Raw genomic sequence first — 57,129 nt, 5'->3', positions numbered from 1 at the left:
ACTGGCCGAGTTTCATCGCCGCGCCGCGCATACCCCCGAGCACCGTCACCAGATCATCGGCGAGGGCGAGCAGTGCGGCGTCCCGGGCGTCCCGGGCGGCCTGGTCGTCGCGGAACCGGGCCGCGGCGCGCGCTCCCGCGGTGCGGGCGACGTGCCGGACGGCCACGCCGCCGATCTGCGCACTGCGGCGGATCCGTCCCGACGGTGCCGCCGACTCCCGGCCGGACAACCGCTCGGCGTCAGGTCCGGTCACGGGATACCGCCGATCCGGCCATCCGCCCGTCCATCGGCGACGACGGAACGGCCCAGCGGCGCTGCGGGATCCGCCCCGCGCCGCGAGCCAGACGGCCCGCGTCCACCGCTAACCGCATGGCCGTGGCCATCGCCGCGGGATCCGCTGCGCGGGTGACCGCGGACGCGAGCAGTACCGCGTCGCAGCCCAGCTCCATCGCCAGCGCCGCATCGCTCGCCGTCCCGATCCCCGCGTCGAGAATCACCGGCACCTCGCTCCCGGCCACGATCATCTCGATGTTGTGCGGGTTGAGGATTCCCAGTCCGGTGCCGATGGGCGAGCCGGCGGGCATGACGGCCGCACAGCCCACATCGGCGAGACGCCGCGCCAGGATCGGATCGTCGTTGGTGTAAGGCAGCACGGTGAATCCGTCGGCCACCAGCTCCTCGGCGGCCTCCACCAGCGCGACCGCGTCGGGCAGCAGGGTCTTCTCGTCGCCGATCACCTCGAGCTTGATCCAGTCGGTGTGCAGGGCCTCGCGTGCGAGCCGCGCGGTGAGCACCGCCTCCGCGGCGCCGAGGCAGCCGGCGGTGTTCGGCAGCGGCATGATGCCCAGTTCGCGGATCGTCTCGAGCACGCCGCCACCTTCGGCGAGGCTGGTGCGCCGCAGTGAGACGGTGGTCAGTTCGGTGCCCGAGGCGACCAGCGCGGCCCGCAGATGCTCGAGGTTCGTGCTGCCGCCGGTTCCCGTGATGAGGCGCGAGCCGAACGTGCGGCCCGCGATGACCAGGGGGTCCGCGGGCCGGTCAGCCACCCTGGACCGCCGTCAGCACCTCGACGTCCGCGTAGGCCGGGAGCGCCTCGTCCCATCGCGACCGCGGATGCACCGCGCCGTTCACCGCGATCGCGACGCCCTTGTCGGGCAGCCCGAGCTGCTCGAGCAGCGACTGCGCGGACGTCCCGTCGAGCACCTGCCGGTCGTCACCGTTCACCGTCAGTTCCATGCCTGCACCTCCTGCCGAAGAACCATATCCGCCGCCCTGCGGCCAGTCACCGGAGCGAGCAGCAGCCCGTTGCGCCCGTGCCCCGTCGCCCCGAAGAGGCGGCCACCGAGGTGCGCGATCACCGGGGCGTTGCCCGTCGTCGTGGGCCGTAGCCCCGCGTTCACCTCGATCAACTCGTATTCGCGGAGGAAGGGCAACACGGTGAATGCGTCGTCGAGCAGCTCCACCACGGGGCCGATCCGCACCGCGACGTCACGGTCGTTCTCGTACTGTGTCGCGCCCACCACGACGCCGTCGGCGCGGGGCACCACGTAGACCTGCCGGCCGCGGACCCGCGCCCGCACGGTCACCGTCGGCGGGGGCAGGCAGGTGGGGCCGCGCCGCAGCCGCACCACCTCCCCCTTCACCGGACGGATTCCCAGTTCCGGCGCCAGCGTTGCGGAATCGGCTCCGGCGCAAAGGATCACCGCGTCACCGGTCAGATCATCCAGGTCGGTGGCGTGCACCGTCTCCTCGCGGAAGCTCACGCCCGCGGCCCGGCACGCGGCGAGGAGCGCGCCGTGCACGAGCCGGTTGTCCACCGCGATCTCCTGCGGCGCGTGCGCCGCCGCCCGGATCCGCGGCGCGGCACCGGGAACGGAGCGCAGCGCGGCGGACGGGCGGAGCGGGCCGAACAGGGCCGGATCGGCGACGGCCGCGGCGACGGTCTCCAGCTCGGCCGCATCGCCGTCGTCCACGGCGAGGTGGACGGCCCCCCGGGCGGTGATCAGCGGACCGTCGGCGAAGGCCTGCAACTCGCGCGCGAATCCCTCCCACAGGCCCAGGGATTCGACGCCGAGCCGATACAGCTCGTCCTCCCCCGGCCAGGCCTCGGAGTACGGCGCGATCATGCCGCCGGCCACCCAGGAGGCGCCCGACCCGGGCCGCGGGTCGACGACGGTGACGGTGCTTCCGCGCCGCGCCACCGTCCACGCCACGGCGAGGCCGACGGTGCCTCCGCCCACGACGGTCACACTCTTCACGCTCGAGAAATCCTTCCTTCGCCGGCATTACCCGGATCAGGTCTGACGGTCAGGGGCGCGACGTGCCCCACTCTCAGCCCCGCGGCGGGAGCTCCCGTGTGTACGTGACCCAGCCTACTCCGCCGGGCCTACGCTGGGGCCATGATCTCCCCGCGCGAACGGCTCACCTCCGCCTCCCTGTACCTGTGCACCGACGCCCGCCGCGAGCGCGGCGACCTCGCCGAGTTCGTCGCGGCGGCGCTGCGCGGCGGCGTCGACATCGTGCAGTTGCGTGACAAGGGCTCAGCGGGTGAGCGGGAGCTCGGGGCGCTCGAGGCCGCGCAGGAGATCGAGATCGTCGCGCAGCTGCGGGAGATCGCGCACGAGCACGGCGCGCTCGTCGCCGTGAACGACCGTGCCGACATCGCGTACGCCGCGCGCGCCGACGTGCTGCACCTCGGGCAGGACGACCTGCCGGTGACCGTGGCCAGGGAGATCGTCGGGCCGGACGTGGTGATCGGCCGGTCCACGCACGACGGTGCTCAAGCCCGCACCGCCGCCGCGGAACAGGGCGTCGACTACTTCTGCACCGGCCCGTGCTGGCCCACTCCCACGAAGCCCGGCCGCACCGCTCCGGGCCTTCCGCTGGTCCGGGAGACCGCCGCGGCTGCACCGGAGCGGAAGTGGTTCGCGATCGGCGGCATCGACCTGGACCGCGTGCCCGATGTGACCGCCGCCGGCGCGGACGCGATCGTCGTGGTCCGCGCGATCACCGCCGCCGACGATCCCGAAGCCGCCGCCCGCGCCCTCAAGGCCGCCCTCGGCTAGTCCGAGGCGAGGGCGCGGACCTGGACCTGCAGCTCCGGCCAGGCGCTCGCGAAGGCGGGGTGCAGCTTGCGATCGGCGACCGATCCCAACGCGACCCATTCCAGCGCGGTGGACTCCTCGTTGGGCACCAGCTCGCGCGGCTCGACGAGACGGGCGAGCACCGTCGTATAGGTCCAGCCGACCTGCGAGCGGGCGGTGACCACCTCCGACAGGACCTCGAGCGAGGTGGGCGGCAGGCCGGTCTCCTCGAAGGCCTCGCGGAGCGCGGCGTCGGCCGCGGACTCGTGCGAATCCCGCGCCCCGCCGGGCAGCGCCCACGTCCCGCCCTGGTGGCTCCACCACGCCCGGTGCTGCAGTAACACCCGGCTCTCGTCCTGCGACAGAGCCAACAGGCCCGCCGCACCGAATCGGCCCCAGAACCGGGACCCGTCCGGGTCGCGGACCCAGCCGTTCCCGTCACCCAACATGGCACCCACCGTAGCCGACGAAAGTCCATTCGGGGCGGGCACAATGCGCGTCACCGCGTCGATCGGCGGGGGTCGCGCGATAGGGTCGACGGAGCATGTCCGTAGTGGCCCGACCCCGGCCGAAGGGTGCGACACAGGGAAGGAGCAGACGGTGACAGCCCAGGCGTCGAAGAATCGACAGCTGTCGTCACTGCGCCTGAGATCCTTCCCCGAGTCCTCGGTCTTCGCGGAGCTACGGGAGTTCTTCACCTCCAGTCCCGGCAAGCTCGTCTCGATGGCGCTCGTGCTCATCACGATGTGCCTCTTCGCCGGGTGGTTCACCTCGGCGACGCAGCTCTCCCGGACCGAAGTGCTGCAGCAGAACCTCGCCGACTACGAGCCGCGCGCGCACGCCGCGCAGGTGCTCTACAGCTCCCTCTCCGCTGCCAACGAGTCCGCCAACGCCGTCTTTGTCGCGGGTGGCCTCCCCTCGGACGAGATCCAGAACAGCTACAGCATGGCCCTCGCGACCGCCGGCAAGGCGCTGATCACCTCCGCCACGAGCCTCCCGTCCGACGACGGGCGGGCCCACGACAATCTCGACACGATCGCGATGAACCTGCCCGTGTACACCGGGCTGGTGGAGACCGCGCGCACGAACAACCGGCTCGACAACTCCGTGGCCGCCGCCTATCTCGCCACCGCGTCCACCCTGATGCAGGACACCCTGCTTCCGGCCGCGGAAAGCTTCTACCGCGAGGAGACGGAGAACCTGCGGCGCACGCACGATCAGTTCGCCGCGCCCCCGTGGGCGATCTACGGCGTCGTCGGGATCGCACTGGTCTCGCTCCTGCTCACCCATCAGTACCTCGCGCGGCGCACGCAACGACGGGTGAACCGCGGGCTGGTGGTCGCGGCGGCGGCATTGACCATCGCGCTGAGCTGGGTGGTCGTCGCCGGCCTCGCCTCGTCGACGTACTCGCTGCGCGCCGAGCAGCGCGGCACCGCCGCCGTCGACACCCTCTCCCAGGCCCGCACGCTGACGCAGAAGGCCCGCTCGATGGAGACGATGGGACTGGTGCAGCGCGGCGCCGGTCGCGGCGTCCCCGCATCGGCCTTCGCCGAGACCCTGCAGCGCGCGGAGAACGATCTGAAGTCCGTGGGCGACTCCGATCCTCAGATCGCGGCCGCGGTCGAGGCGGCGCGGGCCGACGCTCAGCGCTGGGTCACCGCGCACCAGCAGATCGCCGCGCGCGAGGCGACGGGCGACTACCTGGGCGCGACCCGCCTCGCGATCGGCGCGGATCCGGGCTCGGCGGCCGTCGCCTACCGCTCCCTCGACGGCCACCTCACCGCGGCGATCGACCGCGCCCGCACCAACTACCGGGACAACGTGAACACGGCCCGTTTCGCGATCGCCTACTCCGGCCCCGGCGCGTTCATCCTCTGCGTGCTCGCGGCGGTCGGCGTCGCCGCGGGCTTCTACCCCCGGGTCAGGGAGTACCGATGATGCGCCGCACCCTCAGTGGAATCGCCCTCGCACTGACCGTCGCGCTGACGACGACCGGCTGCGTCGTGTCGGCGCCGGAGGCCCCCGGCGACGCGGTCACCTCCGTCGCGCAGCCGATCCCGGGGGCCGGTGCCGTCGTGCCCACGGATGCGCCGATCCCGCCCGAGGTGTCGATGTGCACGGCGACGCCCTCCCCGTCGGGACTCCCCGCACCGGGCCAGATGGTTCCCGGTACGACGATGGCCGACATCCAGGACCGCGGCCGGCTCGTGGTGGGCATCGACATCGGCTCCAACCTGCTCTCCTTCCGCGATCCGATCACGGGCGAGATCAAGGGCTTCGACGCGGACATCGCGCATCAGATCGCCGCCGCGATCTTCGGCGATCCGAACCGCATCCACTTCCGGATCCTGTCGACCGCCGAGCGGCAGAAGGCCCTCGAAGACGGCACGGTGGACGTGGTGGTCAAGACCATGTCGGCCACGTGCGACCGGGCGAAGTCCGTCGCCTTCTCCGCCACCTACTTCATCGCGCAGCAGCGCATCCTCGCGCCGCGCGGCGCACCGATCAACACCGTCGGAGACCTCTCCAGCCGCCGGGTGTGCGAGGTGCGCGGCACGACGTCGCTCGACCGGGTGCGCCGACTGGTTCCCAGCGCCACGGTCATGGCGGTGGACTCCTGGTCGGACTGCCTGGTGATGCTGCAGCAGTCGCAGGTCGACGCGGTCTCCACCGACGACGCGATCCTCGCCGGGCTCGAGGAACAGGATCCCAACCTCACCATCACCGGGCCCTCGATGGGGCTCGAGTACTACGCCGTCGGCGTCGGGAAGAACCGGACCGATCTGGTGCGTTTCATCAATGGAGTGCTTCTCCGGATGGCCTTCGACGGGACCTGGATGCGCCTGTACAACCAGTGGTTCGCCCCGTCGCTCGGCCAGGTCTGGTCGGCGCCCGCGGCGAGGTACGAGGGGTGATGCACGATGACTGACGAGGTCGAAGAGCAAGAGCACACGCAGGCACAGGTCGTCTCGTTCGACGATGACGACGAGGAGCAGGGCACCGTCGGCGCGCCGATGACGGACCTGTTCGACGACAGCGAGCCCCCGCCCGTGGGTACCCAGGTCACGACGGTGCCGCCGCCCGCCCCGGCGGTGGCCACGGAGGCCACGCCGCGGTTCGGGAACGGGCCCGTGCGCGCCGCGAGCACCACCCGGGTGGCGGCGCGGAGGCGGGTCGGCGGCGGCCTCGTCGAGATCCCCCGGATCACCGAGGTCGACCCGTCGGAGGCGATCCGCACCAATCCGATCATCGCGGAGGGCAAGCGCTACTGCTGGAACTGCCGCAAGCCCGTCGGACGCGCGCACGACGGACATCCCGGCCAGCTGATCGGTACCTGCCCGCACTGCGGCGCCCGGTTCTCCTTCGAGCCGGCGCTCGAGCCGGGTGACATCGTGGCCGACCAGTACGAGATCAAGGGCGCCATCGCGCACGGCGGCATGGGCTGGATCTACCTGGCCACCGACCTCAACGTCGTGGACCGCCCCGTCGTCCTCAAGGGCCTGCTGAACTCCGGTGACGCCCAGGCACAGGCCGTCGCGGTCTCGGAGCGACGGTTCCTGGCGGAGATGACGCATCCGTCGATCGTCAAGATCTACAACTTCGTCGAGCACCCCGATCCGGACGACACCCAGATCGGCTACATCGTGATGGAGTACGTGCCCGGCAAGACGGTCAAGGAGATCCTCGCCGAGGCCGCCGACGGCGCCGACGCCAAGGTCGAGGTCGAACAGGCGATCGCCTACATCCTCGAGGTGCTGCCGGCCCTCGGCTACCTGCACAGCCTGGGCCTGGCCTACAACGACCTCAAGCCCGACAACATCATGATCAGCGAGGAGGACGTCAAGCTCATCGACCTGGGCGCCGTCGCCCCGCTGGGCGGCTACGGATACATCTACGGCACGCCGGGATTCCAGGCGCCGGAGATCGCACGCACCGGCCCCTCGGTGGCCTCGGACATCTACACGGTGGGCCGGACGCTCGCAGTCCTGGTGGCCGACCTGCCGATGGAGAAGGGCAGGTACGTCGACGGGCTGCCCTCCCCCACCGAGGACGAGACGCTGGCGACGTACAACTCGTTGTACCGGCTGCTGGTGAAGGCCACCGCGGAGGATCCCGACGAGCGCTTCTCGTCGGCCGCGGAGCTGACCGACCAGCTGCTCGGCGTGCTCCGGGAGTGCCTGTCCACCAAGTCGGGCGAACCGCGTCCCGGCCTGTCGGTGGTCTTCACTCCGCAGCGGTCGACCTTCGGCGTGGAGCTGATGCTGCGCGCCGTCGACCCCGATCCCGAGGTACACGACGACCGGCTGCGAGCGCCCGAGGTCCTTGCGGCGCTGCCGATCCCGATCGCCAATCCGTCCGATCCCGCGGCGGGTGTCCTGGCGCTGACGATGCGCAGCGATCCCACCCAGGTGCTCGATTCGCTCGCCGAGCTGCGCGAGGCGATGGCCGGCACCGTCGAGATCGACCTCGCCGAGGCCCGCGCGCACCTGGAGTTGGGCGAGGTGGACGCGGCCACGACGCTGCTCGACTCACTCGCCTCGCGGGAGCCGCACCGCTGGCAGGTGACCTGGTACCGCGCGGAGACGGCCCTCATGCAGGGCGACTACGCAGCCGCCTACGACTACTTCGAGACGGTGACGGACCAGGCGCCCGGCGAGGCGGCCCCGAAGCTGGCCGCCGCCGTCGCCGCCGAGTTCTGCTACGTCTCGGGCGAATCCGACCCCGAGGGCTGGCTGGAGCGGGCGCGCTGCCGCTACGAGAACGTCTGGCGCACCGACCGCGGCATCATCTCCGCCGCCTTCGGTGCGGCCCGGATGCGGCGCGCGGCGGGCGACATCGTGGGCACCGTCGAGATCCTCGACCAGGTGCCGTCGACCAGCCGCCACTACCACAATGCACTGTGTTCATCGGTGGTTGCGCTGGTGCACGGCCGCGACCTCGCGGACGTCACCGAGGCGCAGCTGCACGAGGCCGCGCGGCGCGTGCGCACCCTGCCGAAGTCCGAGTTCCGCCGGCTGCAGCTGCGCGCCCTGGTGCTCGGCGTCGCGCTGGGCTGGGTGCAGCACCGCAACCAGCACGGCCGCCTCGACGGCACCCGCACGCTGCTCGATCACGCCCTCACCGAGCGCGGCCTGCGCAAGGCGACGGAGAAGGCGTTGCGCGACATCGCGGCCCTCGCCGAGCGCAAGCGGCAGCGGCACGCCCTCGTCGACCTCGCGAACGCCATCCGGCCGCGCACGTTGTTCTAGCGCGGAAGCACGGAAGCCCTAGACGTCGCCGGTGCGGCGGGTGCCGATCGGGATGATGCAGGGTCGGCCGGGGGCGACGGGATCGTCGATCACCCTGGAGTGCAGCCCGAAGGTCTCGCGGAGCATCTCCTCGCTGATCACCTCGGACGGCGCACCCTGAGCGACCACGGCACCGTCGCGCATGGCGATGAGGTGGTCGCTGTACCGGATGGCGAGGTTCAGGTCGTGCAGCACCATCACCACGGTGCGCCCCTGACTGCTGAGCTCGTCGACCAGGTCCAGCACGTCGAGCGCGTGCGAGAGGTCGAGGTAGGTGGTGGGCTCGTCGAGCAGCAGCAGGTCGGTGCCCTGGGCGAGGGTCATCGAGATCCACACGCGCTGGCGCTGACCGCCGGACAGCGAGTCGACGGCCCGGTCCGCCAGGTCGCGGACGCCGGTCTGCTCCAGTGCGGCGTCAACGACCTCGGCGTCGTCGGAGCTCCACTGCCGCAGCCACGACTGGTGCGGGTGGCGGCCGCGGGCCACGAGATCGCCCACCGTGAGCCCCTCGGGCGCCAGAGGGCTCTGCGGGAGCAGGCCCATCGTGGTGGCGATCTGCTTCGACTTGAGCTTGGCGATGTCCGCCCCGTCGAGCACCACGTGCCCGGACGAGGGCTTGATCAACCGGGCCAGCGTGCGCAGCAGCGTCGACTTGCCGCAGCCGTTGGGGCCGATGATCGTCGTGACGACTCCGGTCGGGATGTCCAGGTCCAGGCCGTCGAGGACCGCCACCTGCCCGTATCCGGAGGTGACCTTGCGGGCGCCCAGCCGCGACGGTGCCACCGTCGGGACTTCTGTCGTGGTCACGGCCTGATTCACTTGGCCCCCTTGAGGTTCTGCCGGACGAGGAGATAGACGAGGAACGGTCCGCCCACGGCGGCGGTGACGATGCCCACCGGCAGCGCGACGGAGAACACCGTGCGCGCCACGAGATCGGCGCAGGACAGGAGCGCCGCGCCCATGAGCGCCGCCGGGATCAACGGCGGCGTGGGGAGCCTGGTCAGGCGCATCGCCAGCTGCGGCGCGACGAAGGCGATGAAGCTGATGGGCCCGGCGGCGGCGACGCCCGCGGACGCGAGCAGCACCGAGGCGATCAGCAGGACCGCACGGTTGAGTCCGAGGCGCACACCGAGCCCCAGGGCCACGTCGTCGCCCAGTTGGACGGCGCGGAGTGGGAAGGCCGCGGCGAGCGCGAGCAGCGCCGCGGGCACGCCGAGGAAGAGTGCCGTCCGCACGTCCGACCAGTCGCGGCTCTCGAGCGAGCCCACGAGCCAGGTCTGCGCGCGCGCCACGTCGCGGATGTCGGCGCGCACCAGCATCCAGTCCACGAGGGCGCGCATGAGGAAGGTGATGGCGATGCCGACCAGGATCAGCCGCATGCCGTCGACCCCGCCGCGGACGGCCAGCAGGTAGACCAGACCACCGGTGAGGAGGCCGCCGGCGACCGCGACGACGGGGAGCCCGAAGTCGGTGTTGAGAGTGGTGGCCAACGTGCCGGTCGAGGTGACCAGGAAGACCGCGGCGACGCCCGCGCCGGCGGTCACGCCCAGGATGTCGGGGCTGGCCAGAGGATTGCGGGCGATCGACTGGACGATCGCGCCGGACATGCCGAGCGCCGCGCCGACGAGGAGCCCGACGAGGGCGCGGGGCATGCGCAGTTCCATGACGATGAAGTGCGTCGTCGAATCGCCGGTGCCGGCGAGCGCCTGCAGCACTTCGCCGAAGGTCATGGGAAAGGCGCCGAGACGGATGCTCGCACAGAAGGCGACGAAGCCCACCACCGCGAGCGCCACCGTGACCGCCACCGGCCAGGGGCGCCAGACGAAGGAGACGACGCTCCCGAATCGCAAGCCGGGGCGGATCGGCGGCTTCTTCCGGTCGTCGACCGGATCGAGGGTGGTACTCATACCTTGACCGCCTTCCGCCACCAGACGAGAGCCACGAAGAAGGGCGCACCGAACAGCGCGACGACGATGCCGACCTCGAGCTCGCCGGGCCGCGCGACGACGCGGCCCACGATGTCGGCGGCCAGCAACAGCCAGGCGCCCATGAGCGCCGAGTAGGGCAGCAGCCAGCGGTAGTCGGGACCGGTGAAGTAGCGCACGATGTGCGGCACCATCAGGCCGAGGAAGGAGATGCTGCCGCAGGCCGCGGTGGCGGCGCCGACGAGCAGGGTGACCGCCGTGATGCCGACGGTGCGCGCCAGGTTGATGTTCAGGCCCAGGCCCTTGGCGACGTCATCGCCCATGTTGAGCAGGTTCACCGCCGGGCCGTTGGCGAGAGCGAGGACCGCGCCGATCAGGATCGGGATCACCACCGTGCCCCATCCCCAGGCGTCGAAGTTGCGGCCGACCACCGCGCCGGCGTTCCAGAACCGCAGGGTGTCGAGCGAGGCGTTGTCGCTCAGCGCGATGGCCGAGGTCATCGAGCTCAGGAACATCGCGACGCCCATGCCCGCGAGCACCAGGGTCAGCGGCGAGCCCGCGCCCCGGCCGATGCTGGAGAGCCCGAAGACGAGGATCGCGGTGAGCGCGGTACCGAGGAAGGCGAACCAGACGTACTGGATCGGCGCGGTGAGGCCGCCGAGGTAGGTCGCGCAGACCACGGCGAACGCGGCCCCCTGGGTGAGGCCGAGGAAACCCGGGTCGGCGACGGGGTTGCGCGTGTGCCCCTGGATCAACGCGCCGGCCAGTGCCAGCGCCGCGCCGGCGATGAGCGCCAGCAGGGTGCGCGGCACGCGCAGCGTCTGGATGATGATCGCGGCCTGGTTCAGCTCGGGATCCGCCGGGTTCGGGCCGGTGGTGTACTCGTGCCACAGACCGTCCCACACCAGCGACGGCGCGAGGCTGCGGGAGCCGATCGCCAGCGAGGCGATCACCGTCACGACCAGCAGCACGATCAACAGCGCCAGTCCCACGAGGCGCCGCCGGCGCCGGGCGGCACCGGACGTCTCCGTCGATCGCGCGGGCGGGGTGCCCCCGGAGGGGGCCTCCTCAGTCGCAGTAAGGGTCACATCCGTAATGATAGGCTGCCCTTCATCCTATGGAAGGGGCGGTATGCGTCTGGTCTCGACGGTGCTCGCGATCCTGCTCACGCTCTCCCTCGCGGCGTGCGGGTCGGGATCGGACCGGAGTTCGACGAGCGAGGCGCCGCACGCGCCCCAGCGGGTCGCCTCGTTGGGCCTCGGCGATGTGGACACCCTCCTGGCCCTCGGTGTGGTCCCCGTGCTGGTGGCGCCCTGGGCGCAGGATGCGAAGGAGCCCGTCGGCGAGTGGGCCAAGCCGCTCCTGCAGGGCAAGAACCCGCAGACGCTGCTCGGTACCGGCACCAACCTGGACACCAAGGCCATCGAGACCCTGGCGGCAGCGAAGCCCGACGTGATCGTCGCGGTCAACTCCGGCTTCGACGACGCCACCTTCGCGCGACTCGAGGCCGTCGCACCGGTGATCCGGCGCCCCGCTCAGTACGCGGCATGGGGCGTGCCCTGGGAGGAGCAGGTCCGCGCCATCTCCTCCGGAGTCGGCCGCGCCGCGCAGGGCGACGCACTGATCACCAAGACGCAGAACACGATCCGACGCGCGCAGGATCAGCACCCGCAGTACCGGGGCAGGACCGCCGCCACCGTCCTCCCGAAGTCCGACGGCGGCTTCTACGCGTACGCCACCAGCGACGGCCGCGGCCAGGTGCTCACGATGCTCGGCTTCGCGCTCCCCGAGAAGGTCTCCTCGCTGATCCCGGCCGGGAAGTTCTTCGCCGAGATCCCCGCCGAGCGCGTGGACGTCCTGGACCTCGACGCCCTCGTCTACCTCGACTACGGCACCAAGGTCTCCGCGGACACGGCCTTCCGTTCGCTCGCCGTGAGTCGCGAGCACCGCGTGGCCACCATCGGCCGGTCCATCGGCAACGCGATGTCGATGCCGAACCCGGTGACCATCGAGTGGGTGCTCCAGCAACTGCCGCCGCGGCTCCCCACCTTCGCCTGACGCTCCGCCGGCGGCCCCGGCCGTCCGTTCGGCCGATCGTGCAGCCGGATCAGCTCTTGGCCAGGAACATCCAGGTGGGATGGTTCCGGCCCCGGAGCACCTCCGTCGGCCCCTCCCGCCACCAACGCCGCTCGGCGGGTTCCGCCGCGTCGAAGGCCGAGCCGGAGGCCCAGGGCACCGTCGGGTCCGCCTTGGCGTAGGTCGACAGTCGTGCCGCCTCGTTGACGGGATCGCCGATCACGGTGTACTCGAAGCGGTCGGCGGCGCCCACGTAACCGGCGACGACGGTGCCGTACGTGACGCCGCATCCGGCCCGCACCTCGGGCACCTCGCGGGAGAGGCGCCGCATCATCGCCCGGGACGCCGAGAGCGCGGCACCGGCGGGATCGGTGAGCGGGGCGGGCGCCCCGAAGATCGCGAGCACCGCGTCGCCCTCGAACTTGTTGACCAGGCCACCGCGGCTGTTCACCTCGGCCACGACGACACCGCAGAACCGGTTGAGGATCTGCACCACCTCGGCCGCGGGACGCTCGGCGGCCAGCGCGGTGGAGCCGACGAGGTCGATGAAGATCACCGCGACGGTCTGCTCGACCCCGCCCAGCTCGGGTTCGCGCTCGATGGTGGCACGGGCCACCTGCTCGCCCACCTGCCGGGCGTACAGGTCCCGTACCCGCTCGCGTTCGCGCAACCCCGCGGCCATCGCGTTGAACCCGGACTGCAGGTCGCCGAGCGACGTCCCGTCGTAGACCACGATCTCCGTGTCGTACCGGCCCTCCGAGACCCGGCGCATGCCGGTGGTCACGCTCTTCACCGGCGCGGAGACGCGCGACGACGAGAGCAGGTTGAAGGTCATCCCCGAGAAGAAGCCGCCCGCCGCGAGCACGCACATGCTCACCGCGATGCCACGGACGGTGGCGGCCGGCTCGAACAGCGCGAACAGCGCCACCGTGATCACGCCGAGGAAGGGCAGCCCGGAACCCAGCAACCACAGTCGCAGCGAGCGCCCCTGCAGGCTCTGGTGCCGCGGCTCGGGCCGGGTCACCTGCAATGCGATCGCGGTGACCGGGCGGAGGCTGAACTCCGTCAGCACCCGGACCACTCCCGAGGTCATCAGGCCCGCACCGAGCACCACCAGCGAGACCTTCGGCACCAGATTCGCGTCGACCCGGCCGTACAGGGTGCCGAACAGGATCGCGGCGCACAGCCACGCGACCATCTCGAACCAGTAGAGGCGGCGCGGCAGGGCGAGCGCATCGGAGGCCTCCTGCCGCGTCGGCGGATCCTCACCGCCCGTCCACCGCAGCGACCGGTACACCAGCCAGAAGGTGTAGAGGTGGCCCAGGACCAGGCCGGCCGCGATGTAGAGCGGCACGGCGACGGTGTTGACCGTGTGCAGTTCGGGCCGCTGCACGGAGGGCTCGGGGATGCCGACGACGATGAGCATCGCGGCGAAACCGCCGCCGAGGAGCGTCGCGACAGACGAGCTCACGGCGATCAGGGCGACGGTGCGGGTCCTGCGTTGCCGGGCGCCCTCCGTGCGGGTACCGAGGAGCGGCGAGCCGTAATCGGCCCCGTCGTCCTCGATCCCCGCCAGACGCCCGAGGGGCATCAGAGTGCCGCCGCTTCGCGGGCGATCGCGAGCTCCTCGTTCGTCGGGATCACGAGCACGACGACGGTCGCGGACGGGTCGCCCTCGGGCGAGATCCGGGTGGGCTCGGTGACGCGGCCGGCGTTGCGTTCCGGATCGACGACGATGCCGAAGCCCTCCAGCCCGGCCAGCGCATCGGCGCGGACCTGCGCGGCGTTCTCGCCGACACCCGCGGTGAAGGTGATGGCGTCGGCGCCGCCGAGGTCGACGAGGTAGGCGCCGATGTAGCGGCGGAGGCGGTGGATGTACACGTCGTAGGCGAGCGTCGCGTGCTCATCGCCCTCGTCGATCAGGGTGCGCAGCGCACGGAAGTCGTTCTCGCCCGCCAGCCCCTTGAGACCCGAACGGCGATTGAGCAGATCGTCGATCTGGTCGATGCTCATCCCGAGGGAGCGGCCCAGGTGCAGCACCAGCCCGGGGTCGACGTCGCCGCTGCGGGTGCCCATCACGAGGCCCTCGAGCGGCGTCAGCCCCATCGATGTGTCGACCGCACGGCCTCCGCGGACCGCCGAGGCGGAGGCCCCGTTGCCCAGGTGCAACACGATCTGGTTCACCTCGGCCGTCGGACGCCCGAGGAACTCCGCTGCCTGCTTCGAGACGTACTCGTGCGAGGTGCCGTGGAAGCCGTAGCGCCGCAGGGCGTGCTCCTGCGCGAGCTCCCAGTCGATCGCGTAGGTCGCGGCGGCCGGCGGCAGGTCGAAGAAGAAGGCCGTGTCGAAGACGGCCACCTGCTTCACCCCGGGGAGCAGTTCCCGCGCCACCTCGATGCCCTGCGCGTTCGCCGGGTTGTGCAGCGGCGCCAGCGAGCTCAGGCGACGGATCTCGGCGAGCACGTGATCGTCGATGAGCGTGGGCGAATGGAAGGAGCGGCCGCCGTGCACCACCCGGTGACCGACGGCGGCGATGCCCGACGGTGTGCCGGCACCGTCGGTCAGGTCGAGGCCGCGCCCGGCGAACTCGTCGAAGACCTGTCGCAGGGCCGCCTTGTGGTCGGGCACGTCGCCCTCGCCGATCCGCTCGACGATGCCGCCGTGCACCACCTCGCCCGTATCGGGGTGCAGCAGTTGATACTTCAGCGACGACGATCCCGAGTTGAGGACCAGGACGGTTCCCGCGACGGCACTCATCGAGGGCTCCTCTCGGCGGCGAAGGCCTGGGCCTGGATCGCCGTGATCGCGACGGTGTTGACGATGTCCTCGACCAGCGCGCCGCGCGAGAGGTCGTTGATCGGGGCGTTGAGTCCCTGCAGCACAGGGCCGATCGCGACGGCGCCCGCCGAGCGCTGCACCGCCTTGTAGGTGTTGTTGCCGGTGTTGAGGTCGGGGAAGACGAGCACCGTCGCCCTCCCCGCGACTGCGGAGTCGGGCATCTTCGACGCGGCGACCCCGGGGTCGACGGCGGCGTCGTACTGGATCGGCCCCTCCACCAACAGTTCCGGCGATCGCTCGCGGACGAGCGCGGTGGCGGCGCGCACCTTGTCGACGTCGGCCCCGGAGCCGGACTCCCCCGTCGAGTAGGAGAGCATCGCGACCCGCGGAACGATGCCGAACTGGGACGCGGTCTGCGCGGACGAGATGGCGATGTCGGCCAGCTGCGTCTCCGAGGGGTCGGGCACCACGGCGCAGTCGCCGTAGGCGAGCACCTCGTCCGCCAGGCACATCAGGAAGATCGACGAGACCGTCGAGACGCCCGGCTTGGTCTTGATGATCTCGAAGGACGGCCGGATGGTGTGCGCGGTCGTGTGCGCGGCGCCGGAGACCATGCCGTCGGCCATGCCGAGGTGCACCATCATCGTGCCGAAGTAGCTGACGTCCACCACCGCCTCAGCGGCGCGCTCGAGCGTCATCCCCTTGTGCTTGCGCAGCTCGAAGTAGGTCTGCGCGAACCGGTCCACGAGATCCGGAGAGCGCTTCGGGTCGATCACGTCGGTATCGCCGAGGTCGACGCCGAGCTCCGCCGCCCGGGCCCGCACACGCGACTCCTGGCCGAGGATCGTCAGGTGCGCGACCTCGCGCTGCACGAGCCGCCCTGCGGCACGCAGGATCCGGTCGTCGTCCCCCTCGGGGAGCACGATGCGCTTGCGGTCCGCGCGGGCCCGGGCGATGAGGTTGTACTCGAACATCTGCGGCGTCACGACGCCCGGGTTCGACACCTGCAGCGCCTCCAGCAGCGCTTCCGAGACCACGTGCTTCTCCGTGAGCGCGATCGCCAGATCCACCTTGCGCTCGGAGCCCGGTCCGACGCGGCCCCGGGTCTTCGCCGCGAGCCGCGCGGTCTCGTACGTGCCGTGTTCGACGGAGATGATGGGCAGGTTCGGCTTGAGACCGTCGACCAGCGCTGCGGTCATCGGGTGCGGCGCGTATCCGCCGTTGAGGATGATCCCGGCGAGCGACGGGAAGCCGTTGGCGCGGTGCGCCGTGACCATCGCGAGCAGCACCTCGGAGCGATCGCCGGGAGCGACGACGGCGACGCCCTCGGTGAGCCGCTCCAGGCTGTGTTCGGCCGTCATGCCCGCGACGAGGACGTCCATCGCCTCGCGGGAGAGCAACTCCGGATCACCCCAGAGCAGCTTGCCGCCCATGGCGTCCATCAACTCGCCCATCGTGGGCGCGGTGAGCACCGGCTCCTCGGGGAGCACCCAGACGGGCAGCCCGGTCGCGGTCTTGAGCGCCTCGCACACCGCGTCGAGCTGCCGCGGCTCGCACCGGTTGGCGATGATCGACGCGGTGTGGGCGTGGTTGGCCCGGATCTCCGCCATCGACTGCTCGGCCACTGCCACGACCTGCTCGGGCGTCCGGTCGAGCGCCTTGACCGCGAGCAGGATCGATGAGCCGAGGTTCGCCGCGATCCGCGCGTTGAAGGAGAGTTCCGTCGGCGTGCTCACGTCGGTGTAGTCGGAGCCCAGCACCAGGACGAAGTCGCACTTGTCGGCCACGGCGTGGAACCGATCGACGATCTGCGCGATCGCGGCATCCGGGTCCTCGTGCACCTGTTCGTAGCTCACGCCGACGCACTCGTCGTAGTCGAGCTCCGCTGTCGCCTGCTCGATGAGCAGTTCCAGGATGTAGTCGCGCTGCTCGCCCGTGGACCGTGGGATCGGCCGGAACACGCCGATCGTCCAGCCGGTGGAGGTCAGCAGGTTCATCGCGCCGAGCGCAATGGTGGACTTGCCGGTGTCCCCCTCCGGGGACGCGATGTAGATGCTGCTCGTCTTGGGGCTCGCGACCATGGGTTCACTATTCCATTCCGGCGCGGCATCGGCATCACCGCCGCTCACCACGCCCGACGGTGCCGCGCGCCGGGACGACCGGCGGCCCCGGCCGCGGGAGCGATCCGGGGCCGGGGCCGGGGGTCGGGCACCATCAGGCGGCGGCGCCCTGCGCGTCGTTCGATGCGGCCCCGTGGGCGCCCTTCGGCGCTTCCTTCGACTCTTTCTGCGGCGCGGGCCGGGCCTGTGCGGGGAACTCCCCCGACGACGCGGCGTCCAGCGAGCGCCCCTTCGTCTCGGGAGCGAGGGCCAGGCACACCACGAAGGCCACACCGGTGAGGACGGCGCCGAACATCATGGTGGTCGGGGTGCCGAGTCCCGCGATGGACATCGGGAGCAGGTACGTCCCCGTCGCGGCCCCGAACCGGCTGATCGCGGTGACCAGGCCCGAGGCCGACGCCCGGATCTCCGTCGGGAAGAGCTCGCTGGGGTAGATCCACACCAGGATCGACGGTCCGCCGGAGATGAACGCGTACACGCAGAACGCCACCACCACGAACCACAGCGGCGCGTCGGCCCACAGCCACAGGCCCAGCAGCGGGAAGACCATGATCGCGAGCGGTACCACGGTGAGCGGGCGGCGCCCCCACCGCTCCACCAGGAACATCGCGGGCACCGAACCGGCGGCGATCAGGCCGATGATCACGGTCTCGACGATCAGGCCCGAGGCACCGTCGCCCGAGATGCCGAAGCCGTCCAGGATCCGCGGCAGGAACATCAGCAGCGCGTACAGCGGCGTCACCACGGCGAGGTACAGCGCGCTGCACATGAGCAGCCGGCGCCCGTAGAGGCCGCGCAGCAGCGACCGCAGGTTCGCCTTCCCCTCCGCCGATACCGGCACGGGGGCGTGCACGTCCAGGTCCACGTCGTAGATCTCCCGGGCCACGGCCCGGGCCTCCTCGGCGCGGCCGTTCTGCAGCAGCCAGCGGGGCGATTCGGGGATGCCGCGGCGCAGCAGCACCACGATCACGCCGAGGATCGCCGCGGAGGCCAGCAGCCAGCGCCAGTGCGACGTGCTGCCCGTCGCAGCGATCACGATCGCACCGACCACGTAGGCCGCCACCGCGCCGAGCGACCACGCGAGAGCGGACGCGCCGACCATCATGCCGCGCCGCTTGCTCGGCGTGAACTCGGTGAGCAGTGAGGTCGCGATGGGATAGTCGGCACCGATGGCCGCGCCGATCACGAAGCGCAGCACGATCAGTTGCCACGGCGCCGTCACGAAGACCGACAGCGCGCACGCGCCCACCAGCACGGTGAGGTCGATGGCGTACATCTTCTCGCGGCCCAGCCTGTCGGTGAGGCAGCCGAACACGGCCGAGCCGAAGAAGATACCGATGAGGGCGGCGGCCCCGATCAGCCCGATCTCGACGTTGCTCGGGTGCATCTCGGCGTTCACGCCGATCAGGGCGACGCCGATGATGCTCATGACGTAGCCGTCGAGGAAGGGCCCGCCGCAACACGCGACGAGGAGCCTGGTGAGGAAGCCCTTGCGGGCGGGCATGTCGGTCAGACCGACCAATCCTGTGGACTTCATCGCCCACCTACCTTTCGTGCGGCCGCAGCCGTTGGTCCGCCCGGTCACCGGGCTGGTCGTCGGCGACGCTGAGCGCCGCGTACGCGAGTCGTTCCACCACGAGCGCGGCGTGCTGCGGAGCATCCGCGGCCACGTCCAGCGCCTGCTTGGTGTACTGCAGTGCGAGAGAGGAGAATCCGGACAGTTCGCGCGCAACTCGCAGCGCGCCGTCCACGGCCTCGCCGGGGGCGGTCACCTCGGTCACTAGCCCCATCCGCTCGGCCTCGACGGTGCCGAACCTGCGGCCGCGCAGGATGAGATCCCGTGCCCGGCCGGCGCCGACCACCCGGCCGAACCGGGTGACGCCGCCCGACGAGGGCAGGATCCCGATCGAGGTCTCGGGGAAGCCGAACACGGCGTCCTCCGAGGCGACCCGGATGTCCGCCGCCAGTGACAGCTCGAGGCCCCCGCCCAGGCAGTAGCCCGCGATCGCGGCGACGGTCGGCTGCCGCAGGTTCGCGAACACCTCGTACACCGCACCCGAGGCGCGGTAGTAATCGGCGATGGCCCGCGGGTTCATCTCCCGCAGCTCCGTCACGTCGGCGCCGGCGGAGAACACCGCCGGGCCGCCGGTCACCACGATCACGTCCGCCTTCTCGACCTCGGGCGAGTGCAGGGCGGCGAGGAGCTCGGACTCCATGTGCAGCGAGAGCGCGTTGCGCTTGCGCTCGCGCCGCAGGATCACGGTCGCCACCCCCTCCACGGAGGTCACCTCGACGGTGCCGGCAGTGTCCGTCACGACGCGCCCTACAGCGCCGCGACGGCGGCGGCGAGCTCGGCCCCGTCGGTCCCGAAATCCGACGATGCGTCGGCGAACGCGAGCAGCTTGTCCAGGCCGCGCTTGCGCACCTCGTTGGCGATCACCAGCCGCTGGATCTCGGAGGTGCCCTCCCAGATCCGGTCCACACGCAGCTCGCGCCACAGGCGCTCGACCGGGTACTCGCGGATGTAACCGCGCCCGCCGAAGATCTGCACGCACCGATCCACCACGCGGTTCGAGGCCTCGGACGAGGCGAGCTTGACCGTGGCGGCCTTGGCGTGCAGCGTCTTCCGCTGTACGGGATCGTTCGGATCGGCCTGGTCGAACTCCCAGGCCACCTGGTGGGTCAGGGCCCGGTTGGTCATGATGTCGGCCACCGAGTCGGCGATCATGCCCTGGATGAGCTGCTGCTCGATCAGGGGCTGCCCGCCGGCCACCCGGCGCTCCGACGCCCACTCGGCGGCCAGCTTGAGTGCGCGCTCGGCCGCGCCGATGGTGCGCGCGCCGATCATCAGGCGCTCCTCGGTGAACCAGTCGCGGGTCAGGTCGAGGCCGCCGCCCACCGGGCCGAGCACCGCATCGGCGCCCACGTGCACGTCCTCGAAGGTGAACTCAGGGTGCTCGTACACGAAGGTGTGGGTGAAGCGGGGCACCTTGACGCAGGTGATCCCGGGGGTGTCCTTGTCGACGAGGAACATCGTGGGAGCGTGGTCGGGCTCGACGTTGGCGAGCACGATGAAGTAGTCCGCGACGTCGCCGACGGTGACGAACCACTTGGTGCCGTTGAGGAAGTAGCCGCCGCGGCCGTCGGGGGTGGCGGTCGTCGACGCGGCCGAGAAGTCCGATCCCGCATCGGGTTCGGTGATCGCGACGGCATCGCGGCGGTCGCCGCGCGCGCCGGGCACCAGGTAGCGCTCGCGCTGCTCGGGAGTGGCGTGGGTCAGGGGGTTGGCGGGCCGCCACACGGCGTCCCACAGGGCGTTGGTGAGCTTGCCGAGCTCCTCCTGCACCACCACCTGCTCCAGCACCGTCAGGCCGGCGCCACCGAACTCGACGGGGGTGTTGATCGCCTGCAGTCCGGCGTCGAGCACGGCCTGCTTGATCACGGCGTGCGACTCGGCGGAGAGTCCGTTGTTCTGCTCGCACTCGAGCTCGAACGGGTAGATCTGCTCGGTGAGGACGCGGGCGCGGTCCTTGAGCTCGCGGAGGCGGGGGCTGTACGAGAAGTCCATGAGGAGTCCCTTCGATTCTGGTGTGTTGACGGAGTGGTTCGGATCGGTCGATCCGGTCAGAGCACCACGCGCACGTCGAGCGCGAGAGCGCCGTCGGCGGTGGCGAGAACGGGGTTGACCTCCAGTTCGGAGATCTCGGGGTGCGCGACCGCCACCTCGGAGACGGTCGCGATGAGGCGGGCCGCGGCGGCGACGTCCACGGCGGGCCGGCCGCGCACGCCGCGCAGCAGCGCCGCGCAGCGCAGGCTCTCGAGCAGTCCACGCGCGGTGTCGGCGTCCACAGGCGCGAGGGCGAACGCGGTGTCCCCGAGCACCTCGGTGAACACGCCGCCCAGGCCGACCATGAGGACGGGCCCGAAGCGCGGGTCGCGCTGGACCCCGACGATGAGCTCGACGCCGGCCTTCAGGTCGGCCATCGCCTCCACCACGTACGCGGGCGGCTGCAGGTCGCGATCCATCCGGTCGACGGCCGCGCGCACCGCCGCCGCGTCGGCGAGGCCCAGGGCGACGCCCCCGGAATCCGACTTGTGCAGCAGGCCCATGGCCTTCACCACCACCGGGTAGCCGATCTCGTCGGCGTTCGCGACGGCATCGTCGGCCCCGGTCACGAGCGCTGCGGCGGGGAAGCGCACCCCGGCCGCCGCGAGCAGTCGCCGGTCGTTCCAGTAGTCGGCGGTGGTGACCGGGGCCGCCGACTCGCTCGGCAGCCGCGGAACGTCCCGGCCCGCCGCAGCGGAGCCGACGACGGCGAGGGCGTCGGCACCGTCGTCGACGGCGCCGACGACGAGGATCCCGCTGGACCGCAGGACCTCCGCCGCGGGGCTGTCCGGGTGCATCGTGTGCACCACGACCGGCTTGCCCCGCTCCCGGATGATCCGGACCATCTCGTGCGCGGTGGCGACCTCCGCGGCGGCGAGCGCGCCGCCGTACATCCCGTACCCGCCGAAATAGCCGGTGGCCAGGACTGCGTCCACCGCGTCGTCACCGAGCATGGCGTCGAGGACGACCGCGAACGAGGTGATGTCCTGTTCCCCCGCGCCGGCCAGGTCGACCGGGTTGCTCACCGCCGCCGAGGGCGGCAGCACGGCTCGCAGCGAATCAGCGGTGGCGGAACCGAACTCGGGCACCTCGAGCCCCGCACGGGTGGCGACGTCGGAGCCGACGCCGGCGTGCCCGCCACCGTCGGCGAGGATGCCGACGGTCCGCACCGGGGTCCGCGAGCAGCTCATCAGCAGCGCGGCCGCGTCGGCGAGGGCGCGCGGGCTTCCCACCCGGACCACGCCGGCCGCGTCGCAGGCGGCCTGGACCACGGCGGCGGAGGACGTCATCGCCCCGGTGTGCGACCGGGCACCGCGGACCGATGCCTCACTGCCGCCGACGGTGAGCACGACCACGGGCTTGCCCGCCTCCGCGGCGGCTCGCGACGCCTCGACGAAGGCGCGTCCGTCGCCGAAGTCCTCGCAGTAGACGGCGATCAGATCCGTGCCGTCATGGTCGGCGCAGGCGCGGATCAGGTCGGCGAGCTCGATGTCGGCCTGGTTGCCCAGGGAGACGAACCGGGAGAAGCCGTGGCCGCGCGCGCTGAGCAGCTGCGCCGTCTCGAGGGCCATGTTGCCGCTCTGCGACAGCAGGGCGACCCGACCCGCGGGCAGCGCGTTGGACGCGAGGGTGAGCCCGGCCGTCGAGTCCGACACGCCCAGACAGTTGGGCCCGACGAGCACCGCACCGGCCTCGCGCACCCGCGCCACCACCCGCTCCTGCATCGCGCGTCCCTCGTCGCCGATCTCCGCGAATCCCGCGGTGACGCCGACGATCGCGCGCGCACCGGCGGCCAGCGCGTCCTCGACGGCGTCCTCGAAACCGGAGACCGGCACCGCGATCACCACGAGGTCGACCGGCTCGCCGGCGTCGCGGACGCTGCGCAGCGTCGCGCACCCGAGGACCTCCTCGCCACGACGGTTCACCAGGTGCACCGTGCGCCGACCGGCCATCTTGATCGCCTCGACGCCGATCCAGTTGCCGTACTTCGTCTCGTCGTTGCTCGCGCCCACGATCGCCACGGAGGCGGGGTCGAACAGCACACCCAGATCGCGGGCCACGATCGTGCTCATCGGATCTCCCCCGCCGTCGCGACGCCGGAGTCCTGGACGGCGGCCTCCACCGGAGGCGCCGGCGTACCCGCACCCCAGGCGTCCACGCCGCCGTCGACCGTGATCGTGGCACCGGTGATGTAGGAGGCGGCCGCGGTGGACAGGAACGAGACCACCTGCGAGACGTCCTCGGCGACGCCGAGCCGGCCCATCGGCACGGCGGCGGCCCAGCCGGCGCGGGCCTCTTCGGTGTAGTTCTCGACCATGCCGGGCGTCTCGATGGTGCCGGGCGCGATGCACAGCGTGCGGATGCCGTACCGGCTCCACTCCATCGACAGGCCCGACGCGAGGTTCTCGAGCGCGGCGCGGGCGCTGGCCGCGTGGACCACCGACGCGATGCCGCGACGAGGCGAGAAGCCCATGAAGAACACGACGCCCGACCGCTGCGGAATCATGGCGCGGTTCGCGACCGCGGACGTCACGGACCACGAGCCCTCGACCGCGAGGCGGTGCACCGCGCGCCAGCCCTTGACGCTGATGTCCTCGGCGGGAGCCGCGAACTGCCCGCCCGCGTTGTTGACCAGGATGTCGATCCGGCCGAAGACGGCGAGCGCGCGGGTCACCATATCGGCGACCTGCTCCTCCTCACGGATGTCCACCTCGACGGCGACCGCTCGGGCGCCGAGCGCCTCGATGTCGCGCACCGTCTGCGCAAGAGGCTCCGGCCGGCGCCCGGCGACGACCACGTCGGCGCCGCCGCGGGCGAGATCGAGCGCGATGGCCCGCCCGAGGCCCGTGCCGCCGCCCGTCACCAGGGCGACCTTCCCCCGGTGCACGTCGTCGCGCAGCACCCGGGCGCCGGGGCGCCCGAGCGGAGCGCGGTCCGCCTGATCCATATCGTCTCCCATCGGTCGGACTCGGCTGACTGCCGCGTCAGTTCGTATTGACTGCTGCATCAGTTATCCGTGATGGGGATCACGTTGTCAATCATCAAACGACTGGATCACTTCGAAAACCGCAGACGGTACTGCAAATTTCCCACTTCAATCCCGGTTACCGGCGGGTACGAGAATCTCCTGGAGCGGCTGTCCGCATCGCCCGTTTCAGCGGCAAATCTGACGCATGCGTCAGTCTGCTGGGTTGTCGACTGACGCGGCGGTATGCTCGGACACTATGACCGTCGAGACCACCATGGACGTGCGCCGCCGAGAGATCCTCGAGGCCGCGGCCACCCTCATCGCCGAACGCGGATTCCACTCCGTGCGGATCGCCGACATCGCGGAGATGGTGGGCAGCAGTACCGGGGCCGTCCACTACCACTTCCCCAGCAAGTCCGACGTGCTCGAGGCAGCACTGACGTACGCCGTCGACCGCGCCTTCGACCGGCAGAACGAGGCGGTGCGCCAGATCGACAGCGCGCACGAGCGGCTGCTCAAGCTCATCGACATGCAGCTGCCGCGCCTGGGCGCGCCGCGCCAGGAGTGGGCCATCTGGCTCCAGGTGTGGGCCGAATGCACCGTGCGCCCCGAGCTGCGGCCCGTGCACAACGTCTATTACCAGCGATGGCACGACGCGATCGCCAAGACCGTGGCGCGCGGCGTGCGGCAGGGGATCTACCGGGCGGATGTGGACCCGGAGCGCTTCGCGTACGAGCTGACGTCGATGACCGACGGCATGGCGATCCAGGTGATGGTGAACGTTCCGGGACTGTCGGTGTTGGCGATGCGCGAGGTGCTGGTCGAGTTCATCTCGCACAGCCTGCTGGTCCAGCGATGACGCCGCGGACGACCGTCACCGTCGAGCGGGCGAGGGCCCGGGTGGCTTCGTTCGACCGCGTCACGGCGGCGTCGGACACGGGCGCGCAGGGGCTGCGCCGGGCGGCGGTGTGCCTCGCGATCGTGGGCGACGGCGAGACGGGCACCGGCGTCCTGCTGACGATGCGCAGCGCCACGCTGCGCGGCAACCCGGCCCAGTACGCGCTCCCCGGCGGCAAGCTGGACCCCGGCGAGACGGTGGAGCAGGCGGCGCTGCGCGAACTCCACGAGGAACTCGGCCTGCGCCTGCCACCCGGAGCGGTACTAGGACTCCTGGACGACTTCGTCACCGTCTCCGGTTTCGTGATCACGCCGGTCGTCATGTGGGCCGGCGCGCCGGACCCCTTGGCCCCCAACCCGGACGAGGTCGACGAGGCCTACGTCGTAGGGCTCGACGAGGTGGACGCCGAGTGCCGGATCATCGACAGCGACGTCGGCCCCGTCTTCCAGTGGCCCTTCCGCGGCGACCACGTGCACGCGCCGACGGCGGCCATCCTGCATCAGTTCCGCGAGGTGGTTCTCCACGGGCGCACGACGCGGGTCGGCCACCTGGGGCAGCCGCGGTTCACCTGGACCTGACGGGCCGTCCACGCGGGCCCCGTCCCGGTTGCGGGCGACAGCTACCCGAGCGCGCGCAGGCGGGGCTCGAGATCGCGCTGGAAGTTGTCCAGGAACCGCCGCTGATCGTGGCCGGGGGCGTGGAAGACGAGGTGGTTGAGCCCCGCGTCCACGTACTGCTTGACCGCGGCGACCGCCTCGTCGGGATCCGACGAGACGATCCAGCGCTTGGCGACCTGCTCGATGGGCAGCTCGTCGGCGAGGCGCTCCATCTCCGCCGAGCTGTTCACCGAGTGCTTCTGCTCGGCGGTGAGCGAGAGCGGCGCCCAGAACCGGGTGTTCTCCAGCGCGAGCGCGGGGTCCGGGTCGTAGCTGATCTTGATCTCGATCATCTTGTCCAGCGCGCCGAAGTCGCGGCCGGCGATCTCCGAGCCCTCCTTCGCGGCGGGGATGAGCTTGTCGGTGTAGAGCTCCATGCCCTTGCCGGAGGTGCAGATCATGCCGTCGCCGGCGCGGCCCGCGTACTTGGCCACCACGGGGCCACCCGCCGCGATGTAGACCGGCACCGGCTTCTCCGGAATGTCGAACAGGACGGCGTCCTTGGTGTGGTAGTAGTCGCCCTCGAAGTTCGTGATCTCGCCGGACCACAGCTCGCGCATGAGCCGCACGGACTCGCGCAGCCGCGCGAACCGCTCCTTGAACTCGGGCCACTCGCCCTGGAATCCGGTGGCGTACTCGTTGAGCGCCTCACCGGTGCCGGCACCGAGGAAGATTCGGTCGGGGTACATGCAGGCCATGGTCGCGAAGGCCTGCGCGATCACCGCCGGGTTGTAGCGGAAGGTGGGCGTCATGACCGACGTGCCGATCTTCACCCGCTCGGTGCGCTCACCGACCGCCGCCATCCACGCCAGGGAGAACGGGGCGTGGCCACCGTTGACCCGCCACGGCTGGAAGTGGTCGCTCACCGCGACCGAATCCATCCCGGCGGCCTCCGCCGCCACCGCGATCTCGACCAACTCGCGCGGACCGAACTGCTCCGCCGATGCCTTGTACCCCAGCTGCAACTTCGCCATGTGACTCACACTACTGGGAGTCCGGCCGCGCAGCCTACGACGCCGGTGTCACCGCGGGATCGTCGGCACGTGAGGCCCCGTACTCGGTCTCGTAGACGCGGCCGTTCTGCGCCATCACGAGTCCGTAGGTGCTGACCACGACGGCGTCGGTCCGCGGGTCCTCCTTGTCGACGCCTCCGTAGACCTGCGAGGCCTGGGTGTCGTCGAAGGTCTCCCCGCGCTGGGCGCCGCGCACCAGCGCGTATGACCGGGCCGCGATCGCCTGTGCCTGCAGCGCGGCCACGCCGCCCTGATCGGCCCACCCCGGCGAATTCTCGACGGGGACCACGCTGCGCACGTAGTCCTCGATGCCCACGACGTTGAGCACGCCGCCGTCACGGGCGACGAGCTTCCCGCGGTACCTGGCGTTGTCGCTGCAGAAGCGCAGCACCTGATCGGCGGCGATACCCTGGTCGGCCGTGAGCGGGCTGATGGTGCGGTCGGGGACCTCGACGGTGCCGAGCACCTGTCCGCCGCAGCCCTGCCGGACGGTGGCGGTGGTCCCGTCGAAGCTGACGGCCTGCCCGGGCATGACCTGCTTGCCCGCGATGAGCGCACCCGCGGGTGCCAGGACGTCGACGCGGTTCCGCTCGCTGAGGCGGACGGTGACGGGCAGACCGGTGTGCACCGTGCCGAGCGTCGTGCCCGGGTAGTAGAACGCGAGGATCCGCTGCGCGTCCCACCCCTGCTTGGCGTAGCTGAGGGCGCCGAGCTGGCTCATACCGCGGCCGTGCCCGCCCGATGCACCCGGCGCGACGTCGCCCGGAGCGTCAACGAGGGAGGTCTCGGGAAGGGCTCCGGTCCCTGCGAGCACCCCGCTGATGGCCAGTACGGGCACCGCAGCGACGAGCGCGGCGCGCGTGACGCGACTGCGCCGCGACCGGCGGGGGCCGCCGTCGATCCACACGGGCATCCTCGGGTCTCCTTCAGTCGTCGGCCACGAGCCCGTGGGGCTGACGTGACTATTGTTACTATTGAGACTCAAGTAAAGATCGAGGGTTGTCAAGGGACCACGCTCGAAGACCCGCTTCGTCCGCTCCCGCGGTCGCTCCGCGCAGGCCGGTCAGCCGCGGTTTCGCGGCGAGCGAAAAGGGGTGGACATGAAGGTAACTTGAGGTCATAGCCTTGCATGCATGAGCATGGAATCGGTGGCGTGGAGCACGCTGTATCAGGGCAGTCGGTCGCTGGACGCACCGTCGAGAAGCCCGCGCGAGACGCTGCGCCGGATGGGCCCGTTCGCCCGTCCGCACCGGTGGCGCCTCACGGCCTTCCTCCTCCTGTCGGTGGTGTCCGCGCTCCTCGCCGTCGCGACGCCCCTGCTCGCGGGCAAGGTCGTCGACCGGATCGTGGGCGGAGGCCCGACGAGCACCGTCGTCGAGATCGCGATCCTCATCGCCGTCATCGCGATCGTCGGCGCGGGCGTGGACCTGCTCTCGCGCTGGTTCTCCTCGCGGATCGGCGAAGGGCTGATCTACCAGTTGCGCACCGCGGTCTTCGACCACGTGCAGACCATGCCGGTGGCCTTCTTCACCCGCACCCGCACGGGCGCGCTGGTGAGCCGCCTCAACAACGACGTGCTCGGCGCGCAGCGCGCCTTCTCCGACACCCTGGCCGGCGTCGTCACCAACGTCGTCACGCTGGCGCTCACGCTGGGCGTCATGCTCAGCATCTCGTGGCAGATCACGCTGCTCGCACTGGTGCTCCTGCCGGTCTTCATCATCCCGTCGCGCAGCATGGGCAGGAAAATCGCCGCGATGTCGCGGCGCGCGGCCCGGCACAACGCGTCGATGAGCGATCAGATGACCGAGCGCTTCTCCGCGCCCGGCGCCACCCTCGTCAAGCTCTACGGCCGTCCGGAGATCGAATCGCACGAGTTCGCCTGGCGCGCCGGAGCCGTCCGCGACATCGGCGTGCGCACCGCGATGGCGCGGATGACCTTCGTGACAATCCTGACTCTGGTCAGCTCGCTCGCACTGGCACTGGTGTACGGCCTCGGCGGCTTCTACGCGATCCGTGGCGACCTGCAGGCCGGCGCCGTCGTCGCGCTCGCCCTGCTGCTCACCCGGCTCTACGTACCTCTGACCGCGCTCGCCAACGCGCGCGTCGAGGTGATGACGGCACTGGTCTCGTTCGAGCGGGTCTTCGAGGTGCTGGACCTCGAACCGATGGTGCGCGACGCCCCCGATGCGATCGACGTCCCCAAGGGCCCGACGGAGCTGCGGTTCGACGGTGTCGACTTCGCGTACCCGTCGGCGGAGAAGGTCTCCCTGGCCTCACTCGAGGAGGTCGCGCAGCTCGACACCCGCGGCGGTGAGACGGTGCTGCACGACATCGGCTTCACCGCGGCGCCCGGTTCCATGGTCGCGCTCGTGGGCAGCTCCGGCGCCGGCAAGTCGACGATCGCGCAGCTCGCGACCCGCCTCTACGATCCCGACGCGGGCGCGATCACGCTGAACGGCGTCGACCTGCGCGACATCACGGCGCGGAGCCTGCACAGCACCGTCGGCCTCGTGACGCAGGACGGGCACCTCTTCCACGACAGCATCCGCGCGAACCTGTTGCTCGCGAACCCGGACGCGACCGAGGACGAGGTGCAGGACGCGCTGCGCCGCGCCCGCCTCGAGGACCTGGTCGCGCACCTGCCGGACGGCCTGGACACCGTCGTGGGCGAGCGCGGCTACCGCCTCTCGGGCGGCGAGCGCCAGCGCCTGACCATCGCGCGGCTGCTCCTCGCGCAACCCTCGGTAGTCATCCTCGACGAGGCCACGGCCCACTTGGATTCGACGTCCGAGGCGGCCGTACAGGCCGCACTCGGCGAGGCGCTCGCGGACCGCACGTCACTGGTGATCGCGCACCGGCTCTCCACGATCCGCGCGGCGGATCAGATCCTCGTCCTGGAGGCGGGGCGCATCGTCGAACGGGGCACGCACGAGGCCCTGCTCGCGCAGGGCGGGCGGTACGCCGAGCTGTACCGCACGCAGTTCGCCGATCAGGCGGCATAGGCGTCAGCCCTGGGCGACGCAGAACTCGTTGCCCTCGGGGTCCTGCAGCACCGTCCACTGGACGCCCCACTCGTCGTGCTCGCGCACCGTCGTGGCACCGAGCCCGACGAGGCGGGCGACCTCCGCCGCGCGGTCGTCGGCGTGCAGGTCCAGGTGCATCCGGTTCTTCACCGTCTTGCCCTCGGGCACGGCGAGGAACATCATTCGAGGCAGCGCGGGGTTCTGATACCCGACGGTGCGCATGAAGGCGTTGCCGTCGTTCTCGTCGACGGGCACGCCGAGCGCTCGCGACCAGAACTCGGCCTGGCCGGCGACATCGGCGCAGTCCAGGTTGATCATCTGCAGCGTGAGGGTCATGTCAGTTCTCCTTCGTCGGGGCGGCCTCGACGGGCCACCAGATCTCGGTGCGCAGGTCCGCGGGGGTCGCGGCCGCGCAGGGGTCCACGAGATAGCGCTCGATGATCGACCCGCGCGCATCGGTGGCGTTCCGCGCGACCCACGCGCCGAGCTGCCCGTAGGTCTCGTCGAACCGCTCGTACGAGCCGTGGTGCACGGCGACGGCGCACCGAGCACGGCCCAGCCGCCTGTTGCGCACGCGCCCCGTCATCGCGCCGGGGCCGGAGACGGGGATCAGTGCGGCGACCCGCTCGACCTCGGCGACCTGTGACGGGTATTCGGCGAGCGAGGGGCCCGTCACCGTCAGGCCCGCGGCCGCGGCGCACCCCTCGAGCTCGGTGTACGCGGCATTGAGGAATTCGGGGAGGCGGACGTGCTCGACGTCCGACGCGATCTCGAGCACGTCGATCGCATCGAACTCGCGCAGATGGATCGGGGTGTTCGCGACGGGAGCCGTCGCGTCCTGCAGCGCGACGATGGCGCGCTCCAGCCCGGCCCGTCGCTCGCGCAGCACGGCCTCGTGCTCCGCGAGGATCCTCTGGGTCACGTCGGGGTCGCGCGCCTCGAGCACCCGCGCCACGGCGGCCAGCGGCAGGTCCAGGTCGCGCAGCCGGGTCAGCACCGCGGCGTCGTGCACCTGGGCCGGATCGTAGTGCCGGTAGCCCGTCGCGGGGTCGATCGCGGCGGGCACGAGGACGCCCTGCTCGTGGTAGCGGCGCAGCTGTTTGACGGAGAGCAGCGTTGCGCGGGAGAACATCCCGATCGACATGAGGCTCGGTGCGGTCACGGATCGAGTATGGGGTCTCCCCCCGAGGGGAGGGTCAAGTCGGGCCGGGCGGGCTACCGTCGGTCCATGACCGTCTCCGCGCCCACCGCCACCGATCTCCCCCACCTGCGCCGCTGCGTCGAGCTGGCCCGCACCGCCCTCGACGACGGCGACGAGCCCTTCGGCTCCCTGCTCGTCCACGAAGGGAAGGTCGTCTTCGAGGACCGCAACCGAGTGTCCGGCGGCGACGCGACGCGACACCCCGAGTTCGAGATCGCCCGCTGGGCAGCGGAACACCTGACGCCCGCGGAGCGTGCTGCGGCGGTGACCTACACGTCGGGCGAGCACTGCGCGATGTGCAGCGCGGCGCACGCCTGGGTCGGGCTGGGCCGCATCGTCTACGCGGGCAGCACCGAGCAGCTGGTCGCCTGGCACCGGGAGTGGGGCGTCGCGCCGGCACCGGTGGCGCCGCTGCCGATCCACGCCGTCGCGCCGACGGTGCCCGTCTCCGGCCCGGAGCCGTCGCTCGCCGACGAGATCCGTGTCCTACACGCACGGGCGGCCGGGATAGCCCCGTGAGGCGAGCCGCCCTCGTCGGCATGGCGCTGCTCCTCGCGGGTTGCTCGGTCGAGCAACTGCCATCCACCCCGGCCGCCGGCGGGGCACCGTCGAGTTCGGCGGTCCCGGCATCGTCGTCGACGGTGCGCCCAGTCCCGACCCCGGAGGCCACCCGTGCGCTGGTGCGCGCCGTGACCGCGGGCGATCTCGCCGCGGCCGCGAGGGCCATCGCCGACGGTGCCGACCTCGAGGTCCGCGTCACGCGGGGCCGCACGGCGGTCGTGGCGGCGACGAAGGCGGGGCACACGCAGATCGCACTCGCCCTGCTCGACGCCGGCGCGGACCCGAATACGAAGGACGACATCCAGGACTCGACGTACCTCTACGCGGGCGCCGAGGGGATGACCGAGATCCTCGCCTCGACGCTGCGGCACGGCGCCGACGTACGCAGCCTCAACCGCTACCGCGGGACGGCGCTGATCCCCGCGTGCGAACACGGGCACGTGGAGAACGTGAAGCTACTGATCGCGGCCGGTGTCGACGTCGACCACGTGAACAATTCGGGGTGGACCTGCCTGCTGGAGGCCGTGATCCTCGGCAACGGCGATGCGAACCACGTCGAGACGGTCCGCCTCGTCCTCGACGCCGGCGCACGCCCCGGTCTCGCGGACCGCGACGGCGTCACCGCGCGACAGCACGCCGTCGCCCGCGGGCAGGACGCCGTAGTCGCGGAGATCGACAGAGCGAGGTAGTCCGCGCGGAAACGCCACGGCGTCCCGACTGCGAGCACGCGCGTCAGCCGCGCGGCCTCCTTACCAGCACCACCGCGAGGCCGAGCCCGAGCACCAGCCCGAGCGCGACGACCGTCGGCATCGCCCAATACGACTGCCGCGCGACCCGAAGCCAGGAGTGGGGCGGTCCGGGAAGGAAGTGCTCCTCCGCGCCCGGGCCCGGCGGGGTGCCGGTGACGTCGGGCGCGTCGGCGCGGCTGAACACCGCGTTCGCGCAGATCGGGTGCACCCACCGCGGGCCGCCGGGCCTCACCACCACGCGGACCTCCTGGCCGTCCGCGTAGTCGTCACCGCACGACGAATAGCGACCGGATTCGGCCCGAATCACGGTCACCCGCTCGGGTGTCGCACCGAACATCGAGGTCACGCGAACCTGAAGATCGACCTCGCGATCACCGACGAGTTGCTTTTCGACCACGCCGTGGATGACGACGAGGTCCTTCGGGACCGCCAGCGATGCACAGGAGCACGCCGACGCGACACCGTTCGAGCCCGGTGCCACGACACCGATCCCGAGAACAACGGACAGCGCGGTGAGGATCGCAGCGAGCCCTCGGACCGTCCATCGCCCAACCATGCGTTGACTTTACGATACGCAATAGCCGGTGTGTGATGTTTCGAGACGTCAGGCCGCTTCGCTGCGCGGCGCCTCCGCCTCGGTGAGGTGCTCGGAGAGGAAGGCGACGGCCGTCTTGTACGCGGCCCACGACTCGGGGGTCAGCCCGGCGCTGACGACGAAGGCGTGTACCTGACCGTCGTAGATGTGCACCTCGTTCTCGATCCCGGCCCGGTCGAGCGACGCGTGCAGCTCCATCGAGTCCAGTTCGAGAGCCTCGCGGCTGGCCGCGAACAGAATGCTCGGCGGGAAGTAGCGCGCCGTCTCGTCGGTGGTCATGTCCTCCGGACCGCGCAGCGCCTCGGGACCGCGCCCCAGCACGGTGCGGAGACGGCGGATCTTGCCGAGCGGCAGCATCGCGTCGTGCCGCGACGAACGGGGCAGCTCCGCGCTGATGTCGAGGAACGGTGAGAATCCGGCGAACGCGGCGGGCCCCTGGATACCGGCCTCGGCCGCGTACTCGATCACCTTGGCGCACACGAAACCGCCCGCGGAGTCACCGGCCACGAGGATCCGGTCGAAGTCACCCGAGTCGAGCAGTTCGCGGTACGCCGCGAATCCGTCGGCGACGGACGTGCCGACGCCACCGTCCGGATACTGGCGGTACTCCACGTTGTAGACCGGCACGCGCAGCCCCCGGGCCAGCAGCACCGCGATCCGGCGATGCGTGTCCAGGTTGCAGCCGATGAAGGCGCCTCCGTGGTAGTAGACGAGGGCCGCGCGAGGATGCGGATCCGCGTCACCGTCGGGCACGATGCGCTCCGTGGGCACGCCGCCCAGGGTGATCTTCTCGATCCGCACGCCGCGCACGGACTGCGGCACCCGGCTCAGGTAGGGCTCCGCGGCACGCAGCAGGGGCAGGGTGCGATCACTCATGGGGAAGACGCGGAACAGCGTCTTCATGACGATGCGAACGAACCACAGCACGATCAGGGCACGCACACTGCGGCCACGATGGGCGATGACGGCCATGTCGAGCACTCCTTGTTACTGGCCAGTAATCTATGCTTCCAGCTTAGCTCCGCCGGTCGGTTCGGCGGCATTCCTGTGACCTGACACAATCAACGCGAAGTTCTGTGTTCTCTGTCGTGCCCGTCTGCATAACCGGAGGAAGTCGGCCACCGTGGTCCCGAACGCGATCCCCCCGCAGTACCTGTTGTCCGGCTCGGCCCCCGAGCCGCGGACCCTGATCGACATCCTCCGGGCGAGCGTCGACGCCTACCCCGAGGTGCCCGCCATCGACGACGGCGACGTCGTCCTCACCTACTCCGAGCTGTGGGAGGAAGTGCTCGAGGGCGCCGACTTCCTCGGCCGCAGCGGTGTGCAGGCCGGTGATCGCGTCGGCATCCGCATGCCGTCCGGCCACCGCTCGCTGTACGTCGCGATCCTCTCGACGCTCGCGGCGGGCGCCGCGTACGTCCCCGTCGACGCCGACGATCCGCAGGAACGCGCCGATCTGGTGTTCGGCGAGGCGCACGCCGCCGCGATCTTCACGGGTGACGGACTGTGGCGCGCACCGTCGACCAAGGAGCGGGCGGCCGCCATCGAGGCGGGCACCGTCGAGCCCGGGAACCGCCTGCCCGTGCCCTACGACGACTCCTGGATCATCTTCACCTCGGGCTCGACCGGCACGCCCAAGGGCGTCGCCGTCACCCACCGCAACTCCGCGGCCTTCGTCGACGCCGAGGCGCGCCTGTTCCTGCAGGCCGAGCCACTGCGCCCCGGCGACCGCGTGCTCGCCGGACTGTCCGTCGCCTTCGACGCCTCGTGCGAGGAGATGTGGCTGGCCTGGCGCCACGGCGCCTGCCTCGTGCCCGCCCCGCGCTCACTCGTCCGGTCCGGCATGGACCTCGGTCCCTGGCTGGTGTCCCGCGATATCTCCGTGGTGTCGACGGTGCCGACCCTGGCCGCCATGTGGCCCGCCGAGGCCCTGGAGGCCGTCCGCCTGCTCATCTTCGGCGGCGAGGCCTGCCCGCCCGAGCTGGCGCAGCGGCTCGCCGTCGACGGCCGCGAGGTGTGGAACACCTACGGCCCGACCGAGGCCACCGTCGTGGCCTGCGCGGCGCCCCTCGACGGCAAGGGACCCGTCCGGATCGGCCTGCCGCTGGAGGGCTGGGACCTCGCGGTCGTGGACCCCACGACGTCACTGCCCGTGGCGGAGGGACAGTCCGGCGAGCTGGTGATCGGCGGCGTGGGCCTGGCCCGCTATCTCGATCCGGCCAAGGACGCCGAGAAGTACGCGCCGATGGAGACCCTCGGCTGGGAGCGCGCGTACCGCTCGGGCGACCTGGTGCGTCTCGAGCCCGAGGGCCTGCTCTTCGAGGGCCGCGCCGACGACCAGGTGAAGGTCGGCGGCCGGCGGATCGAGCTCGGCGAGGTCGACAACGCGCTGCAGAACCTGCCGGGCGTCTCCGGCGCCGCGGCCGCCGTGCGGAAGAACTCCGCGGGCACGTCGATGCTGGTCGGGTACCTCGCCTCGACGGACCCCGATTTCGACCTGAAGGCAGCCCGCGAGCTGCTCGCCAAGGAGCTCCCGGCCGCGCTGGTCCCCCGGCTCGCGCTGATGGACGAGCTGCCCACCCGCACCTCGGGCAAGGTCGACCGCAACGCTCTCCCGTGGCCGCTGCCCGGCTCCGAGGACACGGACACCGGCGACCTCGACGGCACCGCCGCGTGGGTCGCGGAGCGCTGGTCCGGCATCCTCGGGGCGTCGATCACCAGTGAGGACGCGGACTTCTTCGCCGAGGGCGGCGGCTCGCTCAGCGCGGCGCAGCTGGTCACGGCGCTGCGCGAGCAGTACCCGTCGGTCACCGTCGCGGATCTCTACGACCACCCCCGCCTGGGGTCGCTCGCCGCGTACCTGGACTCGCTGCGGCCGGCGGAGGTCGCCGAACCGCGCGAGGTGCGGCCCACCCCGCGGTCGACGGGCGTCGCCCAGATCCTGCTGTCGGTCCCGCTCACCACGCTGACGGGCCTGCAGTGGCTCACGTGGATGGCGATCGCCAACAACGTCTTCGCCTGGGCCACCGGCTCCGACCTGCTGCCCACGCTCGACTGGTGGGTCGTGCTCGCGCTGTTCCTCGTCTTCATCACCCCGATCGGCCGGATGGCGCTGTCGGTGATCGCCTGCCGCCTGTTGCTCGGCGGGCTGAAGCCCGGCGTCTACCGCCGCGGCGGCCCCGAACACCTGCGGCTGTGGATCGCCGAGCGGTTCACCGCGGCGTCCGGCGCCGAGAACCTCTCCGGCGCACCGTGGATGATCTACTACGCCCGCGCACTCGGTGCGACGATCGGCAAGGGCGTCGACCTGCACGCCCTCCCGCCGGTCACGGGCATGCTCGAGCTGGGCGATCACGCCTCCGTCGAGCCCGAGGTCGACCTGGCCGGCCACTACCTCGACGGCGACGAACTGCACATCGGCGAGATCAGCATCGGCGAGGAGGCGTCCGTCGGCGCCCGCTCGACGCTGCTCCCGGGCGCGAAGATCGGTAAGCGCGCCGAGATCGGACCGGGTTCCGCCGTCTTCGGCAAGGTCAAGGCCAAGCAGCACTGGGCGGGCTCGCCCGCGGAGAAGATCGGCAAGGCCGAGCACCCGTGGCCGGCCGAGCACCCGCCGCGCAAGCCCTTCTGGGTGTGGGTCTACGGCCTGAGCTCGGTGCTCCTCGCGGGCCTGCCGATGGTCGCGATCGGTGCGGGCCTCGCACTGATCGGCTGGTTCGTGCGCGACGACGCGTACCTCAAGGAGGCCGCGCTGCACGCGCTGGCGATCCTGCCGATCGCCGTCATCGTCTCGCTGGCGGTCTACGCCCTCCTGACGCTGCTCGCGGTGCGGCTGCTCTCGGTCGGGCTGAAGCCGGGGTACCACGCGGTGCGCAGCCGCGTCGGCTGGCAGGTGTGGGCCACCGAGCGCCTCATGGACGCCGCCCGCACCTTCCTGTTCCCGCTGTACGCCTCGCTGCTGACCCCGATCTGGTTCCGCATGCTGGGCACCAAGGTGGGCAAGGACGCCGAAATCTCGACCGCGATGGTCATCCCCAAGTTCACGACCATCGGCGACGGCTCCTTCCTCGCCGACGACACCATGGTCGGCAGTTACGAGCTCGGCGGCGGCTGGATGCGCATCGACGAGGCCAAGATCGGCAAGCGCGCCTTCCTCGGCAACTCGGGGATGACGGGGCCCGGCCGTCGCGTCCCCAAGGACGGACTCGTCGCCGTGCTGAGCGCCACCCCGTCGAAGGCGAAGAGCGGCAGCTCCTGGCTCGGCTCTCCCCCGGTCCGCCTGCGCCGCACCGCGGGCAACACGGATTCGACCTTCACGTACAACCCGTCGCTCGGCCTGCGCATGGCGCGCGGCACCGTCGAGACGGCGCGCCTGCTCGCGGTCTTCGTCAGCTTCGGCCTGGGCCTCGCGACGCTGGTCGCGCTGAACTACTTCGCGATCAACGTCGGCTGGTGGCTCGCGGCGCTGCTCTCGAGCGTGACACTGCTCGTCGCGGGAGCGATCGCCTGCTGCGTCGCGGCTGCGGCGAAGTGGCTGGTGGTCGGCCGGATCGGCCGCGAGGAGCACCCACTGTGGTCCTCGTTCGTGTGGCGCAACGAGCTCTCGGACGCCTTCGTCGAGTGCGTCGCCGCACCGTGGTTCGCGCACGCCGCCACCGGCACGCCGATTCTCAACCTGTGGCTGCGGATGCTCGGCGCGAAGATCGGCCGGGGCGTCTGGTGCGAGACCTACTGGCTGCCGGAGGCCGACCTCGTGACCCTCGGCGACGCCGCGACCGTCTCCCGCGGCTGCGTCGTGCAGACGCACCTCTTCCACGACCGGATCATGGCGATGGACACCGTCGTGCTCGGCAAGGGCGCCACGCTGGGCCCGCACTGCGTCGCGCTTCCCGCGTCATCCGTCGGCGACGGTGCCACCGTCGGCCCGGCATCGCTCGTCATGCGCGGCGACTCGGTGCCCGCCAACACCAAGTGGCAGGGCAACCCGATCTCGCCGTGGGTCTTCAACCAGGGCAAGCGCAAGCGCGATTAGCCCGACGGTCCGCCGTCGCGGGTCGATCCCGCCCCTCAGCAATCTCCGCTCACCCCGCGCATCCACGGGGAGCGGAGATTTCTGCTGTTGGCGAGATTCCAGCCCCATCGCCAGCCCGGCACCGGACAACTTGAACCAGTCGATTGACACAAGAGCCATCATCGCCGTAATCTTGTGCCAGTTTACTGACACAAGGGGGAGCAATGATCATCGGAATCCTGACCATCGCGGCACTCGTGTGGGTCATCAGAGGGACCGGCACAGAGGAAGCGCTCGGCGAATCGCCGAGCTACACCGAATACCGTCGCGTTCTACGCCGACGACTCGTCGTCGCGTTCGGGGTATCGACGGCGGCTCTCCTGGTCCTCATTGCAGCAATCTTCATCTCGACGTTCGTCCATCCTTCGACGGCCGAGAACGTCCTGCCCCGTCCGATCCAACAGCTGATCGGCCTCGCGTGGGTTCCCGGGCTCTTCCTCTTTCCGTTGCTCGCCCTGCTGGTCACCGAGCGGACGACTCGGCCGGACGGACCACGAATTGCGACACTCACGCCGCATGGTCCGTTCGACATCGTCCCGCGCTGGATGACGTGGACGCTGATCGCCTTCACCGCCGCGACCGCCATCAGCCCGGTGACGCTTCTCATCGCCGAGGGAAGCGACGACTCTTTCAGCCTGTGGTCCGACTACGCCGGCTTCGTCCTGGCTCTGATCGTCACAGCGTTGGTCATCGTCGCCGCGGCACGCCGGCCGGACATCGATCCTTTGACCGGCACAGATGGCTGGTCCCGGCGAGGAACCGCGATCCGCGCGCTCTGCCTGCTGTTCGTCGCCGAAGCGGTGGTCCTGACTGATGCCGTCAGCACTGTCCGAAACTCCCTGGGGCATCCTCTTGTCGCCGACGGCACGGGCCTGCTGCTCTTCGCGCTGACGGCCGGAGCTCTCTCGATCTTCGCGCGACCTCATCTCGCTGCGCCGGCTTCGGAGCGCGGCTTCCCGACCGCCGACCACCGTGCCGCCCGACCGTGACGGCCCCCCGCATCGGTATCGACGAGGCCGACCCCACCCCCGCGTTCGAGCAACTCCGTCGACAGATCACGGGTCACATCGCATCGGGCGCACTCCCGGTCGGGGCGAAGCTCCCACCCTTGCGGCAGCTGGCCCGCGACCTCGGTATCGCCGTCGGGACCGCAGCACACGCCTACCGCGAATTGGAGGCGACCGGCCTCATCGAGAGCCGGCGAGGTGGCGGCACCCGGGTGATCGCTCTACCGCCCGCCGAGGAGACCCCCGCGTACGACGCCGAATCCCTCCGCGAGGCGGCGACGCGCTACATCGAGGCGTCCCTCGCGATCGGCGCTCCGCCGCAGGCCGCCCTCGACGCCGTCGTCGCCGCCCTCCGCGCAGGGAAGTGATATCCGCGCCACTAGTGTGGTCACGGACACCCCCGACGAAAGGTCCCCCGTGAGCGACGGGCTCGAGATCACCCCGTTCCAGCCGAGCGACGTGGCGGAACTGCTCGTCCTGCAGCGGTGCTGCTGGGTGCAGGAGGCGATCGCGAACGACAGCCTGGCCATCCCGCCGCTGACCGAGACCCACGACGACATCCTGCGGTGGGCCTCCCAGTGGGCGACCTTCGTCATGCGTCTCGACGGCCGGCTGATCGGCGCGGTCCGCGGCCGTGCCGAGGCGGACCACCGCTGGCACATCGGGCGTGTGATGGTGGCGCCGGACCTCGCCGGTCGCGGGCTCGGCTCCGAGCTGATCGCCCTGATGGAATCGCTCGCCCCGCAGGGCACCGAGGAGTTCGTCATGTTCACCGGCGCGGGCAGCGAACGCAACATTCGGACGTACGAGCGCGCCGGATACGTCGCCTCCGAACCCGAACCCGCGCCGCACGGCGGCGTCGCGACCGTGACGCTCCGCAAACCGGTAAGGTAATCCCCCGACCCCGAGCGAGAAGGAAGTGGATCCGTGGTGCGCAAATCGGCCAGGCCGAAGATCGTCGCCGCACCGAATCCGCAGCACGCGCGCGCGGTGGATCCGTACATCCCCGGCCACGGCAATCCCGGCTATCGGGTCTCGCGGTACGACCTCGAGCTGACGTACAAGGTCGAGAGCAATCGCCTCGACGGCAAGGCCGAGATCACCGCGACGGCGAACGAGCCGCTCAAGCGGTTCGCGATCGACCTCTCCGACGCGCTGACCGCGTCCAAGATCGCGGTGAACGGCCGTCGGCCGCAGCGGTACACCCAGCGCGGGGGCAAGCTGGAGCTCACGCTGGCGAACGAGGTTCCCGCCGGCGCGGCGATGACCATCTCCATCCGGTACGCCGGCACCCCGAAGCCGATCCGCTCGACCTGGGGCGAGGTCGGCTGGGAGGAATTGTCGGAGGGCGTCATCGTCGCCTCGCAGCCGAGCGGCGCACCGTCGTGGTTCCCCTGTGACGACCACCCGGCCTCCAAGGCGTCGTACCGGATCGCGATCACCACCGATTCGCCGTACCGGGTCGTCTCCAACGGCACTCTCGTCTCCCGCAAGGTCTCGGCCGCACACACCACGTGGGTCTACGAGCAGGCGGCGCCCATGGCCTCGTACCTGGCGACGATCCAGATCGGCAGCTACGACCTGCTCAAGGTGGCCGAGAAGCCGGTGCCGATCCGCGCGGCGGTCCCGGCGCGCCTGACCTCGGACTTCCAGCGCAGCTTCGGCAACCAGGAGCGCATCATGCGCGCCTTCACCCGCTGGTTCGGCCCGTACCCGTTCCCCGAGTACACCGTGGTCGTCACCGACGACACCTTGGAGATCCCCGTCGAGGCGCAGACCGTCTCGATCTTCGGCGCCAACCACTGCGACGGCACGCGCGACGCCGAGCGTCTCGTCGCCCACGAATTGGCGCACCAGTGGTTCGGCAACTCGCTGACGCTGACGCGGTGGAAGGACATCTGGCTGCACGAGGGCTTCGCCTGCTACTCGGAGTGGCTGTGGGCGCAGGAGTGCGGCGAGGCGACGACGCAGCAGATGGCGGCCCGCTACTACGCGAAGCTCGCGGCCTCGCGCACCGACATCGTCGTCGGCGATCCCGGCCCGGACCTGATGTTCGACGACCGCGTCTACAAGCGCGGAGCCCTGACGGTGCACGCGGTGCGCGTCGCGCTCGGCGATCCGGTGTTCTTCTCCGTGCTCCACGAGTGGACGTCGGAGTACGCGCACGAGTCGGTCACCACGGACGACTTCGTGACGCTCGTCGCCAAGCACAGCCCCGAGCCGCTGCGCGATCTCTGGCGGACGTGGCTCTACGAGACCGCTCTGCCGCCGCTGCCGGTGCTCGCCGTGAACTGATCGGAGAATTTCTCCGGTCCATGTAGAAACACGGGCCCGTCGATCGACGTGTGTGCGAGAGAGTTGTTCCACCACCACACGCAAAGGACTGATCGACATGCCTCGTTTCATGGGATTCGTACGGATGGAAGAGGGCGACGCGAACGGCGCACCGCCTCAGGCGCTGTTCGACGCGATGGACGCCTACATCGGCGAGCAGGCCGGAAAGGGCCACTTCATCGACGGCGGCGGCCTGTTCGGCACGGAGGACGCCGTCAACTACCTCGTCCGCAAGGGCGAGATCACGAGGGTCGACGGGCCGTACGCCGAATCCAAGGAGGTCGTCGGCGGCTGGTCCCTGCTGCAGTACGACACCGTGGAGCAGGCGATCGCGGCACAGCAGGAGTTCGCCGAACTGCACGCGAAGTACTGGCCCGAGTGTTCGATGGTGGCCACCCTGCGCCAGGTCGCCGACGAACCGCCCACACCTTCCGACGCCTGACGCGACGGTGGTGGTCCCCTACGCTGGTCGACGTGCCAGCCGGGACCACCACCGACGCCGGGAGCGCGTCGAATTCAGCCGAAGCGATCACCGCCACCTGGCGGGCCGAATCGACGCGGCTCGTCGGCGCGCTCACCCGCATGACCCGCAGTATCCAGCTCGCGGAGGACCTGGCGCAGGACGCGCTGGTAGCCGCACTGGAGCAGTGGCCGGAGAAGGGCATCCCCGACAATCCGGCCGCATGGCTCATGACCACCGCGAAAAGGCGCGGCGTCGATTCGATCCGCCGCGCCGAGAACCTGCGCCGTAAGACCGAGGAGATCGGCCGCGGCCTGCGGGAGGACGACGGTATGCCCGACCTCGACGCGCAGGTCGACTTCATCGAGGACGACGCACTGCGCCTGATCTTCCTGTCCTGCCACCCCGCACTCACCCGGAATCGCGGGCCGCGCTCACGCTGCGCGTGGTCGGCGGTCTCACCACCGCCGAGATCGCACGCGGCTTCCTGGTCCCCGAGAAGACCATGGGGCAACGCATCTCGCGCGCGAAGAAGACGCTCACCACCGCCCGCGCGGAGTTCGAGCTCCCCACCGGCGAGGAGCGCACCCGCCGCCTCGACGACGTGATGGCCGTGGTCTACCTGATCTTCTCCGAGGGCTACTCGGCCGCCACGGGCGCCGACTGGATGCGGCCCGACCTAGCCCGCGAGGGCATCCGGCTGGCCCGCATGCTCGCCGAGCTGGCGCCCGGCGAACCGGAGATCCACGGCCTGCAGGCACTCGTCGAACTGCAGGGCTCCCGCATAGACGCCCGCACCGACGCGGCCGGCGCCCCGGTCCTCCTCGACGACCAGGACCGGGACCGCTGGGACGGGCTCCTGATCCGACGGGGCCTGGCCGCGCTCGGCCGCGCCGAGGAACTGGCCGCCCGGGGCATCCCGGTGGGCAGGTACTTCCTGCAGGCCGAGATCGCCGCGCAGCACGCCCGCGCCGCCACACCCGCCGATACCGACTGGCCGCGGATCGCGCGCCTCTACGATGCACTCGCCGAGGCAGCGCCCGGCCCCGTCGTCGAGGTCAATCGCGCTGTGGCACACGGGAGGGCGTTCGGCCCCGAGGCCGGCCTGACTGTGCTCGACGCGGTCGACGCAGCTGCCCTGGGCGAGTCCCCGCTCGTCCCGAGCGTCCGTGGCGATCTCCTCGCCCGGTCCGGGAGGTACGCCGCGGCGGCGGAGCAGTTCGACGAGGCCGCCCGCCGTACGCGCAACGAAGGTGAACGCGCCCTACTCGCCCGGCGCGCCGCGGAGAGCCTTGCGGCAGAGGGAGATCCGTCAGCCTAGCCAGCGCGGCAACGCGCCCGCCGCGCGGGCTTCCGCCAGCGACGGTGCCGCCGTGTCCTTCTCGGACAGGATCGGCGGCACCTCGTCGGGCCACGCGATCGCGAGCTCGCAGTCCAGCGGATCGACCCCGTGCTCGGCCGACGGGTTGTACTCGGAGGACACGTGATACGCCACGACCGCTCCGTCGGTGAGAGCGCAGAAGCCGTGGCCCAGGCCCTCCGCGAGGTACACCGTGCGGTGGCTCTCGGAATCGAGACGCACCGACTCCACCGCGCCGAACGTGGGCGAGCCGACGCGCAGGTCCACGATCACGTCGAGCACGGCTCCGTGCAGGCACGCGACCAGTTTCGCCTGTCCCGGAGGGACGTCCGCGTAGTGGATGCCCCGCACCGCGCCGCGCAGGTTGACCGAGACGTTGGTCTGTGCAACGTCCAGGACGTGGCCCGTCGCCTCCCGGAACGCGGACGCCTTGAAGAGCTCGAAGAACTCACCGCGCGTATCGGGCCGGACGATCGGATCGAGCACGAAGGCACCGGCGATGGGCAGCGGGGTCACGTTCATCGCCCCTCCTCCAGCAGGCCGTGCAGGTACGTGCCGTACCCCGATTTGGCCAGCTTCTCCGCGTGAGCCCGCAGCTGCGCGTCGTCGATGAAGCCGCACCGCCACGCCACCTCCTCGGGCGCGCCGATCTTGGTACCCTGCCGCTGTTCCACGGCGCGGACGTAGCCGGTGGCATCGGCGAGGGCGTCGAAGGTTCCCGTGTCGAGCCAGGCGGTGCCGCGCGGCAGCACATCGACGGTGAGCCGCCCCTCGCGCAGGTAGTGCAGGTTGACGTCGGTGATCTCGTACTCGCCGCGCGCCGAGGGGGTCAGGTTCCGCGCCACCTCGACGACCGACGGGTCGTAGAAGTAGAGCCCCGGCACCGCGTACTGGGACCGCGGCCGCTCGGGCTTCTCCTCGAAGCCGATCGCACGCCCGGCTCCGTCGAATTCGATGACCCCGTAGGCGCGCGGGTCGGCGACCCGGTAAGCGAACACCGCGCCGCCGTCGATGCCGTCGAACCGGCGCAGCTGCGAGCCCAGGCCCGGGCCGTAGAAGATGTTGTCGCCCAGGATGAGCGCCACCGTCTGATCCCCGATGAAGTCCGCGCCGAGCACGAAGGCCTGAGCCAGGCCGTCGGGCCGCTCCTGCACCACGTATTCGATGCGCACGCCGAACTGCGAGCCGTCACCGAGGAGGCGCCGGAACTGGTCGGCGTCGGCGGGCGTCGTGACCACGAGGATCTCGCGGATCCCCGCGAGCATGAGCGTCGACAGGGGGTAATGGATCATCGGCTTGTCGTAGACGGGCAGCAACTGCTTGCTCACACCGACGGTGATCGGGTGCAGCCGACTCCCCGTTCCGCCGGCCAGGATGATCCCTCTCATGGCCCGACTCTATCGGACTGCATAACTATTGAATTGTTGACGATCGTTTTTGATATGATCGTTTCATGACGAAGAAGAAGTGGGTCCTCGTGGCCGTCGCCGTCGTCGCCGCACTGCTGATCCCACTCGGCATCCGTATCGCGGTCGCGAACACGTTCGACTACGACGAGCAGCGCGTGAGCATCCCCGTGACCGATGCGGCGGCCGTCGGGGGCTCCGCGCCGGACGCGCACACCGGCGGACGCCTCGACGGCGCCCTCACCACGCCGAAGAACTCGGCCGGCCCGCACGGACTCGTGCTCTTCGTGCACGGCGACGGCGCCACCGACGCCTCGCGCGAAGGCAACTACAACCCGCTCCGCGAGGCCTTCTCCCGGGCCGGGTTCGCCACGCTCGCGTGGAACAAGGCCGGGGTCGACGGGGCCCCGGGCAACTGGCTCGACCAGTCCCTCGCGGACCGCGGCGCCGAGGTCGCGGCCGCGCTCGACTGGGCCCGTACCCGATCGGAGATCGATCCATCGCGCGTCGGTGCCTGGGGCGTGAGCCAGGCGGGTTGGGTGCTGCCGCCGATCGCCGCGAAGCGCCCCGATCTGAAGTTCCTCGTCCTCGTCGGTCCGGCGATCAACTGGCTGCGACAGGGCGAGTACAACCTGCTGGCGGACCTGCGGGGCGCGTCCGACCAGGAAAAGCAACAGGCACTCACGCGACGGGCCGCGAGCATCGCGCTGCTCGAGCGCGGCGCGACCTACCGCGAGTACCTGGACTCCGAGGTCGACGCCGACCCCATGACCGAGGACCGGTACGGCTTCGTGCTGCGCAACTTCCGCGCGGACGCGACGGCCGACATCGGCCGCATCGGCGTGCCCACCCTGTTACTCCTCGGCGGCGCCGACCGCAACGTCGACACCGCGGAGACGGCTCGCACGTATGCGGCCCGAATGCGCCCCGGCCTCCTCACCGAACACACCTTCGCGGCCGCCACTCACAGCCTCACCCGCGACGACATCGAGTACCGCAGCACCGATCCGCGGGTCATCGCGCGGGCCGTGATCGCGCCCCGGTCCATCTACGCGCCCGGCTACCTCGAGCGCCTCACGATCTTCGCCGAGCAGCAGAAGGGAAATCGGCGATGAGATTCGCGGTCCTCGGCGCCGGGGCGATGGGCTCCCGGGCCGCGCGCACCCTCGCGGGCCTTCCCGGCGTGGACGAGCTCGTCGTCGCGGATCTCGATCCGTCCCGCGCCGCGCGGGTGGCGAGCACCCTGCCCCGATCGATCGGGCGAGGACTCGACATCGCCGACGCGTCCGCACTGCGGTGCCTGCTCGCCGATGTCGACGTGGTCCTGAGCACCGTCGGCCCCTACTACCGTTTCGGCCCCGACGTGCTGCGGGCAGCCATCGAGACGGGCACGGACTACGCCGACATCTGCGACGACTGGGAACCGACGCTGCAGTTGCTCGAGCTCGACGATGCCGCGCGGGCAGTCGGCGTGTGCGCCGTCATCGGCGCCGGCGCCAGCCCCGGCCTCAGCACGCTCCTCGCGGGCGCCGCGGCCGACCGTCTCGACGAGGTCCGCGACGTCTACACCGCGTGGCCCGTCGACATGGCCGGGCCGCCGGCACCGTCGCGCGACGGGACGATGGCGGGCGCCGCGGGCGTGCACTGGATGCATCAGTGCAGCGGTGTCGTCGCCGAACTCTCCGGTGGCGCAGAGGTGCGCCGCGCCCCGCTGCGCGCCGTCCACCTCCGCCTCCCGGGCGGTCGCTCCGGGACCGGCTATACGGTCGGCCATCCCGAGCCGATCACGCTGCGCCGCAGCGTGGCACCGTCGGGCGAGGCGGCCTGCCTCATGCTGCTCCGGCCGGCCACGGCGGCCTACCTGGACGTGCTCCGGCGCGACATCGACGCCGGACGCCTGACCCCTGAGACCGCGGCCGGTCTGCTCGACCCGCCCTCGTGCTCCCGAGTGCTGCGCTCGCTCCCGGGCGCGTTCACGCGGGCCGGCGCGGGGAGCCTGCCGCCCTTCTTCGCCGCGGCGGACGGCACCGTCGACGGGCGTCCGGTGCGGGTCGTCGCCCGCATGGAGGCCGACGGTGCGCTGCTCCACGACATGGCCGCCGTCACCGGCGTCCCCGCGGCACTCGCCACGGCCCAACTCCCCTCTGTCCGCCGTCCCGGAGTCCATCCGCCCGATGCCGTCCTCGACGGACCGGGGCTCCTCGCCGGTCTCGCGGTAGCGTTCCCGGGTACGCGGATGATCGTCGAAGAGGAGGCCGGGTGGCTGACGGACTGATCTCGACACGTGCGCTCGTCGAGGCGATGCTCCGCGAGGACGCGACGATCGACGCGGGGGAGCTCTACGCCGTCGCGGACGCGCTGGGCATGGGGGATCAGCAGGTACGCCTCGCGATCAAACGCCTGGTCACGGAGGGTCGGTTCACGGTCGCGGGCCGTGGGCGCGGCGCCGTTCTCACCGCGACCGACACCACGCGTGCGGGGATCGAGCCGGACCGCGACCACGTGGTGCTCGCGTACGCGCAGGACCGCGGACTCGCTCCGTGGGACGGCGTCTGGCATCTCGCGGGATTCGCGGTGCCGGAGGCCCAGCGGGAGGCGCGGGGCGTCCTCCGCGAGAGCATCCTCGCGCTGGGAGGCGCCCCGGTGCAGGGCGGGCTGTACGCCTGCGCCCACGCGTGGGAGGAGGAGCTGCGCAGCGCTGCCGACGCGATCGGGGCGCGCGACTACCTCACCACCCTGAGTACCACCGACCTCGACGTCGGCGGTGTCCGCGGTGCGGACGCCGCGCGACGCCTGTGGCCCCTCGACGAGCTCGCCGCCGGGCATCGTCGCCTCGCGGACACAGCGTCGACGGCCCTCGCCCGGGCCTCCGGCGCCGGGCACGCCGAGCGGCTCGCTCTCACCGTCGGACTCGTCGCCGAATTCACCCGCGCTCACGATTCCGATCCGCTGCTCCCGCCGGAACTGTTGCCGCAGGACTGGATCGGTGGCCGCGCCCGGGCGCTGGCGGAGAAGTCGTGGGCCGCGCTCGCCGCCGCGGAGCCGGATTCCCCGCTCCGGCTGCTGCGCTGGTTCGACGCGCCCTTGCAACCCCACTAACCTGGTGCCATGCACATCGTGGTCACCGGCGGCGCCGGCTTCATCGGCGCGAACTTCGTCCGGCGCACCGTCGCGACCCGTCCGGACGTACGGGTCACCGTGCTCGACGCACTGACCTACGCCGCCAACGAGTCCTCGCTGGACGAAATCCGGGACCAGATCGACTTCGTCAAGGGATCGATCACCGATCCGTCGCTGGTCGACGAGGTGGTCTCGGGGGCGGACGCGGTGGTGAACTTCGCCGCGGACACCCACAATGACAACTCGCTGAACGATCCGTGGCCCTTCCTGGACACCAACATCCGCGGCACCGCGGTCCTCCTCGACGCGGTCCGCCGGCACGGGAAGCGGCTGCACCACATCTCCACCGACGAGGTCTTCGGCGATCTCCCTCTCGACACCCCCGAGCGGTTCACCGAGGACACCCCGTACCGGCCGTCGAGCCCGTACTCGGCGTCGAAGGCGTCGTCGGACCACCTCGTGCGCGCGTGGGTCCGCAGCTTCGGCGTGCGGGCCACGATCTCCAACTGCTCCAACAACTACGGGCCGTACCAGCACGTGGAGAAGTTCATCCCGCGGCAGATCACCAACATCCTCAGCGGCGAGCGGCCGAAGCTCTACGGAGCGGGAGCCAACGTGCGGGACTGGATCCACGTCGACGATCACAACGACGCGGTCTGGGCGATCCTCGACCGGGGCGCGATCGGAGAGACCTACCTGATCGGAGCCGACGGTGAGCGCTCCAACCGGGAGGTGCTGCGCACGCTGCTCGAGGTGATGGGACGCCCCGCCGACGATTTCGACACCGTCCCGGATCGGCCCGGCCACGACCTGCGGTACGCCATCGACTCGTCGAAGCTGCGCCGCGAACTGGGGTGGCTGCCGACCCACGCCGATCTCGATGCCGGTCTGCGCACCACCGTCGACTGGTACCGCGACAACCGCGCCTGGTGGGAACCCGCCAAGTCCGGTGTCGAGGCGGCCTACGCGCGCCGCGAGGCGGGCTCCTGACGCGGGAAATCGTGTGATCTTCGACCGAACCGGGGCGGAAAGCACAGGTCCGGCGCGAAAACCTGTTTCAATTGTCGCGACATCACATGCGACCCGACCGACCGGTCACCAGCCGGCGGTCGAAGAGATTCCGAGGTGACCACCCATGCCGCCCGAAGGCACCCCCGCCGCCACCGCGACCGCACCCGCCCCCTCGAGGGAGGACCTCGACACCGCGGGTCAGCGCGAGCGGCGCAAGCGCATCATCGACGCCACGCTGGCGCTGGCCCGTAAGGGCGGCTACGACGCGGTGCAGATGCGCGCGGTGGCGAAGAAGGCCGACGTGGCGCTGGGCACCCTCTACCGGTACTTCCCGTCGAAGGTGCACCTGCTCGTCGCCGGCCTCGTCGCCCAGTTCGAGCGCGCGGGAGAGCGGATCGGGAAGGCGCAGATCCCCGGCGACACGGCCGCGGAGCGCCTGATGTTCGTGCTCGACCGCAACACCGAGGCGCTGCAGCGCGCACCCCTGCTCACCGAGGCGATGGTGCGGGCGTTCATGTTCGCCGATGCGACCGCCGCCGCCGAGGTCGAGCGGGTGGGCCGCCTTCTCGAGGGCATGTTCGCGCACGCCCTCGGCGTGGACGATCCCGACGAGCGTCAGCGCGATACGTTCCACCTGATCGCCGATGTGTGGATGGCGAACCTGGTTGCCTGGGTGACCCACCGAGCGTCGGCGTCGGAGGTGCAGAAGCGGCTCTCCGTGGCCGTGGACCTCCTCATCAAGGACTGACGAACCACCAGGTCACATCGGGTAGATCAGGGAAAAACTGAAACACGTACTAGTTTTGCCCGCCAGTTGATACGCTCCTCTCGAAAATGAGGAGAGGACACCCGATGGTGGCATTCGGAGGCGGCGCGTGAGGGCCGCGGCGTTGTACCGGTTGTACCGGTTGGCCGCGATCTTCACCAAGAGCCTGTCCACGATCGGGCGCTCGGTGGTTCTCGCCGGCCAGATCATCACGTGGACCGTGCGCGGGATCCTGAAGCGCAACTTCGCCGTGGGCGAGACGATCACCCAGGCGGTCACCCTGCTCCGGGTCACGACGCTCCCCGCGATCCTCGTCGCGATCCCGTTCGGCGCGGTCGTCTCCGTCCAGGTCGGCGCCCTGGTCGACACCGTCGGCGCCAACTCCCTGGTCGGCGCGGCATCGGGCATCGGGATCATCCGCCAGGGCGCGCCGCTCGCCACCGGCGTCCTGCTCGGCGGAGTCTGCGCGTCCGCGATCGCGGCCGACCTCGGCTCCCGCACCGTGCGCGAGGAGCTGCAGGCCATGCAGGTCATGGGCGTCGATCCGATCGCCCGCCTGATCGCGCCGCGCATGCTCGCCCTGATGCTCATCGCTCCGATGCTGCTGGTCGCGATCGTGGCGGTCGCGATGCTCGTCGCGCTCACCGTCTCCGTGTGGCAGTTCGGCCTCAGCTCCGGCGGCTTCTGGTCCTCCTTCGGCGCGTTCTCGGCGCCGTCGGACCTGGCCTTCGCCGTGCTCAAGGCGGAGACCGGAGCCATGATCGTCGGCCTCGTCGCCGGCCTGCGCGGACTCGAGGCCTCGGGTGGCCCGCGCGGCGTCGCCGACGGTGTGAACTCCTCGGTCGTCCTGTCGATCACCCTGATCTTCCTGTCCTTCCTCGGCCTCACGCAGCTGCAGACGATGTTCTTCCCGAGTCAGGTGGCCTGATGACCATCAACGCCCCGGCACCCGCACCCGTCGAACCGGCGAAGCCGAACAAGGGCTCCGCCCTCGACTCGAAGCCCGCGAACCTCGTCGCGCGGATCGGCGAGGCCGTCGTCTTCGTCGCCCAGTCCGTCTACCTCGTGCCGGTCGCCCTGATGAAGTACCGCGGCGAGACCTCCCGCGTACTCAAGCAACTCGCCTGGGGACGCGGATCCGTCGTGGTCGACGGTGGCGTGGTGGTCATGATGGTCATCCTCGGGGCCGCGAGCGGCGCCGCCGTCGCCATCGAGGCCTACGCGGGCCTCAACCTCATCGGCTTCGGCCCGCTCACCGGCGTCATCGGCGGTCTCGCCAACATCCGCGAGATGATCCCGATCTCCGCCGGAATCGGCTTCGCCGCCCAGGCCGGCTGCCGCATGACCGCGCAGATCGGCTCGATGCGCATCGCCGAGGAGATCGACGCCGTCGAGGCCCTGGGCATCCGCTCGATCCCCTACGTTGTCAGCACCCGCCTCATCGCCGGCATCGTCGTGGTGATCCCCGCCTACATGCTCACGCTGCTGCTCAGCTTCCTCACCTGCAAGCTCATCGTGGTGGTCTTCCACGGCCAGGCCCTCGGCACCTACAACCACTACTTCGAGCAGTTCCTCAGCCCGGGTGACATCGCTCTGTCGACGCTCAAGGCCGTGGTCTTCTGCGCCGCCGTCACGATCATCCACTGCTACTACGGGTACTTCGCCAAGGGCGGCCCGGAGGGGGTGGGCCTCGCGAGCGGTCGCGCCGTGCGCGCCAGCCTCGTCACGGTGCTCACGCTCGACTTCATCCTGACCATCATCTTCTGGGGCATCACGCCCGAGATCGTCTTCAAGGGCTAGGGGGCGACGATGTACGAACTGCTCGGTGGCACACCCGGCCGCCAACAACGCGTCTTCTTCACCGTCGGCACCGCGACGATCGCGGTGATCCTCGTGGCCGCCCTCGCCGGCTTCATCTCCTCGCGTATCCCCGCGTCCGATCCGCGGCTCGCCCTCACCGTCGAGTCCACCGATGTCGGACCGGGTGTCAAGGAGGGCACCCGGGTCACGCTGCGCGGGGTGCCGATCGGCGAGGTCCAGTCCGTCGTCATTCCGCGCGCCGGGCAGGCCCGCGTCGCCGTCCGCCTGGACCGCAACAACATCCGCGGACTGACCGACTCCCTGTCCGTGCGGTACCAGCCCGGGAACTACTTCGGCGTCACCGAGATGGCGCTGGTGCCGGGGCAGGGCGGAGCGGATCTGCGCTCCGGCAGCACGCTCCGTCCGCGTTCCAGCAACGACACGATCTCCGACCTGCTCACGCGCAGTGCGGTATCCGTCTCCGGCGTCATGACGCCCAAGCTCATCGACGTGACCAGGAAGGCCACCCGGTACACCCAGGCCATCACGCCGCTGCTGCAGGTCGCGTTCGCCGTCGAGCAGCAGAACGCGGCCTCGACGAAGGTCCCGATCGGGACCACCCTGCGCACGGTACGCACCACGCTCGACGGTGCGCCCGGGCTCGTCGAAGGGGCCTTCGAGGGCTGGTTCGTGCCGCAGATGCGCGGCGGCGAGGCCGCGGGAACGCTCGACTACACGGTCAACAACTACGACAAGATCGACAAGACGACGACACTCCTCGGCACGGGCTTCTTCACGCCGCTGGCGGACATGTTCGGCTCGCACGAGACCGAGTTCAAGCCCGGAACCGTCATGCTGCGGGTCATCATGGACAGCACCACCAAGGTGATGCGCACCGTGAGCGTGCCCCGTCAGGTCGTCCCGCTGATCACCGGCGTGAACAACGCCTTCATCACCGTCCCGGAGGGCACCGCACTGCGCATGAACGTCATCGCGGACCGTCTCCCCGCCGCCGCCTCGGTGCTGGAAGGGGGACGATAGATGCGCGCCAAGAACACCCGTGCCACGATCACCCTTGCGATCGCACTCGTCATCACTCTCGTCATCGCGGTGGGGATCTTCGCGGCACTGCGCAATCCGGCCGGCGGTGAGACGCGCGACTACGAGGCGCACCTGTCGGACGCCTCCGGTCTGCGCGTGGGCAGCGACGTGCGGCTCCGCGGCGTCCTCGTCGGCAAGGTCACCTCGGTCGACGTCCGCGGCGCGGCGGACGGGAACGGCAACGAGGCGGTCGTCGGCTTCTCCGCGCAGAAGGAGCACCCCGTCACCTCGACCACCCGCGTCGCCGTGAAGTACCGGAACCTCACGGGTGAGCGGTTCATCGAGGTGCAGCCGGGCAGTTCGGCCGGCGGGGCCCCCACCACGTCGATCCCGATGGCGCGCACCACCCCGTCGTTCGACATCACGACCCTGTTCAACGGTCTGGCCCCGGTGCTCCGCACGCTCAGCCCCGAGGACGTCAACGAGCTCACCCGGAACCTGCTGGGGTTGCTGCAGGGTGACGACACGACCGCGGCGCAGACCTTCAGCGCGATCGACAAGATCACGGCCAATCTCGCCGACCGGCAGACGGTGATCAAGACGTTGATCGACAACGTCACCCGCGTCGCGAACATGATCAACGACTACTCGCCGCAGGTGGTCGAGTTCATCGTCAACTTCGATCTGCTGCTGACCAAGGTGCTCGAGAACCTGGACGAGTTCCGCCGGACCGCCACCTACGGACCGGGCTTCGGCGCCGCGACCAACCGTGTGCTGACCGCGCTCGGACTCTCGAAGGAGCTCGACGTGGAGAAGCTGGTGCGCACCCCCTTCAAGGACCCGGGCGCCGCCGTGCAGGCGATGAGCAAGCTTCCCGGCCTGTTCACCGGCGTCTCGGCGCTGCTCGGGGCGCCGCCCGCGCCCTGCTCGAAGGGCGAGGCGCCACTGCCGAACAAGGTGACCGTACTGACCGGCGGAACGAATGTGACGGTGTGCCTGAAATGATCTTCACCGGACGCCCGCCCTGGCGGGGACTCATCAACCGGAGCACCAAGCTCGGTGCGATCGCCGTGGCGGTGGCCCTCCTGATCACGGGCGCTCTCGCGTACGTCTACCTGCGCCCGCCGGGGCAGAAGGAACTCACCTTCGTGACCCAGGACGCCGCGCTCATCAAACCCGGCGTGGAAGTGCGCGCCTCGGGGGTGCGCATCGGCTCGGTCTCCGCGGTCGAACTCCGCAAGGACGACGTGCAGGTGACGGCCCGCATCGACGACTCCGTCTTCGTGGGCGACCAGACGTCGGTGGCCGTCCGGATGCTCACCGTCGCCGGCGGCTTCTACGTCGCGGTGACCTCGGCCGGCCGATCCGCGCTGGGCGACAAGCCCGTTCCCCGCACCCGGGTGAGTCTTCCGTACTCCATCGGCGACCTTCTGCAGGACACTCCCGAGAAGCTCGAGCCCGTCGACCGCACGCAGCTCGCCACGTCGATCAAGGCGCTGAGCACCGGTCTCGATTCGAACCCCGGCTCGGTGGACAACGTGGTGGAGGGCGTGAACTCGCTGATCGGGCAGCTCACCGAACAGCGCGATCAGATCGGCCGCATCATCAACGTGAGCACTCAGTACGCCACCGGTTTCGCCGAGCAGCGCGAGACGATCATGAACATGATCCACAAGGCGTCGCTGGCCATCGTCACCCTCGACCAGACCGCCGCCAATTTCGGTGTCGCGTATCAGGGGCTCGCGGGGATGTTCGGCAAGATCAAGCCCTTCCTCGACCTGTACTGGAAGTACCGGGACACCCTGGGCGACGCCTTCGCGAAGATGGAGACGGCGCTGAAGACGACGAACGTGACCATCCCCGCGATGATCGGTGAACTGCAGAAGGCGATCGACACGATGCAGAAGAACCTGGAGAAGCAGGGCAAGCCCATGTCGCCCGACACCGTGCTCGCCAGCAGGCTCTGCTTCCCGACGGCGACGGTGAGCTGCTGATGCGCCCTGTACGGATCTCCCTGCTCGCGGCAGCCGCGGTGCTGCTCGCGCCGCTGGTCCCCACAGCGACCGGGACGGCCGCCGCCGCGACGCGCACCCAGTGCGCCTACCTCGCCGACGGCATCGGCCTGTACCCGGACAACGACGTCACTCAGATGGGCGTGAAGATCGGATCCGTTCGCGCGGTCGAGCCCTCCGGCGACGGCGTGAAGGTGACCTTCGACGTCGCGGGCCGCACGCTGCCGGCCTCGGTGAAGGCCGTCACCAGATCGACGTCGATCCTCGCCGACCGGTCCCTGGAGCTGGTCGGCAACTACTCCTCCGGCGCCACCCTCAACCCGGGCACGTGCATCACGCGGGCGAACAGCGCGACGCCCAAGTCGATCTCGGAGACCACCTCCGCGGCCACCCGACTCGTCGACTCGGTCACCGAGGGCGGCGCTTCGGCCGACCTCGGCAAGCTGCTCACCCGCCTCGACACCGAGGTGGGCCCGTCGGTGCCGCCCCAGGCCGCCCGGTCCCTGACGAATCTCTCGACCCTGCTGAGCGATCCGGCCGGATTCCTCGGCGACGTCACCACCGTGGTGAGCAATGTCCGCCCGCTGATGCAGAGCATGGACCAGCAGTGGGGCGAACTACTGCTCACCCTGCAGCACGTGGGCAACGTCCTCGACCAGTACGGCAAGGTGACCTTCCCCGCGGTGTCCGAGATCTTCCAGACGCTGCCCGTCTTCTTCCTCGTCGGCGACGACATGATGCGCCGCTACGGTCAGATCCTCCGGCCGGGCGGCACGATGGCGGCGGACGCCGTCAAGCTCGCCGCCACCGGCGTCAAGTCCAACGAGGCGCTCACCCGCCTGCTGCCGGTCTTCGGATCGCAGATCGCGCCGTACCTCCCACGGGGCGACGAGACGCCGACCACGGTGGCGGGGGTGCCCGTCACGACGGTCGCCACCCGCGATCCGAACGCCCTGTGCGCACAGATCAACGCACAGGCGCCGGGCAGCTGCGCGGTGGTCGCGGGCAAAGCGCAGGCCGCCACCGTCGATCTGCTCCGACTGCCCTTCCAGGGAGGCCGATGATGAACCGCACCCGCAGCGCCGTGCGCTGGCTCCCCCGCCGGGTGTCCGCGGCGATCGTAGTCGGCGCGGCGCTCGCGCTCGCCGGCTGCGGCGTCAGCCCCGCCAACATGGACATGCGCAATCCCCTGGCCGACAGCGACCAGTACGAGGTGAAGCTGCAGTTCGCCGACGTACTGAATCTGCCGATCGGTGCGCGGATCTCGCTGGGCGGCCTCACCGTGGGCCGCGTCAAGGCCGTGGCCCTGGGCGAGGAGGCGGCCACCGTCACGGTCCGGCTGGACAAGACGGTCTCCCTCCCCTCGGACATCCACGCCTCCGTGCTGCAGGACACCCTGCTCGGCGAGGCCTACGTCCGCCTGGAGACGCCGGAGAAGTCCACCGGCGACGCCACCCCGCTCCGCGCCGGTGCCGTCCTGCCGCTGGCGCAGACGAGTCCGCCCCGCTCGGTCGAGAGCACGCTCACCATCCTGGCCGACTACTTCGGCAGCGGCTCGGTGCAGGACGTCAGCAAGACGATCACCCGCCTGAACACCGCGCTGCCCAAGGACCGTCCCCAGTTCGACATGCTCTCCGCGCAGCTCAATCGGGACGTCACCGGCATCGGCGCGAACACGGCCGAGGTGAACCGTCTGCTCGACTCGGCGACCGATATGGCCGATCGGATCGCGAAGCAGGAGAAGAACTTCAAGGACACCCTGAGCCCGTACCACCTGAAGTACTGGTCGAACCAGGGCAAGCTGATGTCGAACATCGGCGTCCTGCTCCCCGCCGTCGGCGGCATGCTGCAGCAGGGCTCGTGGCTGATCCCGCTGATGAACTCCTCCTCGGACCTGTTCGAACTGCTCACCGCGGACATGGTCTCGCTGGGATCGGCGATCCACGGCGGCTCGATCCTGGTGAACAAGAACCTCGTCCCGTTCCTTAACAAGCCGATCGTCCGGATCGACTCGGTGACGAACACCGCCGGCCAGGACGTCTCCCCCGGCGCCCTCAAGGTGCTGCGACTGATCGGACAGGCACGATGACCCGCTCCGGAATCGCCTCGACCCTCGGCCTCATCGCGCTGGTCGTGGTCTCGATGCTCCTGCTCGGCCATCAGGGCGTGCAATGGTTCTCCCCCTCGGGCGAACGCACCGCGTACATCAAGCTCACCGATGCGAACGGGCTGCAGCCGGGCTCGCGGGTCCTCGACCGCGGCGTCGAGGTCGGCAAAGTCCGCGGACTCACGGTCGACGCCGACCGTGTCGAGGTCGAGGTGCGCTACGCGAAGGACACCCGCATCACGAACGGCGCCAAGGTCCGCGTCCAGAACCTCTCGGGACTGGGCGAGACCTACCTCACCATCGCCCAGGGCGACGGTGCCGCCATCCCGGACGGAGCCCGTCTCGAGGGCGTCGTCGACACGGCCGACGCCACCGTCGGCGCGCTGTCGAGTTCCCTGTCCCGCCTGATGAAGCAGCTCGACCCGGGAACCGTGCAGCGGCTCCTCGCCCGCGCGGACCAGGCCCTCCCCGATCGTGAGCAGACGGTCCCGACCATCGACGCGGGCGCGGTCCTCTCCGCGACCTCGATCCTGCGGCAGCTGCCCGACATCAAGGATCTCCTCCAGTCCTTCAACTCGATCACGCCCCGCGCGACGGACGTCGGAGCGCTGCTGCTCAGCCTCGACCGGCCGCTGCGCACCTTCGGGAAGGGCTATGGCGAGATGGCGCCCTTCTCCGTCTCCTACATCAGCAAGGGCGACTACCCGAACGTGATCAAGGACGGCATGTTGGAGCTGTTCAAGGTGATCCAGGGATTCGAGGACGGGGCCGCGCCGAGCGTGCAGTACCTCTCCGAGCTCCTGCTCCCCTCGGTCCGCGCGATGGCGGAGCCGCTCTCCACCATCAACGGTGGCCAACTGCTCGACACGGCGCTCGCCTCGGTCCGCGGTCGCTCCGGCGCGGTCACGCTGCGATTGGCGGCCCCGTCGGACTCCAGCGCCGCTTCGCCGTCCTCGACCAAGCCGGCGCCCGGCGCAGCACCGTCGAGCGCGAAACCGGCGGCGGCGTCCGGCAGCACCGCACCGTCCAGCACCCCCGCCCAGCCCCGCTGACGCGAGCCGAAGGAGAACCGTGGCCCTCGCCATCACCGATG

The 57,129-nt window shown here is 70.8% G+C and carries 54 protein-coding genes, 1 pseudogene and 1 riboswitch (2 of these 56 running past the window's edge); of the genes and pseudogenes, 31 read left to right on the top strand and 24 right to left on the bottom strand.

Annotated features, from left to right (window positions below; genetic code table 11):
- The 4 genes from FK268_RS11965 to thiO form a co-directional block, all read right to left on the bottom strand.
- Positions 1–253 carry the 5' end (the start) of an ABC1 kinase family protein gene (locus FK268_RS11965; RefSeq protein WP_231707044.1) on the bottom strand. It extends 1,163 nt beyond the left edge of the window, so only the first 253 of its 1,416 coding nucleotides appear in the window; the start codon lies at positions 251–253; the stop codon falls past the left edge of the window.
- Positions 240–1,046, bottom strand: a complete 807-nt coding sequence (locus FK268_RS11960; protein WP_146434229.1) for a thiazole synthase — start codon at positions 1,044–1,046, stop codon at positions 240–242. The genes FK268_RS11965 and FK268_RS11960 overlap by 14 nt, the downstream gene beginning before the upstream one ends.
- Entirely contained in the window at positions 1,039–1,236 is a 198-nt protein-coding gene (gene thiS / locus FK268_RS11955) for a sulfur carrier protein ThiS (RefSeq protein WP_146434227.1), read from the bottom strand. Before thiS ends, FK268_RS11960 begins: the two co-directional genes overlap by 8 nt.
- Positions 1,227–2,258 (bottom strand): glycine oxidase ThiO, encoded by a 1,032-nt coding sequence (thiO, locus tag FK268_RS11950; protein WP_146434225.1) that lies wholly within the window; start codon positions 2,256–2,258, stop codon positions 1,227–1,229. Before thiO ends, thiS begins: the two co-directional genes overlap by 10 nt.
- Positions 2,255–2,366, bottom strand: a riboswitch (TPP riboswitch). (Overlaps the previous gene by 4 nt.)
- Before the next feature lie 33 nt (positions 2,367–2,399).
- On the opposite strand from thiO, the gene thiE reads away from it, so the two are divergent.
- Positions 2,400–3,065 (top strand): thiamine phosphate synthase, encoded by a 666-nt coding sequence (gene thiE, locus FK268_RS11945; protein WP_146434223.1) that lies wholly within the window; start codon positions 2,400–2,402, stop codon positions 3,063–3,065.
- Here thiE and FK268_RS11940 read toward each other — a convergent pair.
- Positions 3,062–3,532, bottom strand: coding sequence for an NUDIX hydrolase (locus FK268_RS11940; protein WP_146434221.1), 471 nt, complete (start codon positions 3,530–3,532; stop codon positions 3,062–3,064). The two genes, thiE and FK268_RS11940, sit on opposite strands and share 4 nt — an antisense overlap.
- A gap of 151 nt (positions 3,533–3,683) precedes the next feature.
- On the opposite strand from FK268_RS11940, the gene FK268_RS11935 reads away from it, so the two are divergent.
- From FK268_RS11935 to FK268_RS11925, 3 genes are read left to right on the top strand one after another with little or no spacing between them, the layout of a single operon-like run.
- Complete coding sequence (locus FK268_RS11935; protein WP_146434220.1) at positions 3,684–5,021, top strand: GlnX family signal transduction membrane protein; 1,338 nt, start codon at positions 3,684–3,686, stop codon at positions 5,019–5,021.
- Positions 5,018–5,998: a glutamate ABC transporter substrate-binding protein gene (locus FK268_RS11930; RefSeq protein ID WP_146434218.1), complete on the top strand. Its 981-nt coding sequence runs from the start codon at positions 5,018–5,020 to the stop codon at positions 5,996–5,998. Before FK268_RS11935 ends, FK268_RS11930 begins: the two co-directional genes overlap by 4 nt.
- A gap of 6 nt (positions 5,999–6,004) precedes the next feature.
- On the top strand, positions 6,005–8,332 hold the full coding sequence (locus FK268_RS11925; protein ID WP_146434216.1) for a serine/threonine-protein kinase: 2,328 nt from the start codon (positions 6,005–6,007) through the stop codon (positions 8,330–8,332).
- Between the two features lie 18 nt (positions 8,333–8,350).
- On the opposite strand, the gene FK268_RS11920 is transcribed toward FK268_RS11925, so the two are convergent.
- From FK268_RS11920 to FK268_RS11910, 3 genes are read right to left on the bottom strand one after another with little or no spacing between them, the layout of a single operon-like run.
- The gene (locus tag FK268_RS11920) at positions 8,351–9,178 is read right to left on the bottom strand and encodes an ABC transporter ATP-binding protein (RefSeq protein ID WP_205124477.1); all 828 of its coding nucleotides are present in this window, start codon (positions 9,176–9,178) and stop codon (positions 8,351–8,353) included.
- Between the two features lie 8 nt (positions 9,179–9,186).
- Positions 9,187–10,278, bottom strand: coding sequence for a FecCD family ABC transporter permease (locus tag FK268_RS11915; RefSeq protein ID WP_146434212.1), 1,092 nt, complete (start codon positions 10,276–10,278; stop codon positions 9,187–9,189).
- Positions 10,275–11,384: a FecCD family ABC transporter permease gene (locus tag FK268_RS11910; protein ID WP_146434210.1), complete on the bottom strand. Its 1,110-nt coding sequence runs from the start codon at positions 11,382–11,384 to the stop codon at positions 10,275–10,277. The genes FK268_RS11915 and FK268_RS11910 overlap by 4 nt, the downstream gene beginning before the upstream one ends.
- A 43-nt stretch (positions 11,385–11,427) precedes the next feature.
- Between FK268_RS11910 and FK268_RS11905 the strand changes: the two genes are divergently transcribed.
- The gene (locus FK268_RS11905) at positions 11,428–12,354 is read left to right on the top strand and encodes an ABC transporter substrate-binding protein (protein ID WP_158636091.1); all 927 of its coding nucleotides are present in this window, start codon (positions 11,428–11,430) and stop codon (positions 12,352–12,354) included.
- A gap of 49 nt (positions 12,355–12,403) precedes the next feature.
- On the opposite strand, the gene FK268_RS11900 is transcribed toward FK268_RS11905, so the two are convergent.
- The 8 genes from FK268_RS11900 to FK268_RS11865 form a co-directional block, all read right to left on the bottom strand.
- Entirely contained in the window at positions 12,404–13,963 is a 1,560-nt protein-coding gene (locus tag FK268_RS11900; protein WP_146434206.1) for an adenylate/guanylate cyclase domain-containing protein, read from the bottom strand.
- Positions 13,963–15,129 carry an acetate kinase gene (locus tag FK268_RS11895; protein ID WP_146434204.1) on the bottom strand — a complete coding sequence of 389 codons (1,167 nt, stop codon included), beginning with the start codon at positions 15,127–15,129 and terminating at the stop codon, positions 13,963–13,965. The genes FK268_RS11900 and FK268_RS11895 overlap by 1 nt, the downstream gene beginning before the upstream one ends.
- Positions 15,126–17,231 carry a phosphate acetyltransferase gene (gene pta / locus FK268_RS11890; protein WP_146434566.1) on the bottom strand — a complete coding sequence of 702 codons (2,106 nt, stop codon included), beginning with the start codon at positions 17,229–17,231 and terminating at the stop codon, positions 15,126–15,128. Before pta ends, FK268_RS11895 begins: the two co-directional genes overlap by 4 nt.
- A gap of 133 nt (positions 17,232–17,364) precedes the next feature.
- Positions 17,365–18,807 (bottom strand): MFS transporter, encoded by a 1,443-nt coding sequence (locus FK268_RS11885; protein ID WP_146434202.1) that lies wholly within the window; start codon positions 18,805–18,807, stop codon positions 17,365–17,367.
- 7 nt (positions 18,808–18,814) lie between these two features.
- Entirely contained in the window at positions 18,815–19,585 is a 771-nt protein-coding gene (locus tag FK268_RS11880; protein WP_146434200.1) for an enoyl-CoA hydratase/isomerase family protein, read from the bottom strand.
- A gap of 8 nt (positions 19,586–19,593) precedes the next feature.
- The gene (locus tag FK268_RS11875; protein WP_146434198.1) at positions 19,594–20,838 is read right to left on the bottom strand and encodes an acyl-CoA dehydrogenase family protein; all 1,245 of its coding nucleotides are present in this window, start codon (positions 20,836–20,838) and stop codon (positions 19,594–19,596) included.
- A gap of 56 nt (positions 20,839–20,894) precedes the next feature.
- Positions 20,895–22,949 (bottom strand): acetate--CoA ligase family protein, encoded by a 2,055-nt coding sequence (locus FK268_RS11870; protein WP_146434196.1) that lies wholly within the window; start codon positions 22,947–22,949, stop codon positions 20,895–20,897.
- Positions 22,946–23,824, bottom strand: coding sequence for an SDR family oxidoreductase (locus tag FK268_RS11865; protein WP_193560274.1), 879 nt, complete (start codon positions 23,822–23,824; stop codon positions 22,946–22,948). The genes FK268_RS11870 and FK268_RS11865 overlap by 4 nt, the downstream gene beginning before the upstream one ends.
- A 277-nt stretch (positions 23,825–24,101) precedes the next feature.
- Between FK268_RS11865 and FK268_RS11860 the strand changes: the two genes are divergently transcribed.
- Both FK268_RS11860 and FK268_RS11855 read left to right on the top strand, forming a co-directional pair.
- Entirely contained in the window at positions 24,102–24,704 is a 603-nt protein-coding gene (locus FK268_RS11860; RefSeq protein ID WP_146434194.1) for a TetR/AcrR family transcriptional regulator, read from the top strand.
- The gene (locus FK268_RS11855) at positions 24,701–25,321 is read left to right on the top strand and encodes an NUDIX hydrolase (protein ID WP_146434192.1); all 621 of its coding nucleotides are present in this window, start codon (positions 24,701–24,703) and stop codon (positions 25,319–25,321) included. Before FK268_RS11860 ends, FK268_RS11855 begins: the two co-directional genes overlap by 4 nt.
- 41 nt (positions 25,322–25,362) lie before the next feature.
- Here FK268_RS11855 and fgd read toward each other — a convergent pair whose 3' ends face one another.
- Together fgd and FK268_RS11845 are read right to left on the bottom strand one after the other, a co-directional pair.
- Positions 25,363–26,373 carry a glucose-6-phosphate dehydrogenase (coenzyme-F420) gene (gene fgd / locus FK268_RS11850; protein WP_146434191.1) on the bottom strand — a complete coding sequence of 337 codons (1,011 nt, stop codon included), beginning with the start codon at positions 26,371–26,373 and terminating at the stop codon, positions 25,363–25,365.
- Positions 26,374–26,407: 34 nt separating this feature from the next.
- Positions 26,408–27,325 carry a SpoIID/LytB domain-containing protein gene (locus FK268_RS11845; protein WP_146434189.1) on the bottom strand — a complete coding sequence of 306 codons (918 nt, stop codon included), beginning with the start codon at positions 27,323–27,325 and terminating at the stop codon, positions 26,408–26,410.
- Positions 27,326–27,545: 220 nt separating this feature from the next.
- Here FK268_RS11845 and FK268_RS11840 point away from each other — a divergent pair, with 220 nt between their 5' ends.
- Positions 27,546–29,414 (top strand): ABC transporter ATP-binding protein, encoded by a 1,869-nt coding sequence (locus FK268_RS11840; protein ID WP_146434187.1) that lies wholly within the window; start codon positions 27,546–27,548, stop codon positions 29,412–29,414.
- A 3-nt stretch (positions 29,415–29,417) separates the two neighbouring features.
- Here the strand turns inward: FK268_RS11840 and FK268_RS11835 are convergent, their stop codons facing one another.
- Both FK268_RS11835 and FK268_RS11830 read right to left on the bottom strand, forming a co-directional pair.
- Positions 29,418–29,771 (bottom strand): VOC family protein, encoded by a 354-nt coding sequence (locus FK268_RS11835; protein ID WP_146434185.1) that lies wholly within the window; start codon positions 29,769–29,771, stop codon positions 29,418–29,420.
- A 1-nt stretch (position 29,772) separates the two neighbouring features.
- A complete protein-coding gene (locus tag FK268_RS11830) occupies positions 29,773–30,597 on the bottom strand; it encodes a MerR family transcriptional regulator (RefSeq protein ID WP_146434183.1) in 825 nt (274 codons plus the stop codon).
- A gap of 66 nt (positions 30,598–30,663) precedes the next feature.
- Between FK268_RS11830 and FK268_RS11825 the strand changes: the two genes are divergently transcribed.
- Entirely contained in the window at positions 30,664–31,155 is a 492-nt protein-coding gene (locus FK268_RS11825; protein WP_146434181.1) for a nucleoside deaminase, read from the top strand.
- Complete coding sequence (locus FK268_RS11820; protein WP_231707043.1) at positions 31,152–31,886, top strand: ankyrin repeat domain-containing protein; 735 nt, start codon at positions 31,152–31,154, stop codon at positions 31,884–31,886. Before FK268_RS11825 ends, FK268_RS11820 begins: the two co-directional genes overlap by 4 nt.
- Before the next feature lie 43 nt (positions 31,887–31,929).
- On the opposite strand, the gene FK268_RS11815 is transcribed toward FK268_RS11820, so the two are convergent.
- A complete protein-coding gene (locus FK268_RS11815; RefSeq protein ID WP_146434179.1) occupies positions 31,930–32,502 on the bottom strand; it encodes a hypothetical protein in 573 nt (190 codons plus the stop codon).
- Positions 32,503–32,550: 48 nt separating this feature from the next.
- Positions 32,551–33,513, bottom strand: a complete 963-nt coding sequence (locus FK268_RS11810; protein ID WP_146434177.1) for an alpha/beta hydrolase — start codon at positions 33,511–33,513, stop codon at positions 32,551–32,553.
- 151 nt (positions 33,514–33,664) lie between these two features.
- On the opposite strand from FK268_RS11810, the gene FK268_RS11805 reads away from it, so the two are divergent.
- From FK268_RS11805 to FK268_RS11775, 7 genes and pseudogenes are all read left to right on the top strand, one after another.
- Positions 33,665–37,573 carry a Pls/PosA family non-ribosomal peptide synthetase gene (locus FK268_RS11805; protein ID WP_193560273.1) on the top strand — a complete coding sequence of 1,303 codons (3,909 nt, stop codon included), beginning with the start codon at positions 33,665–33,667 and terminating at the stop codon, positions 37,571–37,573.
- Between the two features lie 203 nt (positions 37,574–37,776).
- Positions 37,777–38,601, top strand: a complete 825-nt coding sequence (locus FK268_RS11800) for a hypothetical protein (protein WP_146434173.1) — start codon at positions 37,777–37,779, stop codon at positions 38,599–38,601.
- On the top strand, positions 38,598–38,987 hold the full coding sequence (locus FK268_RS11795; RefSeq protein WP_146434171.1) for a GntR family transcriptional regulator: 390 nt from the start codon (positions 38,598–38,600) through the stop codon (positions 38,985–38,987). Before FK268_RS11800 ends, FK268_RS11795 begins: the two co-directional genes overlap by 4 nt.
- A gap of 49 nt (positions 38,988–39,036) precedes the next feature.
- Complete coding sequence (locus FK268_RS11790) at positions 39,037–39,513, top strand: GNAT family N-acetyltransferase (protein WP_146434169.1); 477 nt, start codon at positions 39,037–39,039, stop codon at positions 39,511–39,513.
- 36 nt (positions 39,514–39,549) lie between these two features.
- Positions 39,550–40,914, top strand: coding sequence for a M1 family metallopeptidase (locus tag FK268_RS11785; protein WP_231707061.1), 1,365 nt, complete (start codon positions 39,550–39,552; stop codon positions 40,912–40,914).
- Between the two features lie 109 nt (positions 40,915–41,023).
- Positions 41,024–41,395: a YciI family protein gene (locus tag FK268_RS11780; RefSeq protein ID WP_231707042.1), complete on the top strand. Its 372-nt coding sequence runs from the start codon at positions 41,024–41,026 to the stop codon at positions 41,393–41,395.
- A gap of 140 nt (positions 41,396–41,535) precedes the next feature.
- Positions 41,536–42,734 (top strand): annotated as a pseudogene (locus FK268_RS11775) (RNA polymerase sigma factor).
- On the opposite strand, the gene FK268_RS11770 reads toward FK268_RS11775, so the two are convergent.
- Both FK268_RS11770 and rfbA read right to left on the bottom strand, forming a co-directional pair.
- Positions 42,726–43,295 (bottom strand): dTDP-4-dehydrorhamnose 3,5-epimerase family protein, encoded by a 570-nt coding sequence (locus FK268_RS11770; protein WP_205124476.1) that lies wholly within the window; start codon positions 43,293–43,295, stop codon positions 42,726–42,728. The pseudogene FK268_RS11775 and the gene FK268_RS11770 sit on opposite strands and share 9 nt — an antisense overlap.
- On the bottom strand, positions 43,292–44,161 hold the full coding sequence (gene rfbA / locus FK268_RS11765) for a glucose-1-phosphate thymidylyltransferase RfbA (RefSeq protein ID WP_146434163.1): 870 nt from the start codon (positions 44,159–44,161) through the stop codon (positions 43,292–43,294). The genes FK268_RS11770 and rfbA overlap by 4 nt, the downstream gene beginning before the upstream one ends.
- A gap of 65 nt (positions 44,162–44,226) precedes the next feature.
- Here rfbA and FK268_RS11760 point away from each other — a divergent pair, with 65 nt between their 5' ends.
- From FK268_RS11760 to FK268_RS11695, 14 genes are all read left to right on the top strand, one after another.
- On the top strand, positions 44,227–45,294 hold the full coding sequence (locus FK268_RS11760; RefSeq protein WP_146434161.1) for an alpha/beta hydrolase family protein: 1,068 nt from the start codon (positions 44,227–44,229) through the stop codon (positions 45,292–45,294).
- Positions 45,291–46,454 carry a saccharopine dehydrogenase family protein gene (locus tag FK268_RS11755; protein ID WP_146434159.1) on the top strand — a complete coding sequence of 388 codons (1,164 nt, stop codon included), beginning with the start codon at positions 45,291–45,293 and terminating at the stop codon, positions 46,452–46,454. The genes FK268_RS11760 and FK268_RS11755 overlap by 4 nt, the downstream gene beginning before the upstream one ends.
- Before the next feature lie 26 nt (positions 46,455–46,480).
- The gene (locus FK268_RS11750; protein ID WP_166443477.1) at positions 46,481–47,278 is read left to right on the top strand and encodes a PaaX family transcriptional regulator C-terminal domain-containing protein; all 798 of its coding nucleotides are present in this window, start codon (positions 46,481–46,483) and stop codon (positions 47,276–47,278) included.
- A 9-nt stretch (positions 47,279–47,287) separates the two neighbouring features.
- The gene (gene rfbB / locus FK268_RS11745) at positions 47,288–48,289 is read left to right on the top strand and encodes a dTDP-glucose 4,6-dehydratase (RefSeq protein ID WP_146434155.1); all 1,002 of its coding nucleotides are present in this window, start codon (positions 47,288–47,290) and stop codon (positions 48,287–48,289) included.
- 145 nt (positions 48,290–48,434) lie between these two features.
- Positions 48,435–49,058 (top strand): cholesterol catabolism transcriptional regulator KstR, encoded by a 624-nt coding sequence (kstR, locus tag FK268_RS11740; RefSeq protein WP_146434153.1) that lies wholly within the window; start codon positions 48,435–48,437, stop codon positions 49,056–49,058.
- A gap of 127 nt (positions 49,059–49,185) precedes the next feature.
- On the top strand, positions 49,186–50,004 hold the full coding sequence (locus tag FK268_RS11735) for an MlaE family ABC transporter permease (RefSeq protein WP_146434151.1): 819 nt from the start codon (positions 49,186–49,188) through the stop codon (positions 50,002–50,004).
- Entirely contained in the window at positions 50,004–50,876 is an 873-nt protein-coding gene (locus FK268_RS11730; RefSeq protein ID WP_146434149.1) for an MlaE family ABC transporter permease, read from the top strand. The genes FK268_RS11735 and FK268_RS11730 overlap by 1 nt, the downstream gene beginning before the upstream one ends.
- Positions 50,877–50,885: 9 nt before the next feature.
- Entirely contained in the window at positions 50,886–51,917 is a 1,032-nt protein-coding gene (locus FK268_RS11725) for an MlaD family protein (protein ID WP_146434147.1), read from the top strand.
- On the top strand, positions 51,918–52,922 hold the full coding sequence (locus FK268_RS11720) for an MlaD family protein (protein WP_146434145.1): 1,005 nt from the start codon (positions 51,918–51,920) through the stop codon (positions 52,920–52,922).
- Positions 52,919–53,911, top strand: coding sequence for an MlaD family protein (locus FK268_RS11715; protein WP_231707060.1), 993 nt, complete (start codon positions 52,919–52,921; stop codon positions 53,909–53,911). Before FK268_RS11720 ends, FK268_RS11715 begins: the two co-directional genes overlap by 4 nt.
- Positions 53,911–54,993 (top strand): MlaD family protein, encoded by a 1,083-nt coding sequence (locus tag FK268_RS11710; RefSeq protein ID WP_146434141.1) that lies wholly within the window; start codon positions 53,911–53,913, stop codon positions 54,991–54,993. The genes FK268_RS11715 and FK268_RS11710 overlap by 1 nt, the downstream gene beginning before the upstream one ends.
- On the top strand, positions 54,990–56,018 hold the full coding sequence (locus FK268_RS11705) for an MlaD family protein (protein ID WP_146434140.1): 1,029 nt from the start codon (positions 54,990–54,992) through the stop codon (positions 56,016–56,018). The genes FK268_RS11710 and FK268_RS11705 overlap by 4 nt, the downstream gene beginning before the upstream one ends.
- Entirely contained in the window at positions 56,015–57,088 is a 1,074-nt protein-coding gene (locus tag FK268_RS11700) for an MlaD family protein (RefSeq protein ID WP_146434138.1), read from the top strand. The genes FK268_RS11705 and FK268_RS11700 overlap by 4 nt, the downstream gene beginning before the upstream one ends.
- Before the next feature lie 19 nt (positions 57,089–57,107).
- Positions 57,108–57,129: the start of an acyl-CoA dehydrogenase family protein gene (locus FK268_RS11695; RefSeq protein ID WP_146434136.1), read on the top strand. 2,069 nt of this gene lie beyond the right edge of the window; the window shows 22 of its 2,091 coding nt (coding positions 1–22); it begins with the start codon at positions 57,108–57,110; its stop codon lies beyond the right edge, outside the window.

The sequence above is a fragment of the Tsukamurella sputi genome (assembly GCF_007858445.1).
Taxonomy (GTDB): Bacteria; Actinomycetota; Actinomycetes; order Mycobacteriales; family Mycobacteriaceae; genus Tsukamurella; species Tsukamurella sputi.
The sequence above is the reverse complement of the archived record's forward strand: the minus strand, read 5'-3'. Positions and strand labels throughout refer to the sequence as shown.

Coding starts and splice junctions, on each gene's coding strand:
- FK268_RS11860 (WP_146434194.1), top strand. CDS start 24,102: ATGACCGTCGAGACCACCATGGACGTGCGCCGCCGAGAGATCCTCGAG.
- FK268_RS11715 (WP_231707060.1), top strand. CDS start 52,919: ATGATCTTCACCGGACGCCCGCCCTGGCGGGGACTCATCAACCGGAGC.
- FK268_RS11900 (WP_146434206.1), bottom strand. CDS start 13,963: ATGCCCCTCGGGCGTCTGGCGGGGATCGAGGACGACGGGGCCGATTAC.
- FK268_RS11720 (WP_146434145.1), top strand. CDS start 51,918: ATGCGCGCCAAGAACACCCGTGCCACGATCACCCTTGCGATCGCACTC.
- FK268_RS11705 (WP_146434140.1), top strand. CDS start 54,990: ATGATGAACCGCACCCGCAGCGCCGTGCGCTGGCTCCCCCGCCGGGTG.
- FK268_RS11855 (WP_146434192.1), top strand. CDS start 24,701: ATGACGCCGCGGACGACCGTCACCGTCGAGCGGGCGAGGGCCCGGGTG.
- kstR (WP_146434153.1), top strand. CDS start 48,435: ATGCCGCCCGAAGGCACCCCCGCCGCCACCGCGACCGCACCCGCCCCC.
- FK268_RS11915 (WP_146434212.1), bottom strand. CDS start 10,278: ATGAGTACCACCCTCGATCCGGTCGACGACCGGAAGAAGCCGCCGATC.
- FK268_RS11810 (WP_146434177.1), bottom strand. CDS start 33,513: ATGGCCGTCATCGCCCATCGTGGCCGCAGTGTGCGTGCCCTGATCGTG.
- FK268_RS11815 (WP_146434179.1), bottom strand. CDS start 32,502: ATGGTTGGGCGATGGACGGTCCGAGGGCTCGCTGCGATCCTCACCGCG.
- FK268_RS11825 (WP_146434181.1), top strand. CDS start 30,664: ATGACCGTCTCCGCGCCCACCGCCACCGATCTCCCCCACCTGCGCCGC.
- FK268_RS11700 (WP_146434138.1), top strand. CDS start 56,015: ATGACCCGCTCCGGAATCGCCTCGACCCTCGGCCTCATCGCGCTGGTC.
- FK268_RS11800 (WP_146434173.1), top strand. CDS start 37,777: ATGATCATCGGAATCCTGACCATCGCGGCACTCGTGTGGGTCATCAGA.
- FK268_RS11865 (WP_193560274.1), bottom strand. CDS start 23,824: ATGGATCAGGCGGACCGCGCTCCGCTCGGGCGCCCCGGCGCCCGGGTG.
- FK268_RS11925 (WP_146434216.1), top strand. CDS start 6,005: ATGACTGACGAGGTCGAAGAGCAAGAGCACACGCAGGCACAGGTCGTC.
- thiE (WP_146434223.1), top strand. CDS start 2,400: ATGATCTCCCCGCGCGAACGGCTCACCTCCGCCTCCCTGTACCTGTGC.
- FK268_RS11940 (WP_146434221.1), bottom strand. CDS start 3,532: ATGTTGGGTGACGGGAACGGCTGGGTCCGCGACCCGGACGGGTCCCGG.
- FK268_RS11845 (WP_146434189.1), bottom strand. CDS start 27,325: ATGCCCGTGTGGATCGACGGCGGCCCCCGCCGGTCGCGGCGCAGTCGC.
- FK268_RS11725 (WP_146434147.1), top strand. CDS start 50,886: ATGTACGAACTGCTCGGTGGCACACCCGGCCGCCAACAACGCGTCTTC.
- fgd (WP_146434191.1), bottom strand. CDS start 26,373: ATGGCGAAGTTGCAGCTGGGGTACAAGGCATCGGCGGAGCAGTTCGGT.
- FK268_RS11840 (WP_146434187.1), top strand. CDS start 27,546: ATGAGCATGGAATCGGTGGCGTGGAGCACGCTGTATCAGGGCAGTCGG.
- thiS (WP_146434227.1), bottom strand. CDS start 1,236: ATGGAACTGACGGTGAACGGTGACGACCGGCAGGTGCTCGACGGGACG.
- FK268_RS11870 (WP_146434196.1), bottom strand. CDS start 22,949: ATGAGCACGATCGTGGCCCGCGATCTGGGTGTGCTGTTCGACCCCGCC.
- FK268_RS11895 (WP_146434204.1), bottom strand. CDS start 15,129: ATGAGTGCCGTCGCGGGAACCGTCCTGGTCCTCAACTCGGGATCGTCG.
- FK268_RS11905 (WP_158636091.1), top strand. CDS start 11,428: ATGCGTCTGGTCTCGACGGTGCTCGCGATCCTGCTCACGCTCTCCCTC.
- FK268_RS11710 (WP_146434141.1), top strand. CDS start 53,911: ATGCGCCCTGTACGGATCTCCCTGCTCGCGGCAGCCGCGGTGCTGCTC.
- FK268_RS11930 (WP_146434218.1), top strand. CDS start 5,018: ATGATGCGCCGCACCCTCAGTGGAATCGCCCTCGCACTGACCGTCGCG.
- FK268_RS11755 (WP_146434159.1), top strand. CDS start 45,291: ATGAGATTCGCGGTCCTCGGCGCCGGGGCGATGGGCTCCCGGGCCGCG.
- rfbA (WP_146434163.1), bottom strand. CDS start 44,161: ATGAGAGGGATCATCCTGGCCGGCGGAACGGGGAGTCGGCTGCACCCG.
- FK268_RS11730 (WP_146434149.1), top strand. CDS start 50,004: ATGACCATCAACGCCCCGGCACCCGCACCCGTCGAACCGGCGAAGCCG.
- FK268_RS11835 (WP_146434185.1), bottom strand. CDS start 29,771: ATGACCCTCACGCTGCAGATGATCAACCTGGACTGCGCCGATGTCGCC.
- rfbB (WP_146434155.1), top strand. CDS start 47,288: ATGCACATCGTGGTCACCGGCGGCGCCGGCTTCATCGGCGCGAACTTC.
- pta (WP_146434566.1), bottom strand. CDS start 17,231: ATGGTCGCGAGCCCCAAGACGAGCAGCATCTACATCGCGTCCCCGGAG.
- FK268_RS11750 (WP_166443477.1), top strand. CDS start 46,481: ATGCTCCGCGAGGACGCGACGATCGACGCGGGGGAGCTCTACGCCGTC.
- FK268_RS11875 (WP_146434198.1), bottom strand. CDS start 20,838: ATGGACTTCTCGTACAGCCCCCGCCTCCGCGAGCTCAAGGACCGCGCC.
- FK268_RS11770 (WP_205124476.1), bottom strand. CDS start 43,295: ATGAACGTGACCCCGCTGCCCATCGCCGGTGCCTTCGTGCTCGATCCG.
- FK268_RS11780 (WP_231707042.1), top strand. CDS start 41,024: ATGGGATTCGTACGGATGGAAGAGGGCGACGCGAACGGCGCACCGCCT.
- FK268_RS11760 (WP_146434161.1), top strand. CDS start 44,227: ATGACGAAGAAGAAGTGGGTCCTCGTGGCCGTCGCCGTCGTCGCCGCA.
- FK268_RS11885 (WP_146434202.1), bottom strand. CDS start 18,807: ATGAAGTCCACAGGATTGGTCGGTCTGACCGACATGCCCGCCCGCAAG.